This is a genomic window from Sphingobacterium mizutaii, from assembly GCF_900187125.1.
Lineage (GTDB): Bacteria > Bacteroidota > Bacteroidia > Sphingobacteriales > Sphingobacteriaceae > Sphingobacterium > Sphingobacterium mizutaii.
This window is the reverse complement of sequence record NZ_LT906468.1, coordinates 3,806,319-3,861,910: the sequence shown is the minus strand read 5'-3', so window position 1 is coordinate 3,861,910 and position 55,592 is coordinate 3,806,319. Positions and strand designations below refer to the sequence as shown.

Below are 55,592 nucleotides of genomic sequence, written 5' to 3'. Positions count from 1 at the left end.
TTCCAAAATATCATCCCCTTTGATGGGATGATATTTTGGAAGCATTCCAAGGCCAATCCCATCGCACAGGTCAACGGCATTCTTTCCATTTTTCCGCCATTGGAAATGAGCCGGGTGCTAAAGGGCTTCCTTCGGAAGGGGAGGTGTTTGTAGAAATTGGGAACCCCTGTAAGGGGTGAAATCTTTTTAGAAGTGTGCATTGTCTAACGGATAACCCCTAGCGGGGGTGAAATATTTTTCTGCTATTCTTCCTAAAGAAAACAGTTTTTTCATCTTACGATGACAACGATCCTTAAAAAAATATAAAATAGATTCTTCGCTTTGCTCTGAATCCCTCTCAGGAATCTTTCAATTCTGAACGATGAGTGAAGAATCTGTACGATAATGCCCCTCATGACCTTGTCATTCTCCATCGAAGATGGAGAACCTATACGCCATTCCATTCATGGTTTGTATGGTTCCGAGACACTTCGTTCCTCAGTGTGACACCGGAAAAAGAAAGGCATTTTTAGCAATGTACCGCCCTAGAAGGGCAGAATTATTTTAGAAAATGGTATGGAACAATATAGAGGTAATGCAAAAACGATGCTCGATTAATCGAACATCGTTTTTGAGCGACTTCAAGGCTAACGTGCCATGCCTGCTAAAATAATGGAACCCCTCTGGGGTTCTATATTTAAAAAATAAATGAGTTAATTTATTTTCATTGCCAACATGCTGTCATCACCTTCCGATAAATTTAGTCCAAATTTTTAATTCTCAGGATGGCACTGCCAAGAAACAGCGTTTTTGCGCTACATCCATGCCATCATGCCATGCTAGCTAAAATAATGGAACATCTCTGAGGTTTTATCTCTAAAAATGAAATACCATTCATCAGCACTCCACTTTCCTCAATTTCAAAAAATATTGCCAATACGCTAATTCTTTACTATGCCTTGATAATCTGTATTTTGACTCTTATGGCTAATAATTGTGGTAACAACAATTTTATGAAATAAGAAAATTATTAACATATAAATTATTTGTACGTTTGGTGAAATTTATAACCAATTATGAATAAAAAACTCAATTTATGGGACTCCATTATGATTGTCATGGGTTCTATGATTGGAAGTGGGATCTTTATTGTTTCATCGGATATGATGCGACAATTAGGGTCGGGCTATTGGCTGATTGCCGTATGGCTGATTACTGCGATTGCGACCATTGCTGCCGCAATCTGTTACGGTGAACTTTCTTCCATGTATCCTAAAGCTGGTGGACAGTACACCTACCTCACCGAAGTTTTTGGGAAAATGACTGGCTTCTTGTATGGCTGGAGCTTATTCGCCGTCATCCAAACCGGTACCATTGCTGCCGTTGCGGTTGCTTTTGGGAAGTTTGCGGCTTACCTCTTTCCGCAACTGAATGATGCCCCGCCCATTTATCAGAATGGCAGTTTTATGATTACCTGGATGCAAATCTTAGCTATTGGAATCATCTTGCTGCTCACCTTTATCAACAGTAAAGGGGTGCGAAGTGGAAAGATCGTGCAATCTGTCTTTACCTCTTCCAAAGTCATTGCCCTATTGGCGCTGATCATAGGTGGGCTTTTATTGATCCAGAGCAACCAATTCTCAGGAAACATGAGCTTTGGTTGGTCGGCAACCCAGAACTTGGACCATTCGAGCTGGAAGGAAATTTCTGGAAATGTGCTGCTTGGTGGGATTGCTGCCGCGATGGTGGGTTCGGTGTTCAGTAGTGTGGCTTGGGAAAATGTAACCTTTGTGGCAGGTGAGATCAAGAATGCAAAAAAGACCGTAGTGATGGCGATGGTGATAGGGACCAGCTTGGTGATGATCTTGTATCTGTTTGCCAATTATGTTTATTTGGCGACGCTGAATCGGGAAGAGATTGCTTTTGCTGCCAATGATCGGGTTGCGATTGCGGCTGCTGAGAAGCTATTGGGCAGTGCAGGGACTATTATCATGGCAGTGTTGGTGATGATCTCCACCTTCGGATGTGTGAATGGAATTGTGCTTTCAGGTGCAAGGGTTTTCCAGAGCATGGCCAAGGACGGCCTTTTCCTGAAGCAGGCGATCCCGAACAACAAGAATGATGTTCCGGAAAGGTCCTTGTGGTTTCAGGGAATCTGGGCCTCGCTATTGTGTTTGAGCGGACAGTATGGGAACCTATTGGATATGGTCTCCTTTGTGATCGTGATATTCTATATGATCACGGTACTGGCGATGATGTATCAACGTTGGAAGAGGCCAGACATCGAGCGACCTTATAAAACCTTCTTGTATCCTATTCCTCCCTTGGTTTATCTATTGATCGGCGCAGCATTCTGTATTTTGTTAATCCTGTATAAACCACAATATACTTGGCCGGGCTTTATCTTGATCCTAATGGGGGTGCCGATCTATTATTTTGCGAATCGAAGGAAACCTAATATAAAATAAATAACAAGTAAAAGGCCGAACAAATAGTTGCTCGGCCTTTATTATTATAAATTACTAATGTTGCTTATTCAGCTCTTAGGATTTTGGCAGCTTCTACCATTGATTCTAAGGCAGCTTTGGTTTCTGGCCAAGCACGAGTTTTCAGACCACAGTCAGGGTTTACCCATAATTGCTCGGCAGGAACTACTGCTTTTGCCTTGCGTAATAAGTTAACCATTTCTTCTGTGCTAGGAACACGAGGAGAGTGGATATCATAAACACCTGGACCGATATCATTTGGATATTTGAAATCTGCGAAAGCATCTAACAATTCCATTTGGGAACGAGAAGTTTCGATCGTGATCACGTCAGCATCCATAGCCGCGATATCTTGGATAATATCGTTGAACTCAGAATAACACATGTGCGTGTGGATTTGCGTATCATCATCAACATTGGATGAAGAAACACGGAATGCACGTACAGCCCAGTCTAAGTATTCTTGTTGATCAGCTTTGCGTAGAGGAAGACCTTCACGGATAGCTGGCTCATCAATCTGGATGATTTTGATACCTGCTTTTTCCAAAGCTTGAACTTCGTCCAAGATAGCCAAAGCGATTTGGTAAGTAGTTGTAGAACGAGGTTGGTCGTTACGAACGAATGACCATTGTAAGATCGTTACAGGACCGGTCAACATACCTTTTACAGGACGGTTAGTCAATGATTGTGCATAAGCAGACCAACGAACGGTCATGTCTTCAGGACGGTAAACATCACCAAAAATAATTGGAGGTTTTACACAACGAGAACCGTAAGACTGAACCCATCCGTTTTGAGTGAATGCGTATCCAGCTAATTGCTCGCCGAAGTATTCCACCATGTCATTACGTTCGAATTCACCATGTACCAATACATCGATATCTAGGTCTTCTTGTAGACGGATAGTTCTTTCAGTCTCAGCAGCGATTTCTTTATCGTATTCTTCTTGAGAGATAGCACCTTTTTTCAAGTCAGCTCTCCATTTACGAACATCTTTTGTTTGTGGGAAAGAACCGATTGTAGTGGTCGCAAATCCTGGAAGGTTGAATTTAGCTTGTTGAGCTTCTTTACGAGCATTGAAAGTAGAAGTACGCTTAGCATCTTCATCAGTGATGTTGCTAACACGGTTTTTAACCTCAGGTCTGTGGATCAATGGAGAAGTACGACGGCTTTCAGCAGCTTCTTTGTTTGCTTCGAAACGTTTTTGGGTTTCAGCATCCACTTCACCTTCAGCCAATACAGCTAGATCTTTTACTTCAGCTAATTTCTGTTTAGCGAATGCTAACCAGTTTTTCACTTCAGCAGGTAGAGACTCTTCATTGTTCTCATTGTCTAGATCAAATGGAACATGCAATAAAGATGAAGAAGGAGCAACCCATACGCGGTCTTTTCCTAAAGCATCAACTGCTTGTTTGATTTTTTTCAATGAGTTTTCGTAGTCGTTTTTCCAAATGTTACGGCCTTCAACCACTCCTAAAGAAAGGGTTAGAGAAGCAGGAACTTTGGATAATATAGTGTCAAGTTGGTTTTCACCACGAACTAAGTCAAGGTGTAACGCATGCACAGGAAGATTAACAGCGATGTCTTCGTTGTTTCCTAGTGCCTCGAAGTAAGTGGCAACGATTAATTTAATGCCTTTGGCAGCAGCAGCTAACTTTTCGAAAACTTTTCCGTAAAGCGCTTTTGTAGCATCATCGATATCCAAAGCCAAGAAAGGCTCGTCGATTTGTACATATTTTGCGCCAGCATCAGCAAGTTTAGCCAAGATCTCTTCGTATACAGGAAGTAATCTGTCGATTAGATCGATACGGTTAAAATCAGCTTCTTTTTCTTTACCTAACAATAGGTAAGTGATAGGGCCAATCAGGACAGGTTTTGTTTCGATACCTGATTGTTTAGCTTCATTGTATTCGCTTAGGAATTTCTCTGAAGTCAATTTGAATTCTTGATTTTTTACGAATTCAGGAACGATATAGTGGTAGTTGGTATCAAACCACTTCGTCATTTCCATAGCAGTTACATCCACGCCACCTTCTTGGAAACCACGAGCCATCGCGAAATATAAGTCTAGGTTATATTGGCGATCGATTTTGTTCAAAAGGGAGTTGTAACGAGCCGGGATAGCTCCAACAGTTAAGGATAAGTCTAGGACTTGGTCATAGAATGAGAAATCATTTGATGGGATCAATTCGATACCTGCATCTTTTTGAGTCTTCCAATTGCTTTCACGGATTTTAAGTCCAGCCTGCAATAATTCTTCCGCGCTGATTTTCTTTGCCCAGTAAGCTTCATTAGCTTTCTTCAGTTCACGGAAAGCACCCACACGTGGGTAGCCTAAATTGTTTGTTAATAGCATATAGTTCTCTACTAAATTAAATAAATTTCAATAAGTCTTTTTGCTAAGAGAAGGCTACCTAGGATTCCTGTAACCAGCTTATCTTTCCCAATCGGGGTAGAATGTAGCACCTTGTCAAGAGACAGGTTGCTAAGGCTTCATCGGGTCTAGTCCCTCTGCCTTTCTCTATAAGCGTCGGCTAAGTTATGGATAAGATTTTTATTTTCCAAGGAAAAAGATTTTAGATCTGAGAATTCAGATATGAGAAAGCGAGGGTTTTCGATATTTTAGTTCTTTGAGTATGAGAGAAATCATGGTTTAAAAGTAGATGGATAGAATTCTATCAAAAAAGGGGCAAAAATACTTTTGCCCCTTTATATATTTTGATTTTGTATATGTTTAAAATATCAAGCATTGGTGTTGCTAATATCTCATATCTCACATCTCACATCTCATATCTCACATCCATCCTTAGCTAACCAACAACTTATACCCCTTGCCATGTACATTGACGATTTCCACGTTTGGATCTTCTTTGAGGTATTTCCTTAGTTTACTTAAGAATACGTCCATGCTGCGGCCGGTAAAGTAGTTGTCATCATGCCATATTTTGATCAAGGCTTCTTCGCGGGTCAAGACATCGTTTTTCTTAAGGCAAAGTAAGCGCAGTAACTCGGCTTCTTTGGTAGAAAGTTTTTGTTGCTGACCTTTGTATGAGATGATCTGGCTGGTATAGTCGAAGAAGTAATCACCGATTTCAAACTTGTCCGATACCTCTTCTTCTTTGTCCTTGGAAGCTCTTTTTAATAGCGCATTTATTCTCAATAAGAGTTCTTCTACACGGAAAGGCTTAGTGATATAGTCATCACCACCTAGTTCGAAGGCTTGGGTTTTATCCTCCATCATTCCTTTTGCCGTAGCATAGATGATAGGGACCGTTTGATTGATCTTACGGATATCCTTACCAAGGGAGAAGCCGTCTTTTTTGGGCATCATGACATCCAAGATGCAAAGGTCAAATTCCTCTTTGCGGAAGGCATCCATTCCTTCTTGACCATCTGTACAAAGTACGACGTCAAATTTTCCTTTTAATTCAAGATAATCCTTCAGTAATTCGCCCAGATTAGGATCATCTTCTGCTAATAATATCTTTTGATTCATACTTTTCTCTTTCTTATGTTATGCTACTTCCTTGGATGCGTCCTTTAAAGGAAGAGTTACTTCAAATTGTGTGCCTTTATCTTTTTCGCTTTTAACGGAGATTTTCCCGTTCAGTCTTTTAATGATATCGTTAACATAGCTTAGACCTAGTCCGAAGCCTTTCACGTTGTGGATATTTCCCGTAGGTATGCGATAGAACTGATCAAATATCTTTTCCTGTTGGTCCTTGGTCATTCCCATGCCCTTGTCTGCAACGGATATTACGATAGTGTTCCCTCTATTAAAAGTCTTAAAAGTGATTTCTGGTTTTTCTTGAGAGTATTTAATTGCATTATCCACCAGGTTGAACATCACATTGGAGAGGTGAAGTTCATCACCGACAACCAGGTCATTTCCTGCTGATATGTCGATGTTCAGGGTGCCATCGGCCTTGTCCATCTGTAGGCGCATGCTCTCTAGGACCGCATTGGCCAATGAATTGATATGCACATTGGTGCGCTCGATCTTTAAGTTCTCCTTCTCCAGTCGGGCGATGTTCAGCACGCGTTCGATATGCGAGCCTAAACGGACGTTTTCATCGTAGATAATGTTTGCTAGTTTATTGACACGCTTGCCATCTGCTGATATTTCAGGGTCACGCAAAGACTCGCTGGCGATCATGATGGTGGCAACCGGTGTTTTGAACTCATGGGTCATGTTGTTGATGAAATCGGTTTTCATCTCTGACATCTTCTTCTGCTTGAAGATGATGCTCAGGGTATAGGCAAAACATCCGATCAATAGCGCTAATAAGGCCAGGATGGTCGGGAATAACCAATAGCCCATGGTTTCAGCAATTATTCCGCCTTTGTTTGGGAAATGTATGCTGAGCTCGCCTGGCGCATTGCCTCGGTCACCTTGGAATAGCCTTGCGGTATAGATCAATGGATTATTGACTTCCTTGAGTTGCTCGTTGTTGAATTGATAGACCCCTTGGAAAACGGGCATCTTATTGAAATCCTTGATCTCCATAACGAAGGAGGATTTAATGCCTCTTTCTTGAAGTTCATGGATCAAGAGATTGACGGTTTTCTTGCCGTTGATACGTTCCGCCAATGGTCTTTTGGATAATTCCATTCCCATGGCAACATCAGCAATTACAGAGCTTTTCTTGCCACCTAACATAGCGATGGTGTCATATAACGTTGCGGCTTCCGATAGGCGCTGTCCTCGCAGGTTATTGAGTTTGATCTCCAGTTCTTCGATCTTAGATAAGGTCTTGGAATCATAACGGGGAGGGAGGGTCCTGATCTGGTAGGCAATTGCTTCTGTGGAAGGTGGGTTGAATACGGGGATCAGGTATCGGGTGCTATCGTCTTTTTGGGCAACCCTGGGAACTACTCTGATGGCTTCCACATTGGTGAACTCGCCAATGGTGTTGTCCGAGGTCAGGCCTTGTTCCAAGGTAATTCGCACAAGGTGCTTGTATTCTTTTCTCTTTAAATAAGTTTCATAGAAATCATTGCTGATAGGGACAGCAGGGAATTGCTGGTTCAGTTCTCTTTCCAAGAAATTGAATCTGGTGGTATGCGCAAAAGCCCTTCTCTGCAAGGTCTTGATGCTGTCTTGATATTGAAGCTGTAGAGCAAGGATCTTCTCGTTCTTTTGGATACGTTCTTGGTCAATCCTGAACTTCTCTTGGTTCAAGCGTTCCTGCTCCCTTGCAAAATCATAGATTTCTTGGCGTTCGATTTTATTGGCCACTGCCGATAAGGAGGCCTTGACTTCCTCATCAAATAGTTTGGACTCCTTGATAAAGGATTCCCGCACAAAATAATATTGCATCGCCATTACGCCGATCAGCGCGATGGACATAAGCCAAATAATCAATGCAATACTTCTTTTTTTCATTTGTTACAAAAGTAATAAGGGAAAACAGCTAATTTTCTCATTTAACACATTTTAACAGCAATATTTTAGCTTTTTTAGCAGAATAGGATTTCCTTTGTTAAAGAATTATGACTTAAGGCACTGATTATGAAAAAATTCATCTTGATTTCTATCTTGTTGTTGATTTGGGTGATTCCTTCCTCAGCTCAAAATACTCAAAATATTCAAAAAAAGAAACCATTAGAATTTAAATGGGATGGCAACTCCAAGGATAGTTTAAAGAGGTTCAACATCCCTTTGCTGGATTCTTTGGATAAATCGATAGAGATCCCGAATGCCTATAAGGGGCAGAAGGGTTTGCTTTCGACTCCAAACGCTATACAGAAACAACAGGATGATTCAGTGATCTTGGAGAAAAAACTGTCAGGTGGGGAAAGTGTGAGGATGCCAGGGACTCAAAAACTGGAAGAGAATGGCAAAATTGTCAAACAAGACCCTGAGACGCTCAAATCGCCACTGATAAAGAAATGATTTGAAAAATATATGCATAAAAAAAAGAGCCCCTTTGAGGCTCTTTTTTTATGTCTTCTTATAATTATTTTACTTCAGAAACACGGATTGTGTTTGTTCTACCTTTCTCATGAAGAGGGGTAGAAGAAGTGTTGATTACGATCTGACCAGGTTCTACCAAGTGACGTACTTTCAATAAGTCATTCACATCTTGGATCGTACCATCAGTAGATTCATATTTTTCGTAAATGAATGCTTTCACACCCCAGCACAAGCTAAGCGTACGCAACAAAGTTTTGTTACCAGTGAACACATATATGTCAGCATCTGGGCGGTAGCTAGAGATTTCCATGGCAGTATAACCAGAAGAAGTCATGACAGCAATTGCTGACGCATGAGTTTTCTCCGCCAAGAAGATCGATGAACTACAGATAGCATCAGGAATACGAGTTACTGGAACAGTTCCCAATTGCTCTTTTTCGCTGTAGTAAGGGTATGAAGTCGCTTCAACGTGGGTAATAACTTTCGCCATAGTCTCGATAACGATCTCTGGGAATTCACCAACTGAAGTTTCACCACTCAACATCACAGCATCAGCACCATCGATTACCGAATTAGCTACGTCATTTACCTCTGCACGAGTAGGGCGAGGGGTAGTGATCATACTTTCCAACATCTGGGTAGCAATGATAACCGGTTTTGAAAGGTTACGACATTTTTGAGCAATGATTTTTTGAAGTCCTGGTACTTCTTCCATTGGAAGTTCAACACCTAGGTCACCACGAGCAACCATGATCGCATCCGTAGCTTCGATAATGCTGTCGATATTTTCGATAGCCTCAGGCTTTTCGATTTTCGCGATTACTTTAGCGTGAGAACCTTTTTGCTTGATGATTTCTTTACATTGTTTGATGTCTTCAGCAGAACGAACGAAAGACATAGCGATCCAATCAGCACCATGGTCAAGTGCAAAGTTCAAGTTGTCTAAATCTTCTTCCGTTAATGAAGGGATAGAAACTTTTGTATTCGGAAGGTTAACACCTTTTCTTGAAGTCAAGATACCACCGTGAACAACCTCACAAGTCACTGTGTCCAAATGGTTTGTTGATAACACGCGTAACTGCAATTTACCGTCATCCAAAAGGATGATTTCATCTTCTTTAACGTCGTTAGGGAAGTTGTCGTAAGTGATGTAGATTTTCTTTTCGTCACCGATTTGCTCGTGCGTAGTCATTTCTACTGTGCTACCGTTGACAAGGATTGCACCACCTTCTTTCATTTTTCCGATACGGATTTTAGGGCCTTGTAAATCGGCTAAAATACCTACGTTGAAAGGGTGTTCTTGGTTGATTTCGTTGATTGTGTTGATTACCTTTAAGTGATCTTCCTGGGAACCGTGTGAGAAGTTAAGGCGACATACGTCTACCCCTTTTGCAATCATACGGGTTAAAACATCTTTTTTTGAAGAAGCCGGACCTAGTGTGGCAACAATTTTGGTCCGCTTTTTTAGTTTATCCATTTAAATTAAATTTTAAATTTATATTCTCTATTAAGTCTTTTCCTGCTTTATTCTCCCCTTAAAGCAGATGATTAGGTTTATGTGTATAAGTTACACTATCTTAATAATCCGCTAAAATATCAGATTTTCTTTAGATTTCAATATTGTTGGGTCTATTTCTTTTACTAAAAGAACTTCCGGAATAGACTTAATGTTTTCTAAAAGAGCATCTAAATCCTCCTCGTCGATAAAATGTTTGATCATCAGGAAGTAATCAAAGCTACTAATTTCAGGGATCAACGCAGCACCTTCTACCGAGCGATTGCTCAGCAAATAGAATTCAAATTCGAAAGTCTGGTTATGATATCTGAAGATGTTGTAGTGATTTTTGACGACGGGTTTGTTTTTTTTGGATTCAAAAAGAATGTGGTAATCCAGTTCGTCCTTGGGTTTTTCCTTGTTATGGCCGTTATGGTCCATGTAATCTTCCTTCCCGTAGACTAGTTGGAGTCCGGTGTGCTTGTTGATAAAGTGGCAAAGTCTGTAATCTCTCAAAACCGAACTGATCCCAATGAGGACAAAATCGAGTTCCAGGTCAAAGTCAGTTTCGAGTTTAAAGGTTATTTTGCTCAAGTCAATTTGTTTTGATGATTTACAAAATTACGTTTTTACTGCATTTAAGTTTGAAGGTTAAGTAAAAATATCATTAAATATGCATTAAGTTTGTAAAACTTTATTTGTTTTAGTATTATTGGATTAAGGTTAATTAATAAGGTATTAAAAACTTTATTTAGGATGACTTTGTTCTTTATTTAATTTCAAAAGTCAAAAAGATTTGATTTTTGGGAATATTTATTTTTTCTTTGCACAGATTTATTAAACAATTAAACTAGAAAATCATGTCAGATATCGCATCAAGAGTAAAAGCAATTATCGTAGAAAAGTTAGGTGTAGACGAAAATGAAGTGACACCAGAGGCTTCTTTCACGAATGATTTAGGTGCAGACTCACTTGATACAGTTGAGTTGATCATGGAATTCGAGAAAGAATTCAACGTTGCAATTCCTGATGACCAAGCTGAAAACATCAGTACTGTAGGACAAGCAATCGCTTACTTAGAAAAAAACGTTAACTAACTAATTTTATTAGGCCAAACATCATAAATGGAGCTTAAGAGAGTAGTTGTAACAGGATTAGGCGCACTTACACCTATTGGTAATTCCGTTTCCGAATACTGGGATGGATTAGTAAACGGTGTAAGTGGAGCCGCTCCTATCACGCACTTCGATGCGTCAAAATTCAAAACACAGTTTGCCTGCGAAGTCAAAGGTTTTGATCCACACGTCTATATGGACCGTAAAGAAGCCCGTAAGATGGATCCCTTTGTGCAATATGCTATTGCTTCTACCGATGAGGCAGTAAAAGACGCAGGTTTAGATTTCGATAAATTAGACAGGACGCGGATTGGTGTAATTTGGGGTTCTGGAATTGGCGGTTTAACAACTTTCACTGAGGAAGTTGCACAATTCTCCAAAGGCGACGGTACGCCTAGGTTCAATCCTTTCTTTATTCCCAAAATGCTTATCGATTTAGCACCTGGTCATATTTCTATGCGCCATGGGTTGCAAGGTCCAAACTTCTCATCTGTTTCTGCATGTGCCTCGGCTACCAATGCAATGATTGATGCCTTCACTTACATCCGTTCGGGAAGGTCTGACATTATTATCACTGGAGGGTCCGAAGCTACAATCAATGAGGCTGGTATCGGAGGTTTTAATGCCATGCACGCGCTTTCCACAAGAAACGACGATCCTAAAACAGCATCTCGTCCATTCGACAAAGATCGTGATGGATTTGTATCTGGCGAAGGTTCTGGAGCTATCATATTGGAAAGCTTAGAGCATGCATTAGCGCGTGGAGCGAAAATTTATGCTGAGGTTGTAGGTGGTGGAATGAGTGCGGATGCATACCATATCACTGCTTCTCACCCGGAAGGATTGGGAGCTAAATTGGCCATGACAATGGCAATCAAAGATGCTGGTATGGATTTCTCGGATATTGATTATATCAATGTCCATGGAACTTCAACACCAGTGGGAGATGTTAGTGAAACCAAAGCGATTGTTGACCTATTCGGTGAGCATGCTTATAATCTGAATATCAGTTCTACAAAATCCATGACTGGTCACCTTCTAGGTGCAGCAGGTGCTGTAGAAGCTATTGCCTCTATCTTGGCAGTTAAGAATGATATTGTACCTCCAACGATCAATCACTTCACAGATGATCCTGAAATTGACAGCAAACTGAACTTCACGTTCAACACAGCGCAAAAAAGAGTTGTAAATGCTGCCTTGAGTAATACCTTCGGTTTCGGAGGCCATAATGCAACAATTATTGTGAAAAAGTATAATGGTTAAAATGTACTCATTTTCACCATGCTAAACATTTAAATAGGTAGTTGCATTTTTCAACTACCTATTTGTTATTTATAGTTACCATGCCTATCACACAGGTCTATAATCTATATCTGTCACCAAATCGAAATTACGTTCGAAAGCTAAAGAACTTGCTTGGGTTCGTACCGGGCAATATACGTCTTTATCAAATGGCCTTCAGACATAAGTCTGTTGCGGTCATGATCAAGGATGGAGTAAAAAATAGCAACGAGAGGTTGGAATTCCTTGGTGATGCGGTGTTAGGTTCTGTGGTGGCTGAATTGCTCTTCAAGCTCTATCCCTACAAGGATGAGGGCTTCTTGACCGAAATGCGGTCCAAGATCGTATCGAGGGCAAACTTGAACCAACTTTCCCGTAAGTTGGGTTTTAATGAGATGATTGAGTTCGATGCCCGAATGATCAGTTATCCAAACAAACAAGGTTCTCTTCTTGGTGATGCCTTTGAGGCGTTGGTCGGTGCAGTCTACCTGGATAAGGGTTATACCTTTACGAGGGAGTTCTTGCTGTCCCGAATCATCAAACCCCATGTTGATATCCAAACCCTAGAAGTAACCGAAACAAACTTCAAAAGCCGCTTGATCGAATGGTGTCAGCACAACAACAAAGAGATCAGCTTTATGCAGGTCGATAACCCAGAAGGAGAATCCAACAAGATGTTCTCTGTAGTGGCAGTTGTGGATGGCGAAGAATGTGGCCTTGGCCGCGACTTCAATAAAAAGAGCGCCGAAAAGATCGCTGCCGAGCGAGCTTGCGATTATTTAAAGATATTCGAAGAATAGAATTGAGAAATAAGATGTTAGATTTGAGGTATCAAATCTGATTAGACATCGTTTTCCAACATTCTTATTGATTCCATGGTTTTAATGATTTCAGCATCGCTAAGTTCTTGAGAAGGTTAATATCTCTATACTCAAATCTCAAATCTCCCATCCATTTTTTCATGTCTAATGTCTATCTTTGCGGCTATGGCATCAATTAAACCATCTTTAGCAAAGGGTACTCGTGATTTTTCGCCCCTTGAAATGGATAAGCGTAATCATATTTTCAATACCTTAAAATCTATTTTCAGGAAATACGGCTATTCCGAGATCCAGACTCCTTCATTCGAGAATTTAAGTACTTTGACAGGTAAGTATGGTGATGAAGGCGACAAATTAATCTTCAAGATCTTGAATTCGGGTGATTACTTGAGTAAAGCTCCAGCTGAATTGTTGGAAGCCAAAAACTCCATTAGCTTGATCTCACATATCTCTGAAAAAGCATTGCGCTATGATTTGACAGTCCCATTTGCTCGATACGTGGTGATGCATCAAAATGATATTGCACTTCCTTTCAAGAGGTTTCAGATCCAGCCAGTTTGGCGTGCTGACCGTCCGCAAAGAGGACGTTATAGAGAATTCTATCAATGTGATGTGGATGTGGTAGGTTCAAGCTCATTGTTGAATGAAGCGGAATTTATCCTGATCTATAATGAAGCCTTGGCAAAATTAGGACTGAAGGATTTCAATATCAAATTAAACAATAGAAAGATCCTTTCCGGGATTGCCGAAGTGGTTGGAAAGCCAGAATTGATCGTCGATATGACGGTGGCAATTGACAAACTTGATAAGATCGGTTTGGAAGGAGTAAACAAAGAATTACTGGAGCGTGGATTTACAGATGAGGATTTAGCTATCCTAAAACCAATCATCGAATTGCAAGGATCCAATGCAGATAAAGTAGCTTCTATGAAATCAGTGCTTTCCAATTCGGAAATCGGAATGAAGGGCATCGCTGAGCTCGAAGAAGTCTTTGAGTACATCAAGAAATTCGGACGTGAAGATCTTCTTGAAAAGATCGTCGAAGTGGATATCACCTTGGCGAGAGGCTTGAACTATTACACCGGCTGTATCTTTGAAGTGAAGACCAATGAGGTCCAAATGGGAAGCATTGGTGGTGGCGGTCGATATGATGACCTTACGGGCATGTTCGGGTTGAAGGACCTAACAGGAGTAGGGGTGTCATTCGGAGCAGATCGCATCTATGATGTGTTGGAAGAATTAAATCTTTTCCCACAAGCAGGGTCGGCGAGTACAAAGTTGCTGATCGTGAATTTTGAGGAATCCTTAGAAGCTTATACCCTGCCTTTGATGTACAGGTTGAGAGAAGCTGGAGTGGCGGTAGAATTGTATCCGGCAGCCGTAAAACTAAAAAAACAGATGAGTTATGCTGATTCCAAGGGCATACCTTACGTTCTTTTGGTGGGTGATGAAGAAGCTGGATCTGGTCAATTATCTTTGAAGAACATGGAAACTGGAGAGCAAGAGAAATTGACAATTGATGAGTTAATAGAAAAATTGAAATAATTGAAGCGGTCCTTAGAGACCGCTTTTTTTGTGACCTGTCCTTTGCTCGGAGAAACCACGGGAGCTAGGAAGCCTACATGGACCCCCCATATATCCATTCTTGCCAATGATTTAGTCAGTTGCATATTCGAGGAGTAGTTGCTGAGGGAGCTGCGGATTGTGGTATTATTTTGACATTATCCGTATAAAACAGTGAAATGTAAACTAAAAATTATCAAAAATCTCGTTAATATTGATTAAATTTGTGGTCAGTTTAGTAAAGAAATTCAATACTTAGAAATGAGTTCAACACCTATAACAAAAGAAACCTACCTAGAGTGGTATGAATCCATGCTGCTCATGCGCAAATTTGAAGAGAAATCCGGACAGCTTTATGGACAGCAAAAGATTCGTGGATTTTGTCACTTATACATTGGACAAGAAGCCGTAGTTGCGGGTACCATGTCAGTGATCAAACCAGAAGATTCTTTGATTACAGCATATCGTGACCATGCCCATGCTTTGGCAAAGGGTGTGTCTGCAGATGCTTGTATGGCTGAATTGTTTGGTAAAGTTACAGGCTGTTCAAAAGGTAAAGGCGGCTCGATGCACTTCTTCTCCAAAGAACACAAGTTCATGGGAGGTCACGGTATCGTAGGTGGTCAGATTCCTTTAGGTGCAGGTATTGCTTTTGCAGAGAAATATTTAGGAACAGACAATGTAAACATCTGTTATATGGGTGACGGAGCTGTACGTCAAGGTGCTTTCAACGAGACCTTGAATATGGCGATGTTATGGAAATTACCAGTGATTTTCGTTTGTGAAAACAACGGTTACGCGATGGGAACTTCTGTAAAACGTACTACCAACATGCAAGATATCTACAAAATGGGTCTTGGTTTTGATATGCCAAGTGCTCCGGTAGATGGAATGGATGTGGTTGCAGTTCACAACGCCATGGACGAAGCTGTTCAACGCGCTCGTGCAGGTGAAGGCCCAACTTTCTTAGAAATCCGTACATACCGTTACAAAGGACACTCGATGTCTGACCCAGCGAAATACCGTACGAAAGAAGAATTGGAAGAATACAAAGAAAGAGATCCAATTATTGCTGTAAAGCATGCTATTGTTGAGAATAAATATGCTGATCAAGCTTGGTTTGATGAAGTAGAAGCAAAAGTGAAGAAAATCGTAGACGAATCAGTGAAATTCGCTGAAGAGTCTCCATATCCAGATGCTTCTGACATCTACAAAGATGTTTATGTACAAGAGGACTATCCTTTTGTCATGGATTAATTAATGATAATTACTTTAACTTATATAGAACATTCCTAAACGATGGCTGAAGTAGTAAGAATGCCAAAAATGAGCGACACCATGACTGAAGGTGTAATCGCTAAATGGCACAAAAAAGTTGGTGATAAAGTAAACTCAGGAGACCTTATTGCAGAGGTTGAAACTGATAAAGCGACAATGGACTTCGAATCATACCAAGAAGGTACTTTGTTGTACATCGGCCCTAAAGAGGGAGATGCAGTTCCAATCGATTCTGTGATCGCTGTATTGGGTGAAGAGGGTGAAGACTACGAATCTCTAATTAAAGGAGATGCTGCACCTGCTGAGAAGAAAGAAGAGCCAAAAGAAGAATCCAAAAAAGAAACTAAAGAAGATAAAACTGAAGAAGCTGCTCCAGCGGATTCAGGAAGCAATGTAACGGCAGAAGACTTAGGTGTCACTGTTATTACCATGCCTTTATTGAGTGATACCATGACTGAAGGGGTTATCGCTCAATGGAACTTCAAAGTAGGGGATACCATTAAATCAGACGATGCTATCGCTGACGTAGAAACTGATAAAGCGACTATGGAAGTTACTGCTTATGCTGATGGTACCTTGTTATATGTAGGTCTAGAAGCTGGACAAGCTGCGAAAGTTAATGATATCATTGCGATCGTAGGTCCTGCTGGAACTGATGTAACGCCTTTGTTGAACCAAAAATCTTCAGCAGGTGCTAAATCTGAATCTAAGAATGAAGAAGATAAACCTGTTGTTCAAGAAAGCAAATCCGATGCTCCTGTTGCTGCATCCTCTTCATCAAGCGATTCAAGAATCAAAGCTTCTCCTTTAGCTAAGAAAATTGCTAAAGAAAAAGGTATTGACTTGAGCCAAGTGAAAGGTTCTGCAGAAAACGGTCGTATCGTAAGAAAAGACGTTGAGAACTTCAAACCATCTGCAGCTCCTGCTGCTGCGGCTTCCGCTGCACCAGCTGCTGAGTCTGAGGCGAAAACTATCAGCTTACCACAATTTGTTGGTGAAGAGCGTTTCACTGAGAAACCTGTTAACCAAATGCGTAAGACGATCGCTCGCAGATTGTCTGAGTCCCTATTCACTGCTCCACACTTCTACTTGACTATCAGTGTAGATATGGACAATGCAATGGCTGCTCGTGCACAGATCAATGAAGTAGCTCCAGTGAAAGTTTCATTCAACGATATCGTGGTTAAAGCGGTTGCAGTTGCCTTGAAACAACACCCTAACGTAAACTCATCTTGGTTAGGTGATAAGATCCGTTACAACGAACATACAAATATTGGTGTAGCAATGGCTGTTGAAGATGGTCTATTGGTTCCAGTTGTTCGTTTTGCTGATGGTAAATCACTTTCTCATATCTCTGCTGAAGTGAAAGACTTTGCACAAAAAGCAAAAGCTAAGAAACTACAGCCTTCGGATTGGGAAGGATCAACTTTCACCGTTTCCAACCTAGGTATGTTCGGTATCGATGAATTCACATCGATCATCAACTCACCTGATGGCGCTATCCTTTCGGTAGGTGCTATCCAACAAGTTCCAGTTGTGAAAAACGGAGCTGTTGTTCCTGGAAACATCATGAAGTTGACATTAGGTTGTGACCACCGCGTGGTAGATGGTGCTACAGGTGCTCAATTCCTTCAAACTTTAAAAGGACTTATCGAAGCTCCGATTCGTTTACTAGCGTAATCAAAGAGTCCATAAATAACACAAAAGCCAGCAGATCTTGCTGGCTTTTGTGTTTTATCAGCCTTAACCATTCAGAGACCAATCCCTAAAATTCCTTTCCTTAATTTTTACCGAATTGCAATATGTGAAAAATTGAACCGTTTACTAATTATCAGGAATTAATACTGATAATGGGGCAATACTTTAATGTAACTATACTTTTATCAAAAGAAAGCTAATTTTTATTGTAATTTGTCACAATATATAGTAATTTGTCTTGATAATCATTTGAGATTACTAGCATTAAAAGAATCAGATTAGGAGCGTGTCAATAAAAAATTTATTATTCGTATTGGGGTTGGGGACATTTGCGATGTTCTCCTGTTCTTCGCCAGAAGCAAAACAAAAAGAGATAAAAATAGATCAGGCCAAAAAAGATAGTGTTGCACTGATTTATGATTCCACGAAAGCAGATAAGCAGATCGATGCTTTTATGCAAAACCTACACAAGAAATCCGCATTTAATGGGAATGTATTGGTAGCCAAAAAGGGAAAGATTCTTTATCAGAATTCCTTTGGCTGGGCCGATTATCTTTTGAAAGATAGCTTGAACATCAATTCTCAGTTCGAGTTGGCTTCTGCATCTAAGCCTATCACAGCTTTGGGCGTGATGAAACTGGTGCAGGAAGGAAAGCTGAAATTGGAAAATACCGTCAACGATTTTTATCCTGATTTCCCGTATCCAGGGATTACCATTTCGCAATTGCTTTCTCACCGTTCTGGGTTACCAAACTATGTTTACTTTTCTGAAGAAGCATGGCCAGATCGCAAAAAGCCGATGTCCAATCAGGATGCCATGAGCCTCCTGATCGAAAAGCATCCCAACCGTTATGGTGCCCCAGATGGTAGGTTCCATTACAATAACTCAAACTTTATGGTCTTAGCTTCCATTATTGAAAAAGTAACTGGAAAAGACTTTGCCGTATACATGAAGGAAAACATCTTCGATCCTGCCGGTATGAAACATACTGCGGTATATTCGACAGCGGTGTACGAGAAGACCCCTTCCAATGTTATGGGACATGATAAGGTATGGCGCCGTTCAGTAGTCCGCAATTATTTAGATGGGCCAGTTGGCGACAAGGGTATTTACAGTACCGTTCAAGATATGTACTTATTGGACAGGGCGATCAATGAAGGCCGCTTGGTCAATAAAGGCGTGCTGGATTCTATGTATATGCCTAGAAGTGATGCAAAACGCAGCTTATTCAGCTATGGGTACGGCTGGCGTACCTTTAGCCCACCCGATAATCCTATCGTTTACCATACGGGTTGGTGGCATGGATTCAAGAGCCTTTACGTGCGTGACCTGAAAAACGATGTGACCATAGTTTTGTTAACTAATATGGCAAATGGTAGTTTGAATCACCTCGATGATTTGTATAAAATCTTAGAAATGCCTATTTTGAGACAAAATGCTTATAACTCAAGTGGAGAATTAGTAAATTAAGATAACCTAACAACAATATATGAAAAAGACCTTGATTTTAGGTGCGAGTACCAATCCGGCAAGATATTCGTATTTGGTGGCCAATAAATTGGCTAGAAAAGGACATCCAATCGTGAATGTTGGACGTAAGACAGGAAAAGTTGCTGGCGTAGAGATCGAACCTGCAGAGGATATTCATACCGACATAGATACGATGACCTTATATGTAGGTCCGCAGAACCAGCCTCAATACTATGATTATATCTTGAAGACCAAGCCGAAGCGTATTATTTTCAACCCAGGTGCTGAAAATGCTGAGCTAGCAGACAAAGCTAGGGAGAATGGGATTGAAGTCGTAGAAGCTTGTACTTTAGTGATGCTGAATACCGGACAATACTAATCCATAGCTTAAAGATTTAGTAAAAGGACAATGATTTTTCATTGTCCTTTTTTGTTGGATCTGTTCGGGTCCCATTCGAGACACATTCGAGACACATTCGGGAAATCTTCCGGTTTGCTCCGAATTTGCTAGCCCCACGGTCTGGTCCATTTTGCGAAAATTCCGAATGTGTCCCGAACAAGATCGAATGATCAATCCTTACCAATGCTGTTGCTTTTATCCTGAATGAAAACGTTGTAGTAAATAATTGTTTATTTTTTGTTTTTATATGACTATTTTGTTATTCCTAAAGAATATCAATTTATTTAAAACCATTAATATGAAAGGCATTTTTTCAACCTTAGCCATTTGTTTGATTAGCTTACAGGTCTCAGTCGGGCAGGAGCGTGACCTGAAACTGAGTTCCAAATTTGTTGATGATCAGCTTAAGGCTTCCGCTGAGCAATACCAAAATTTAGTTTCCGTCGTACCTGAAAATAAATTCCCCAAAACTTTTGAAGGGGGAAAACAGGAATTTTCCAATTCTGCTTGGTGGTGTTCCGGATTTTATCCCGGCACCTTGTTATACCTTGGCGAAGCGACTTCGGATCCTAAACTAAAACAGGCCGGACTTGATAAGCTGAAGGACCTAGAAAAAGAACAGTACAATAAAGGAACCCATGACCTGGGCTTTATGCTGTTCTGTAGTTTTGGAAATGCCTTAAGATTGACCGGCGACAGTAGCAAATACCAGCCGATACTGGAAACAGGAGCTGAATCCTTGAGCAGCCGTTTTAACCCTACGACAAAGACGATCCGTTCTTGGGACCATAATGTTTGGAAGTTTCCAGTGATCATCGACAATATGATGAACCTGGAGTTCCTGATGCAGATGGCAAAGACTACCGGCAACAAGAAATATTCAGATATCGCAATTACCCATGCGAACACAACCTTAAAGAACCATTTCCGTAAAGATAATAGTTCTTACCATGTGATCGATTATGATCCGCAATCTGGCGCTGTGCTTGCTAAGCAGACCGCACAAGGTGCGGCCGATGAATCGGCTTGGGCTAGGGGACAGGCTTGGGGCTTGTACGGATATACCATGATGTACAGGGAAACCAAGGATAAGGCTTATTTGAATCAGGCAAAGAAGATTGCCAACTATATATTGAAGAGTCGAAACCTACCGGAAGACCTGGTTCCATATTGGGACTTTGATAAGGATAAGATCCCAACTGGTGATAAGACCTATTCCAGAAGAAGCCTGAGGGATGCTTCGGCGGCCGCAATCATTGCCTCTGCACTGATCGAGCTATCTCAATATACCAAAGGCAAAGAGTCTACAGAATATCTGAGAAAGGCCGAAGGCATGCTTAATAGTTTATCTTCAAGCGCTTATTTTGCGAAGAAAGGGACCAATGGGGGCTACTTATTGGAGCATAGCGTAGGGGCATTGCCCTTGGATTCGGAGGTGGATGTGCCATTGACTTATGCCGACTATTATTATGTCGAGGCTTTAGTCAGGTATCAACGACTATTAGATGGCGAGCCAGCCATCAAAATATAGAAAAGAGAATATTTTGGAGCCCCGGAAAAAAACCGGGGCTATTTTTTTTAAAAATAATTGACTAACTGTTTGATAGTTATAAAATTGTTTGTACTTTTGCAGTCCCTAAATGGGGAATTGTGTCTTGAGCGAAGCCCTACTGCTTCGATGGACGTTTAATTAATTAATTTATAACATGTCAGGAATTATTGGTAAAAAAGTAGGAATGACCAGCCTGTTCAATGCTGAAGGGAAGAATATCCCTTGTACAGTAATCGAGGCTGGGCCGTGCGTGGTTACGCAGATACGTACGGAAGAGAAGGATGGTTATTCGGCAGTTCAACTTGGCTTTGATGAAGCTAAAGAAAAGAACACAACAGCCCCTCTAAAAGGACATTTTGCAAAGGCAGGAGTTAGTCCTAAGCGTAAACTAGTTGAATTCAAAACTTTCACAGATGAGAAGCAACTAGGAGACATCGTTGATGTTACTTTATTTGAAGAAGGCGAGTACGTAGATGTAGTTGGTACTTCTAAAGGTAAAGGATTTCAAGGTGTAATGAAGCGTCATGGCTTTGGTGGTGTAGGTGGTGCGACTCACGGTCAGCACAACAGACTACGTGCACCAGGTTCATTGGGAGCTTCATCTTGGCCTTCAAGAGTATTCAAAGGAATGCGTATGGCGGGTCGTACAGGTGGCGAGAGAGTAAAAGTTCAAAACTTACAGATTTTGAAAGTTTACGCTGAACAAAACCTAATTGTTGTTAGTGGTTCCGTACCAGGAGCTAAGGGTTCATATGTAATCGTAGACAAATAGTAGAGATGGAAGTTAAAGTATTAAATTTATCAGGAAAAGAAACAGGTGCCAAGGTGCAACTTCCTGAATCGGTATTCGGTGTAAAGCCTAGCGACCATGCGATCTATTTGGATGTGAAACAATACTTAGCGAACCAACGCCAAGGTACACACAAATCAAAACAACGTAATGAAATCGCGGGTTCTACTCGTAAATTACACAAACAAAAAGGAACAGGTGGTGCTCGTGCGGGTTCTATCAAATCTCCATTGTTTAATGGTGGTGGTCGTGTATTCGGTCCTCAACCTCGTGACTATAGCTTCAAATTGAACAAAAAATTAAAGCAATTAGCACGTAAATCTGCATTATCTTACAAAGCACAAGAGAACAATGTTGTGGTATTGGATGAAGTGAACTTCGATTCAATCAAAACTAAGAACTACGTTGCTTTAGTAAATGCATTAAACCTTGCTGACGAGAAAACTTTATTGGTATTGCCAGCATACAATAACAATGTTTATTTATCAAGCAGAAACTTGAAGAAAGCAAAAGTTATCGTAGCATCAGATTTGAATACATACGATGTATTGAACGCTACGAAATTATTGTTAACTGCAGATTCTGTTAAAACTTTGGAGGAAGCATTCGCTAAATAATATGGAAATTATTAAAAAACCTATTTTAACTGAGAAAGCTTCATTGTTAACGGAAAAATTAAACCGTTACGCTTTCAAAGTAGATCATAGAGCAAACAAGATTCAAATCAAAGCTGCAGTAGAGCAAATGTTTGGTGTGACTGTATTAGCAGTAAACACAGCAGTTGTTGCGGGTAAGGCAAAAAGCCGTTACACGAAAGCAGGATTTGTTTCCGGAAGAAGCCCTAAATATAAAAAGGCCATCATTACAGTTAAAGATGGTGAAACTATTGACTTTTACAGTACACTATAATAAGAAATGGCAGTTAAAAGATTCAAACCGGTTACCCCTGGTACTCGCTTCAGAGTAGGTGCTGATTATTCAGACGTTACAACTAACGTTCCTGAGAAATCATTAGTAGTTAGCATCAAGAAATCAGGTGGTCGTAATAACTCCGGTAAAATGACTATGCGTTACATCGGTGGGGGACACAAAAAATCATACCGATTAATAGATTTCAAACGCGATAAAAAAGATATCCCTGCAAAAGTTGCTACCATTGAGTACGATCCAAATCGTACTGCACGTATTGCATTATTGCACTACGCAGATGGTGAGAAACGTTACATCATTGCACCAGCTGGATTAACAGTAGGTCAAACAGTGATCGCAGGCGAATCAGTAGCCCCAGAAGTAGGTAATACTATGCCATTGGCAAACATCCCATTGGGTTCGATCATCCACAACATCGAATTGAATCCAGGACAAGGTGGTTCCATTGCACGTTCAGCAGGTACATATGCACAATTGTCTGCACGTGATGGTAAGTATGCTATTATCAAATTGCCTTCAGGCGAGACTCGTATGATTTTATTGACATGTGTTGCTACGATCGGTTCGGTATCGAACGCTGAGAAAGCAAACCAAGTATTGGGTAAAGCAGGTCGTAAACGTTGGTTAGGTCGTCGTCCTAGAGTTCGTGGTGTTGCGATGAACCCGGTTGATCACCCTATGGGAGGTGGTGAAGGACGTTCATCAGGAGGTCACCCACGCTCACGCACAGGTGTATTAGCTAAAGGCTACAAAACACGCTACAAGAAGAAAACATCGAATCGTTACATCATTGAGAGAAGGAAAAAATAATGGCTCGTTCAATTAAAAAAGGTCCTTATATCGATCACAACTTAGAAAGAAAAGTTCTTTCTATGAATGAAACAAACAAGAAATCAGTAATCAAAACTTGGTCTCGTAGATCAATGATTTCACCTGATTTTGTTGGTCATACCTTCGCAGTGCACAACGGGAATAAATTCATTCCGGTTTATGTAACAGAAAATATGGTTGGTCACAAGCTTGGTGAATTTGCGCCTACGCGTACTTTCAGAGGCCACGCAGAAAAGAAAAAATAATAGGTAATGGAAGCAACAAAAAAACTCAAAAAGTCTGTTTTAATTAAGCAGCGCAAGGAGCAGGCAAAAGCTCAAGTAGGAGGAGCTTCTACTGCCAAGTTATTGAATTGCCCTACTTCACCTCGTAAGATGCGTCTAGTAGTGGATCTTATCCGTGGACAGAAAGTAGAGAACGCACTTTACATCCTTAAACATTCAGGTAAAGAAGCTTCAATCCGCGTTGAGAAATTATTATTATCAGCGATCAAAAACTGGGAAGCACACAACGAAGGTTCTTCTGTAGAAGACGGTGGATTGTTTGTTAAGGAAGTATCTGTAGGTGGCGGTCGTCAATTGAAGAGATTACGTCCAGCACCACAAGGTCGTGGCTATAGAATTCGCAAGCGTTCAAACCATGTAACTTTGGTAGTAGACAGTATTAATAACGTTAACAACTAATAATATTAAGAATGGGACAAAAAGCAAATCCAATAGGTAGCAGATTAGGAATCATCAAAGGATGGGATTCTAATTGGTTCGGAGGCAACAACTATTCTGATAAGTTGGTTGAGGACGAAAAAATAAGAAAATATCTTTCTGTACGTATCGCAAAAGGCGGTGTAGCAAAAGTTGTTATTGAGAGAACGTTGAAACGTATCACTGTAACGATCCATACTGCACGTCCAGGAATCGTAATTGGTAAAGGTGGTCAAGAAGTTGATAAGATCAAAGAAGAGTTAAAGAAATTAACTAAGAAAGATGTTCAGATCAACATTTTTGAGATCAAACGCCCAGAATTAGACGCAAAACTAGTTGCAGAAGGCATTGCTAAGCAATTAGAGGCACGTATTTCATTCCGTCGTGCAATGAAAACTGCGATTGCATCTACAATGCGCATGGGAGCAGAAGGTATCAAAGTAATGTGTTCAGGTCGTTTAGGTGGTGCTGAGATGGCACGTACCGAGCAGTACAAAGAAGGAAGAACTCCTCTACACACATTGCGTGCTGATATCGACTATGCTTTAGCAGAAGCATTGACTACTTACGGTAAGATTGGCGTAAAAGTTTGGATCTGTAAAGGTGAAGTTTACGGCAAGAGAGATTTATCTCCAAACATTGGTCAGGCATCAGGCGTGAAATCACGTGGTGGCAACGAAGGTGGTGAAAACAACAACCGTCGTGACAACCGTGGTGGTCGCGGTGGAAACCGTGGCGGACGTCGTGATAACAACCGTGACAACCGTGGAGGTAAAAGAGATTAATTAATAACAAGATTTAGATTATCTGTTCAACAGATTTAAAAAAATACGAACATGTTACAGCCAAAAAGAACGAAGTTCAGAAAGATGCAGAAAGGCCGCATGAAAGGTAATGCCACTCGTGGAGCGGAATTAGCTTTCGGATCTTTCGGTATCAAATCAATGGAATCAGCATGGATCACAAGCCGTCAGATTGAGGCTGCTCGTATTGCGGTAACTCGTTATATGAAGCGTGAAGGACAAGTTTGGATCCGCATTTTCCCTGACAAACCGGTTACCAAGAAACCTGCAGAGGTACGTATGGGTAAAGGTAAGGGTGCTCCAGAATATTGGGTAGCCGTAGTGCGCCCAGGCCGTATGTTATTTGAAGCAGAAGGCGTTCCATTGGAAATCGCTAAAGAAGCATTACGCTTAGCTGCACAAAAATTACCGGTTCAAACGAAATTTGTGATACGTAGAGATTACGTTGAAGCATAATAATCGTCGGTAATGTCAAGAGTCTAGCCTTACTGCCGTTACCAGTAAGGCCGCTTTAACACTCGAGATAACCCGGCACAACAAATTGAAAAATGAAAAATTCAGAAATCGTAGAATTATCAACTGAGGATTTAACAGCTCGTCTTGCTGAAGAGAAAGCTGCCTTAAACAAATTGAAATTTGCACATGCTGTTTCTGCTATTGAGAATCCAAACGTGATCAAAGCAGCTCGCAAAACTATCGCTCGTCTCGCTACTGAGATTTCAAAGCGTAATAATGCAGCAAAATCTGAAACAGCCGCTGAGGCATAAAATTTAAGTCGAAATGGAAAGAAATTTAAGAAAAACAAGAATCGGCTTAGTAGTTAGCAACAAGATGGACAAATCTATCGTAGTAGCGGTTGAACGTAAAGTGAAACACCCTATTTACGGTAAATTCGTTAAGAAAACTACTAAATTTAAAGCTCATGACGAACAAAATACCTGCGGTATCGGCGATACGGTATTAATTATGGAAACACGTCCGCTGAGTAAAACTAAGAACTGGAGATTAGTAGAAATTTTAGAAAGGGCTAAATAATGGTACAACAGGAATCAAGACTAAATGTAGCTGACAACAGCGGAGCTAAAGAAGTTTTAGTAATCCGTGTGTTAGGCGGTACGCGCAAGCGTTATGCATCTATCGGTGATAAAATTGTTGTTACCGTAAAGAGCGCACTACCTTCAGGAAACGTGAAAAAAGGATCAGTTTCAAAAGCAGTTGTAGTTCGTACGAAAAAAGAGATCCGTCGTAAAGATGGTTCTTACATTCGCTTCGATGACAACGCTGCAGTATTGTTAAATAATAACGATGAACCTCGTGGAACACGTATCTTCGGCCCAGTTGCCAGAGAATTGCGTGAGAAACAGTTCATGAAAATTGTATCATTAGCACCGGAGGTTTTATAATTATGGCACAGAAAACAAACAAACCTACTCACAAGATCAAGATCAAAAGAGGAGATTTAGTGAAAGTTATCGCTGGTAACTCTAAAGGTGTTCAAGGTAAAGTATTACAAGTTATTATTGAAACCAACAGAGCAGTTGTTGAAGGCGCTAACATTGTGAAGAAACACACTAAACCTAGCGCAGCTAACCCGAACGGTGGTATCATCGAGAAAGAAGCTGCAATCAACATCTCTAACTTAGCTTTAATCGATCCTAAGACTGGTAACCCTACCCGTGTTGGACGTAAAGTTAATGCAGATGGCAAAATAGTTCGTTACGCAAAAAAATCAGGGGAGGAAATTAAATAATGACTTACGTACCAAGATTAAAAGCGAAATATGCGGAAGAAATCCGTACAGCGCTTAAAGAAAAATTCCAGTATAAAAGCGTTATGCAAGTTCCTAAACTGGAGAAAATCGTAGTATCACAAGGTATCGGTGCGGCTACTGCAGACAAGAAATTGATCGACAACTCTATCACGGAGTTGACTACCATCACTGGTCAGCAAGCAGTTCCTACGAAATCTAAAAAAGATATCTCGAACTTCAAATTGCGTAAAGGTATGCCTATTGGTGCTCGCGTAACTTTACGTGACAACAATATGTACGAATTCTTAGATCGTTTAATCGCGGTTTCTTTACCACGTATTCGTGACTTCCGTGGAATCAACGATAAAGGATTTGACGGACATGGTAACTACAATTTGGGTATTACTGAGCAGATCATCTTCCCTGAGATCAACATTGACAAGATCAACAAGATCCAAGGTATGGACATCACTTTCGTAACTTCAGCTAAGAACGATATCGAAGCTTTAGAATTATTGAAACAATTCGGTTTACCATTCAAAAACCAAAACACGAATAACAATGGCTAAAGAAGGATTAAAAGCACGCGAAGTAAAGCGTCAGAAATTAGTAGCAAAATTTGCAGAGAAACGTGCAGCTTTGAAAGCAGCAGGTGATTATGCAGCTTTAGATAAATTACCAAAGAATGCATCCCCAGTAAGATTGCACAACCGTTGTAAATTAACTGGACGTCCTAAAGGATATATGCGTCAATTCGGTATCTCACGTGTAACATTCCGTGAGATGGCCCTAGACGGAAAAATCCCAGGAGTGAAAAAAGCTTCTTGGTAATCAAAAAAATATAATTACTTTTGCCCGGATAAACCACGAACTGTGGTTTATCGGGTTTTTTTTGCATTGCAATATTTTAACCGATAAAAGGTCTGTGGCTTCGGTTAGTCATGGAAACCATTATCACAATTTTTATACAAAATGAATACAGATCCAATAGCGGATTACCTTACCCGAGTAAGGAATGCCATCAAGGCCAACCACAGGGTTGTTGAAATTCCTGCATCGAACCTTAAAAAAGAAATCACAAAAGTTCTTTTCGACAAAGGTTACATTGCTAATTACAAATTTATTGAAGAAGGTCCTCAAGGTTCAATCAAGATTGCCTTGAAATACCATCCAATTAGCAAAGTACCGGCTATTCGCACTTTGACACGTGTGAGTAAACCTGGTTTAAGAAAGTATGCAAGTGTTGACAGCATCCCTCGTGTATTAAACGGTTTAGGAATTGCGATTTTGTCTACTTCGAAAGGAGTAATGTCAGACAAAGAAGCTGCCGTACAAAACGTTGGTGGAGAGGTTTTATGTTACATTTATTAATCTAGGAAAAAGCACAGAATGTCAAGAATTGGAAAAGCGCCTATCGCTATACCTTCGGGTGTAACGGTTACAGTATCAGATAAGAATCTGGTAACTGTTAAAGGCCCTAAAGGTGAATTAACACAACAAGTAGACCGCGACATTACCGTTAAACAAGAAGATGGTAATATCGTTGTGTCACGTTCAACAGAACAAAAAAAGCACAAAGCATTACATGGCTTATACCGCGCCCTATTGAGCAATATGGTTGTAGGTGTAACCGAGGGATACAAAACTACCCAAGAACTAGTTGGTGTTGGTTACCGTGCAGCAAACACAGGTAATACGCTAGAGTTAACTTTAGGTTTCTCTCACCAGATTGTATTCGTATTGCCACAGGAAATTAAAGTAACAACAACTGCTGATAAGGGTAAGAACCCAACTATCACTTTGGAATCTATCGACAAGCAATTGATCGGTCAAGTAGCGGCGAAAATCCGTAGCTTCCGTAAGCCAGAGCCATACAAAGGTAAAGGTATCAAGTTTGCAGGTGAAGTATTAAGAAGAAAAGCAGGTAAATCAGCTAAAAAATAATAACCATGGCAGGAATTAAATCAACTCGCAGAGAGCGAATCAAAAAAGGAATTAGAAAACACCTGGCTGGATCAACTGAACGTCCTCGTTTGACGGTTTTTAGAAGTAACAAAGGCATCTACGCACAGATCATCGACGATACTACGGGTAAAACTATCGCTTCAGCATCAACTTTGTCAAAAGAGTTTGCTGGATCAGGTAACAAAGTAGATCAATCGAAAGAAGTAGGTAAATTGGTTGCTGAGAAAGCGGTTGCAGCAGGAATTAGCAAAGTAGTTTTTGACCGTAATGGGTACTTATACCATGGCCGTATCAAATCATTGGCTGAAGGTGCTCGCGAAGGCGGTTTAGACTTTTAATTAAAGAAGAAAAATGGCATTAAGCAATATTAAAAGAGTAAAATCAAGCGAAATCGAATTAAAAGATCGCTTAGTAAGCATCCAGCGCGTAGCCAAGGTGACCAAAGGTGGTCGTACCTTCAGTTTCTCAGCTATTGTTGTAGTTGGAGATGAGAACGGTATCGTAGGATACGGATTAGGAAAAGCTAAAGAGGTTACTGAAGCTATCACTAAAGGTATCGATGATGCAAAGAAAAACTTAGTAAAGGTTCCTATTATCAAAGGTACAGTACCTCATGAGCAATACGGTAAATATTCAGGTGGTTCAGTTTTGATCAAACCAGCTGTAAGTGGTACCGGAGTATTGGCAGGTGGTGCGATGCGTGCGGTATTGGAGTCTGCAGGCATTACAGACGTATTAGCAAAATCATTAGGTTCTTCTAACCCACACAACGTGGTAAAAGCAACTATCGATGCATTAGCTAACATGCGTGACGCTTATACAGTAGCGCAAACACGTGGTGTCGATTTAAACAAAGTATTTAACGGTTAATATCATGGCAAAAATTAAAATCACCCAGATAAAGAGCGTTATCGACAGAAGCGAGCGCCAAAAGAAAACTATCGAAGCATTAGGTTTGAAGAAAATCAACCATTCGGTAGAAGTTGAAGCTACAGCAGCAATCATTGGAATGGTTCGTAAAGTGAACCACCTAGTGGCTGTAGAATCCATTTAATAAGAATAGATGGAAAGGATACTCACTTCCTTTCCATTCTTTGTTAATAAATTTATGGAATGCTAAGGCCTGTTTAGTGAGAGCGAAGGCGTAGCACAATTTGATTAAAAATGAACTTAAGTAATCTAAAACCAGCAGCTGGTTCAATTAAAACTAAAAAACGTATTGGTCGTGGACAAGGATCTGGCCGTGGTGGTACCTCAACTCGTGGTCACAAAGGAGCAGGATCTCGTTCAGGTAACTCTACGAAAATCGGTTTCGAAGGTGGTCAAATGCCTCTTCAACGTCGTGTACCTAAATTTGGTTTTAAGAACATCAACCGTGTAGAATATGTAGGTGTTAACTTAGATGTTTTGCAAGCTATCGTTGAGAAATACAGCTTAACTACTGTAGATTTCGATACTTTGAAAGAGCACGGATTAGTTTCAAAAAATGACTTAATTAAAATCTTAGGTCGTGGCGAGTTCACCGCAAAAGTAGAAGTAAAGGCCCATGCATTTTCAGCTTCAGCTCAAAAAGCTATCGAAGCAGCAGGTGGTTCTATCGTTAAATTGTAATAATACATGAAGAAACTAATCACAACCTTAACCAATATATGGAAGATAGAAGAATTACGTAATCGTATTCTTAATACGTTACTATTTCTTTTAATATACCGCGTTGGTTGTCACGTGGTTTTACCAGGTGTCAATCCGGAAGCGTTGGTAGTAAACAGAGAAGGTGGTAATGACATCATGAACTTGATCAATATGTTTGCTGGGGGATCATTCTCCCGTGCGGCGATCTTTGCTCTTGGTGTTATGCCTTATATCTCGGCATCTATCGTAGTTCAGCTATTGGGGATTGCTGTTCCTGCTTTTCAAAAGATGCAGAAAGAAGGTGAATCTGGCCGTAAGAAAATGAACAACATCACTCGTTACCTTACCGTAGCGATTACGTTGGTTCAAGCCGTAGCCTATGTGAAGACTCAAATCGGACCAGAAGCTAAGACTATTGCGGATCCAATGTTCTCCATTCTATCAGCAGTTGTTTTGACAGCGGGTACATTGTTTGTGATGTGGCTAGGTGAAAAGATTACCGATAAAGGAATTGGTAATGGTATTTCATTAATCATTATGGCTGGTATTATTGCTCAGCTTCCTGCAGGTATTACTGCAGAATGGGCATCCAGAATGAGCCCGAGTGGTGGTGGTCCTATTCCATTGTTATTGGAGTTTGTCGCGCTGTTTTTCGTCGTGATCTTCACGATCTTGGTTGTACAAGGTGTTCGTAAGATCCCTGTACAATACGCGAAGAAAATCGTGGGTAACAAACAGATTGGTGGTGTGCGTCAATACATTCCTTTAAAGGTAAATGCGGCGGGTGTAATGCCAATCATTTTCGCTCAGGCGATTATGTTTTTACCGATGTCGTTGACCCAGTTCTTCCCGAACGTCCAGTCAGATTTCTTAAACTCGTTGAGTAACTATACATCCGTTACGTATAACGTGGTATTTGCCTTGTTGATCATTGCATTTACCTTCTTCTATACGGCGATTATGGTCAACCCGCAGCAGATGTCTGAGGACATGAAGAAGAACGGTGGTTTTATTCCGGGCATCAAGCCAGGTTATGAGACCAACTTGTTTATCGACAACGTAATATCACATATTACCTTCCCTGGTGCTGTATTTGTGGCGATCATTGCGATCTTGCCAGCAATTGCAACATTATTTGGAGTAAACAATCAATTTGCACATTTCTATGGTGGTACATCCCTATTGATCTTAGTAGGTGTTGTATTGGATACGATTCAGCAAATTGAAAGTCATTTGTTAATGCGTCATTATGATGGATTGATGAAAACAGGCCGTGTAAAAGGTAGAAGCACTGCGACTACAGTTGAAGGCTATGATCAATCCGCATTATAATTTTGAATGTCTAAAGTATATTATAAAACAGCAGATGAAATTGAGCAAGTGCGAGAGTCAGCAAATGTACTCTCGCAATTACTTGCTGAAATTGCAGGATTAGTAAAGCCAGGCATTACGACCTTATCCCTAGATAAGTTTGCCTTTGATTTTATTAAAGATCACAAAGGAACACCAGCCTTCTTGAACTATCAAGGTTTTCCTTATTCATTGTGTATTTCTGTGAACGACCAGGTCGTGCATGGATTTCCAAGTGACTATGTTCTGAAAGATGGAGATATCGTAACGGTCGACGGAGGGGTGAATTTGAATGGTTTTATCAGTGATTCTGCATATACTTTTGCTGTAGGAGAGATTTCTGAAGAAGCGAAACAATTGTTAGAAGTGACAAAAGGTTCGTTGCAAGCGGGGATCGATCAAGCAATCGCGGGAAAACGTGTGGGAGATATTTCAGCTGCCGTTCAAGAATATGTATCGCCATATCGTTATGGGATCGTTCGAGAATTGGTAGGACATGGAGTTGGTTTTCATTTGCACGAAAAACCTGAGGTTCCGAATTACGGTAAACGTGGATCGGGTCCGAAATTGGAAGAAGGATTGGTAATCTGTATCGAACCGATGATCAATGCCGGTAAGGCAGGGGTCAAGTTCTGGGATGATGGTTGGACAGTGAGTACAGTTGATGGAAAGCTTTCGGCGCATTTTGAACAGATGGTTGCGATCCGAAAAGGCAGTCCGGACGTGCTTTTGAATTTTGAGGCCATTGAGAAAGTTTTAAATAAAAAGTAGTTGGTATTCAATTATTTTATTTATCTTTGCACTCCTGTTTGCGGGTATATCATCATTTAAAATAATAGATTTTATGGCTAAACAAGCCTCGATTGAGCAAGACGGCATAATCAAAGAAGCGCTTTCCAACGCGATGTTTCGCGTTGAATTAGAGAATGGGCATGAAATCATTGCACATATCTCGGGGAAAATGCGCATGCATTATATTAAAATATTACCAGGTGACAAAGTGAAGTTAGAGATGTCACCATACGACTTAACAAAAGGAAGAATTACATACCGCTATAAGTAAACGTAAGTTTCTTCAATAAAAATAGCTTTTAAAAATTTACTGTAATGAAAGTTAGAGCATCAATAAAAAAACGTAGTGCGGATTGTAAGATTATCCGTCGTAAAGGAAAAGTATTTGTAATCAATAAAAAGAACCCGAAGTTCAAACAACGTCAGGGTTAATTTTAACATAATCGCTTAAAATATTATATGGCAAGGATCTCAGGTATAGATTTACCTAAAAACAAAAGAGGCATCATCGGCCTTACCTATATTTTTGGTATTGGTCGTTCTACTGCTGCTTATATCCTAGAGAAAGCAGGCATCAGTCAAGATGTAAAAGTTCAAGAATGGGATGATGATCAATTAGCAGCTATCCGTACAATCATCAATGATGAGATTAAGGTAGAAGGCGCATTACGTTCAGAGGTTCAGTTGAACATTAAACGTTTAATGGATATTGGTTGTTACCGTGGCTTGCGTCACCGTAAACACTTACCAGTTCGTGGACAACGTACTAAGAATAACTCTCGTACCAGAAAAGGTAAACGTAAGACAGTTGCAAACAAGAAAAAAGCTACTAAATAATAAGTAAGAAATGGCTAAAAGTAAAAAAGTTACTAAAAAACGTATCGTAGTTATCGAGCCTGTAGGACAAGCTCATATCAACGCTACTTTTAACAACATCATCGTAACTTTGACTAACAATCAAGGTCAAACAATTTCATGGTCATCAGCTGGTAAAATGGGCTTTAAAGGTTCTAAAAAGAACACTCCATACGCTGCATCACAAGCTGCTTCAGACTGTGGTAAAGTTGCACATGATTTAGGATTGCGTAAAGTTGAAGTTTTCGTTAAAGGTCCGGGTGCTGGACGTGAGTCGGCTATCCGTTCATTGCAAGGTATTGGTATCGATGTGACTACGATCAAAGATATTACTCCACTACCTCACAACGGTTGTCGTCCTCCAAAACGCAGAAGAGTTTAATAACAGATTTGTTTAAGATAAGATTCGTCAGTTATAGGCTGATTGATACTTCAAACAGAATAAGAAATGGCAAGATATACAGGACCTAAGTCCAAAATAGCTCGTAAATTTAGAGAGCCAATTTTCGGCCCAGATAAGGCATTAGAAAAAAAGAATTATCCTCCAGGTCAACACGGACCATCGAAAAGAAGAGGAAAACAATCTGAATACGCAATTCAGTTGTTAGAAAAGCAAAAAGCAAAATACACTTACGGTGTATTAGAGCGTCAATTCGCTAACTTATTTGCTAAGGCAGCAGCAAAACAAGGTGTTACTGGTGAAAACTTCTTGAAATTATTAGAAGCACGTTTAGATAACATCGTTTACCGTTTAGGCATCGCTCCTACACGTTCATCTGCTCGTCAATTAGTTTCGCACAAGCACATTACAGTTAACGGTCAAGTCGTTAACATTCCATCATACAGTATCCGTCCAGGTGATGTTATTGCTGTTCGCGAGCGTTCTCAATCATTAGAGGCAATCGTAAACTCAGTAGCTGGAAGAAAAATCAACAAATTCAGCTGGTTGGATTGGGATGCAGACAAACTTACAGGAACATTTGTTAATTTCCCTGAAAGAGCTGATATTCCAGAAAACATTAAAGAGAACTTAATTGTAGAGTTGTACTCTAAATAATAATTAATAACAACATGCATTGTCATAGATGCATGTTGTTGTTTTCATAAATAGTAAATAAACTTAAAAGAACATAAATGGCAATTTTAGCATTTCAAAGACCGGATAAAGTTATCATGCAAAAATCAACTGATTTTGATGGTACCTTTGAATTTCGTCCACTAGAGCCAGGTTTTGGAGTTACTATTGGTAATGCTTTACGCCGTATTTTATTGTCCTCTTTAGAAGGATATGCAATTACGTCGGTAAGATTTTCAGGCGTGTCGCACGAATTCTCTACCATTAAAGGTGTAGTAGAAGACGTAACTGAAATCATCTTGAACTTGAAACAAGTACGTTTTAAGAAATCAGGTGAACAAGGCGATAACGAGAAGATCTTTGTGGTTATCAATGGTCAAGATCAATTTACAGCTGGTGATATTACGAAGTTTTCCAATAATTTTACTGTATTGAATCCTGATTTGGTCATCTGTAACATGGATAGTTCAGTAACTGTAGAAGTTGAATTGTCAGTTGCAAAAGGCCGCGGATACGTAAATGCAGAGGAAAATAAAGTGGTTGATGGTCCTGTTGGAGTAATTGCGATTGACTCAATCTACACTCCAATTAAGAATGTAAAATATACCATTGAGAACTACCGTGTAGAGCAAAAGACTGACTACGAGAAATTGTTGTTAGACATCTCTACTGATGGTTCCATTCATCCAGAAGATGCTTTGAAAGAAGCAGCTAAAATCTTGATCCAACATTTTATGTTGTTCTCTGACGAAAACATGTTGTTAGAGTCTCAAACTAAAGAAGAAACTAAGGTTGTTGACGAGGAAATCTTACACATGCGTAAGATCTTGAAAACAGAATTGGTAGACTTAGATCTTTCGGTTCGTGCATTGAACTGTTTGAAAGCTGCTGATATTCGCACTTTAGCTGAATTGGTTACATACGATGTAGCTGATATGTTGAAATTCCGCAACTTTGGTAAAAAATCATTGAGCGAAATTCAAGAGCTAGTTAAATCTAAAGGTTTATCATTTGGTATGAACCTGTCTAAATACAAATTGGACGAAGAATAATAATTAAATAATATAAGCGACCTGCTGCGTAATTCCTCCAGAGTATATGGACTACGGTCTGTAGAAAAAGAACGGTACGCACAAAATCAAAACTAAAATGAGACACGGAAAAAAAGTAAATCACTTAGGCCGCACTGACAGTCACCGTAAGGCGATGTTAGCTAACATGGCGACTTCATTGATCAAACACAAACGTATTACTACGACTTTAGCAAAAGCAAAAGCGTTGCGTACTTATGTGGAGCCTTTGATTACAAAATCTAAAAACGACACTACACACTCACGTCGTACGGTATTCGCTTACTTGAAAGACAAGGATGCAGTTTCTATCTTGTTCCGCGAGATTTCAGAAAAAGTAGCATCTCGTCCAGGAGGTTACACTCGTATCATTAAATTAGAGAACCGTTTGGGTGACAACGCAGAAATGGCATTTATCGAATTAGTTGATTACAACGAAATCTACGGTAAAACTGCTCAAACTGAGAAGAAATCTACTCGACGTCGTGGTTCTGCTAAAAAGAAAGCTACTCCAACAACTGAATCAAAAGAGGCAAAAGCTGAAAAATCTGGCGATGATTTAACCATTGTTGAAGGTATCGGTCCTAAGATTGCAGAAGTATTAGCAGCTGCTGGTATTGCAACTTACGCTGAATTAGCTAAAACTGATGCTGAGAAAGTTAAAGAAATCTTAACTGAAGCTGGTTCTAACTTTAACACTGCAGATCCTACTACTTGGGCTGAACAAGCACAATTAGCTGCAGATGGTAAATTTGAAGAACTAGAAAAACTTAAAGCCGAATTAGACGGTGGAAAAAAAGTTGATGAATAATCTTTAAACGAATCATAGAAAAGTCCTCTTATCCAAGAGGACTTTTTTATTTTATACCCTTTTTAAGTAAGTTCAGCTATTTAATTATTTGTACATTTGAAAAACTAAACTTTAGCATATTTATTTCATTTCATGGAACTATTTAACGTTTATCCTGTTACCCCTATCAACATCGTAAAAGCACAAGGCTCTACTGTATGGGATGAACAAGGAACTGAATATTTGGATTTATATGGAGGTCATGCTGTTATCTCCATTGGTCATACCCATCCGCATTATGTGAAAAGTATCACGGATCAATTGAATAAAATTGGCTTTTACTCCAATTCCATTTTGATCCCTATCCAACAACAATTAGCGAAACAATTAGGTGAAGTTTCAGGTAAACCTGACTATACCTTGTTTCTATGTAACTCTGGTGCTGAGGCGAATGAAAACGCCCTGAAATTAGCATCATTTCATACCGGACGAAAAAAGGTGATCGCCTTTTCTAAGTCTTTCCATGGACGTACTTCTTTGGCGGTTGCTGCCACTGATAACCCTGCCATCGTTGCTCCAGTCAATGAGACCGATAATGTAGTATTCCTCCCTTTTAATGATGAAGAGGCCTTGGAAAAAGCATTCAAGGAATATGGGGATGAGATTTCATCTGTTATCATTGAAGGTATCCAAGGTGTAGGTGGTATCCGTGAAGCCTCTATACCTTTCTTGAAACTGATCCGTAGTCTTTGTGATCAATATGGTTCGGTATTCATTGCTGATTCCGTACAATGTGGATATGGAAGAACAGGTTCTTTCTTCTCCCATGACTATGCTGGTGTAGATGCTGATATCTATTCCATGGCAAAGGGAATGGGCAATGGCTTTCCAATCGGTGGAATTGCTATTTCTCCAAAATTCAAAGCTTCATTTGGCCTTTTAGGGACTACCTTCGGTGGTAACCATTTGGCATGTGCGGCCGCTGTCTCTGTGCTGGACATCATCAAGCAAGATAACTTGATGGAAAATGCAGCTCAAGTAGGTAGTTATTTGATCGAAGAGCTCAAGAAATTTGATCAGGTGTTGGAAGTTAGGGGGAGAGGCTTGATGATCGGGATCGAATTGCCAGCAGAGTTTGCCCATGTTAAGAAAGATTTGTTGTTGAAAAACAGGATTTTTACAGGAGAGGCGAAACCCAATGTGATTCGTCTTTTGCCTGCATTGAACATTACCAATAAGATTGCTGATCAATTTTTAACTGCTTTTGAAGAGAGATTAAAAGCATAAAAATCAAAATAGATTAAATGAAGAAGTTTTTTTCCGTAGCAGACGTAGATAATCTGAAAGACATCGTTACAGAGGCATTAGAAATAAAGGCTAGTCCTTATTCCAACGAAACCTTGGGGAAGCATAAAATGCTAGGTTTGGTATTTCTTAACCCTAGTTTGAGAACACGCTTGAGTACGCAAAAGGCAGGGATGAACCTTGGCATGAACGTGATGGTCATGAACATGGATAAGGATGGATGGGCTTTGGAAACTCGAGATGGGGTGATCATGAATGGTACCACTGTCGAACATATCCGTGAAGCTGCTGCTGTGATGGGTGAATATTGTGATATTCTTGGTCTGCGTTCATTTCCTACCTTGAAGGATAAGGAAGCGGATTATTCGGAAGACCTATTCAATAAATTTATTAAATATTGTGGAGTACCGGTGGTTTCTTTGGAAAGTGCAACTAGGCATCCATTGCAAAGTTTGACTGATCTGATCACGATTACAGAATACAAGAAAACTGATAAACCGAAGGTTGTATTGGCTTGGGCGCCGCATGTGAAGGCATTGCCTCAAGCAGTTCCTAATTCTTTCTCAGAATGGATGTGTCGTGCCCAGGAAGAGGGATTGGTTGATTTTACCATCGCTCAACCTGCTGGCTATGAATTGTCGGAAGACTTTACACCTGGTGCTCATATCACGACCAACCTAGATGAGGCTCTTGCAGACGCAGATTTTGTATATGTGAAGAACTGGTCTTCATTTATGGAATATGGGGAGGTGTACCCAGTCAATGAAAATTGGTTGTTGGATAATGAAAAATTAAAGTTGACCAATGATGCCAAGGTGATGCATTGTTTGCCGGTGCGTAGGGATTTGGAATTGTCCTCAGAGATTTTGGACGGGCCAAATTCATTGGTGATCAAGGAAGCCAGCAATAGGGTATGGGCTGCGCAGGTTGTTTTGAAAAGAATGTTGGAAGATTTGAAGGGTTAAATTTAGGATGTCGGTATTAAATATTATCAAGATAGGCGGGAATGTCATTGACAACCCGGAACAATTAGAAGAGTTTTTAGAGAAATTTTCTGCTTTGCCGGGTCGTAAGATCCTGGTGCATGGCGGAGGAAAGATCGCAACGCGTATGGCATCGGATATGGGTATCGAGGCCAAGATGGTGGAGGGTAGACGTATTACCGATGCTGCCATGTTGGACGTCGTGACCATGGTCTATGCAGGCCTAACCAATAAAAACTTGGTGGCTTCCTTGCAGAAATACAATTGCAATGCAATTGGCCTATGTGGGGCAGATGCCAATGTGATCAAGGCGGTGAAAAGACCGGTTAAGGAAATCGATTATGGTTTTGTAGGTGATATCCTCGCTGATTCCATCGATTCCCTAGCCATCAAAAAACTATTAGAAGCGGAATTTATTCCCGTGTTTTCAGCTATTACCCATAATGGGAATGGACAACTATTGAATACCAATGCGGATACCATCGCGTCTTCCTTGGCTGTTGCCCTATCAAAACTATATGAAGTTTCATTGATCTATTGTTTTGATAAAAACGGTGTACTGCTGGATGTGAATGATGAGCAATCCGTTATTGAAACCATTCGTTCTGTTGATTTCGAAAGATTGAAAGATAGCAAGACCATTCATGACGGGATGATCCCGAAACTATATAATGCATTTGAAGCGATTTCTAGAGGTGTCAGTAATGTCTATATAGGACATGCCAATAATTTGCACCTCTTTCAGCAACGGAAGTTTGGAACTTGCTTAATTGCCTAAACTTAAATAAAATGAATAAGATAACAATTATTGGAGGCGGGAATATTGGTTTGTCATTGGCTAAGGGGCTAGTGAAAACTAAATATTGCAAAGCCAATGAGATTACCATCACCAGGCGCAATCTGGCGTCGTTGACTGTGGAAAAGGAGGAGGGTTTTAGTGTGAGCGATTCAAATCCGGAAGCGATTCAAGGAGCTGAATTTATTGTATTGGCTATTCTCCCCCAGCAGATCAAGAAGGTGATGGATGAATTGGCTCCTGTATTGACTCCTTCCCAAACCGTTATCTCCGTGGTATCTGGTGTAACTTGCCAGGATATCAAGGATGTATTGGGCCAAGATAAGGTTGTTATCCGAGCGATGCCAAATACGGCAATTGCCATAGGTCAATCCATGACTTGTATTGCGACTGACAGCGCCCCTGAAGATAAGATCCAGGACGTTTCGGTGATCTTTGAAGCTGTTGGCTCTGTGGTGGTGATCAATGAAGACTTAATGACTTCTGCAACGGCATTATGTGCTTGTGGGATTGCATTTTTCTTGAGAAGTATCAGAGCAGCCTCGCAAGGTGGTGTGGAAATTGGTTTCCATGCCCATGATGCTTTGAAAATGGCCATCCAGACTGCAAAAGGAGCTGCAGATTTGTTGTTGCAGATGCAAAGCCACCCAGAAAGTGAAATCGATAAGGTGACTTCTCCTAAAGGCTGTACCATTGCGGGACTGAACGAAATGGAACATAACGGTTTCAGTTCAGCTTTTATTAAAGGAATTAAATTGTCGGCTAAGAAAGCTGGAGGTTTATATAATGATTAGTATTGAGCAATTGATTGAGGAGAGTACCTCGCTATTGAAACAATTGATTGAAACCCAATCATTCAGTAGGGAAGAGGATCAGACTGCTCAATTGCTTGCCGATTTTTTCCAGCAACATGCTATAGTTACAGAAAGGATAGGGAACAATGTGGTTGTCTATAACAGATTTGAAGACCCAGCTAAACCTTATGTGCTGTTGAATTCCCATCACGATACCGTAAAACCGAATCCAGGCTATACTAAAGATCCCTTTAAGGCAATTGTTGAGGATGGGAAGCTGTTTGGTTTAGGGAGTAATGATGCAGGTGGTTGTTTGGTTTCTTTAATTGCTGCATTCCGTTATTATTATGAGCGTGAAGATTTGCCTTTTAACCTTTGTTTGGTTGCTTCTTCAGAAGAAGAGGTTTCCGGAAAAGGAGGCTTAGAGGAAGCATATAAACATATCAAACCTTGTGAATTTGCCATTATTGGTGAGCCGACCCTATTGAATTTGGCGGTAGCTGAAAAAGGTTTGATGGTATTGGACTGTGAAGCCGCAGGGAAATCTGGACATGCCGCTCGGGAAGAGGGTGAAAATGCGATTTATAAGGCCATTGAAGACATCAATTGGTTCAGGAATTATCAATTCCCTAAGCAATCGAAATTTTTAGGTCCGGTGAAGATGAGTGTAACATTGATTGAGGCCGGATCACAACATAATGTTGTGCCCGCGAGCTGTAAGTTTGTCGTAGATGTCAGGACAACGGATGTATATACTAACCTGGAGGTCTTGGAGATAATCAGGAAAAACGTGAAATCCTCCGTAGAACCTCGTTCTACCCGATTGAATCCATCTTCTATTTCCGTTGAACACCCGATCGTTCGCTCTGGGAAATCATTGGGAAAAGAATTATATGGCAGTCCGACGATGAGTGACCAGGCTATTTTGAATATTCCTTCCATCAAAACTGGACCGGGAGACTCAGCAAGGTCGCATACAGCGGATGAATTTATCTATTTGCATGAAATAAATGATGGAGTTCGATATTATATTGACCTCTTGAAAGGAATCTTATAAGAAATTCAATAAAAAAAGCGGGCCAAGCCCGCTTTTTTTATCTCTAGACGTTAGTTTTAAGATAAAAAACCATTTTAGACAATTCTTATAAGGTAATTTGTCTTTTGATGCTCTCTTCTAAGGAAATAATGGTCTCTGTACGTTGGATTCCTTTCAGTCCTTGGATGTCTTCATTTAAAACTTTGCGTAAATGGGAGGTGTCCTTACAGATGATTTTAGCAAACATACTATATTGACCAGTACAATAGTGTAATTCCACTACTTCTTTCACTTGTTTCAACTGTTCTACTGCATCAGCATACTGAGAACCCTTCTCTAAATAGATACCTAAGAAGGCAGTAATGTCAAATCCAACCTTTTGGGGGTTGATAATTAAGTTAGAACCTCTAATAATCCCCAATTCTTCCATTTTTTTCATGCGAACATGGATGGTTCCACCAGAAACTATCAGTTTTTTAGCTATTTCTGTGTATGGAATTGAGGCATCTTCCATTAAAATGGATAAAATTTGAACATCTAGGTTGTCTAAATCGTAATTTGAATAGTTTTTTTCCATAAAAATGGTATTTATGTGTTAATTTGTAATAAGGTTTTTAAAAATATCTAAAAAAATCAAATAAATTTCTATTTATTTACAGTAAAATTTAAATTTGTTATAACAAACGAGGTAAAAAACACTAAAGTTTGTAATCACTTCCCTCAAAATAACATAGGTTTATAATTGGTTAGCGTTGAAGCTCCTCGCCCGGGGAGCTTCTTCCATTTATAAGCCTTTCAAATAAATTTTTCAATTTTCTAATTTTTTCAAAAATAACAACAATTATTGTTAAATTAATGTTTGAATGATAAAATTACGTCATTTTTTTTAACATTTTTTCATTGATGTATACAACAACTATTTTTCGTACTTTAGTTTCAGTCACAAATGCTTGTTATGAAAGAAGATGATGTAAAGATTTCAAGGAAAAAACCAATTTTTCCGGTGGGTACGGGTTTGTTGAAATATCTAAAAGCTTATCAGCGGGATGGTAAATTGCCCATGACCTATTCTGATCTTTTGAATTTCCAAGAAACCATACCTTCCCTGGACAAGTTTGGCAATGATACGTTGTGGGAAATCCCTTTATATCCTCCCCATATCCAAGATACCTTATATGATCAGCTCAAAATTGTATATGCACAATTGAAGGCATCTGGTAATACCCGGATCGTGCAACATAAGGTGATTGAAAAGATTGAATTCTGTGCATTTGGAAATACACATCCCTTCCGAATCAAAATTGTCAATAGGCTAAACGATGTCTATGATTATTTCTATATCAAACAAGCTGATGCCTCCAGGATCTATGGCTTGGAGCTGGAAGAAATCATCTCTCCAAATCAGGTCAATTACCTTTATGATCGCGATACTTTGGTAGAAGAGCATATTGTGGGGATCCCCGGAGATACCTTTGCAAAAACCAAGATGGATGCTCCAGATTATAATCAGACAAGGATTGCAAAGGAGTTTGTGAAGTTTAACGAGCGCTGTGTAATCTCGATGTTAGGAGATATGAGGGCTTATAACTTCGTGATGCAGATTACTCCCGACTTTGATGATTTCCAGTTTAGGATCCGTGCCATTGATTTTGACCAGCAGTTCTATGAAGGGAATATCAAAGTCTATCTGCCACAATTCTTTAAAGAAAATCTGCCATTTGTCAAATTGTCCATGGATCATTTGAACGAAAAGACCGTGTTGCAATATCAACAAGAGGAGCGATCTTCCATTGTGCACCGCGTACGAAGCGAAAGGCATAGGATTAAGGACCTCAGGGACGCGAGTAGCACCCAACAGCTTTCTACCAAGGAAAATATAGAAAAATTAAAAGAAGGGTATGCGAAGTACTATGAAAATGAAAATTATTTCAAGTGCAAGAGCATGACTGACATCATTGAGCTAAATGTCAAGAATGTCATCCGACAGGTCCAACTCTAACGAATTCGTTTTTGATTGTCCTTTACAAAGGCTTCCCAACCCGAATAGTTTTTTCCACCTGTTGACTGGTTCTGCTGAAAGGCATGACATACCGCTACTGCAAGACCATCGGTAGCATCGAGGAACTCTGGGGTTTCCTTAAAGCTCAATAAGGTCTGTAACATCGCGGCAACTTGCTCCTTACTCGCATTTCCATTGCCTGTAACCGATTGTTTTATCTTTCGTGGGGAATATTCAAAGATGGGGATATCGGCATTCAGAGCGGCTGCCATTGCGACACCTTGAGCACGGCCCAGCTTTAGCATGACTTGGATGTTCTTGCCATAGAATGGAGCCTCTAATGCTACACAATCTGGATTGTACTCCGCAATCAGGGCACTGGTTTTTTTGAAGATGCGTTGGAGTTTGAGGCCATGGTCATCTAAGTGGCCCATTTTAATGACACCAAGCGTGATCAAGGATATTTTTTTATTCACCTCCTTCAAAATTCCATAACCTAGAACTACCGTTCCAGGGTCAATTCCCAAAATAATCCTCTCTTTAGCCGGTTCTTTTTGCATATGCAATAATACGATTTTCTAAACATTGCTTTCTAAAAACGGTTATTAATTAAAAAATTATTAAAATTGTGCTTTCTTTAACAAAATTGACGAAGACACAGCGAAAATATCTCAATCTTTTGATTAAAATAGCCATTGTTGCGCTTGCGATGTGGTTTGTTGTCAGCAAGGTGAATAATCAAAAGAACTTGAAGGAGTTTGAAAGCCTTATTCATCAGATCGATCCGCTAACGATTAGATTGGTATTTTTGGTTGTTGTGCTCTTAATGTTCGTCAATTGGTTCCTAGAGGTCAAAAAGTGGCAGTTTCTCAGTCAGAGGATAGAAAAGTTAGGAGTATGGAAAGCCATTAAATCGGTTTTTTGTGGCCTTACTTGGGCGATATTTACCCCGAACAGAATCGGTGAATATGGAGGGCGCGTGATGTTGCTCAAGCCAGAGAATAGGGCGACAGGAGCAGTGGCAATGGGCGTTGGCCTATTTGCTCAGTTGGTATTGACTTCGGTTTTCGGTTCTTTGAGTATTGCATGGTTCGTTACAACCTTTTTGGAAACGCCAGCCTCCGTTGACTTTGGAGTTTGGCTGATCGCCATTATCTATGCGTTGGCTTTTCTGATCCTTTACTTCAATGTTTCTTGGGTGGATTATTTAGTGGGCAAGGTCAAGTTCTTGAAAAAGATAAAGCCATTCTTTTCGGTGCTGGAAGACTTTACGGTCAAAGAATTGGCTTATGTACTCTTGCTGTCTGCCTTTCGGTTTGCCATCTTTACTTCGCAATATATCATACTCATGTTGGTCATCTTACCGGAGCTTCCTCTGGTTTCTATGGTATTAATGATCTTTATCATGTTTTTTATTCAATCTGCCGTTCCTTCCTTAGATATTTTTGACTTTAGTGTTCGTAGTTTTGTAGCCAGCAATTTGTATGCGTATATTACGACCCAAGAAATTGCAGTGATGGCCATTGTCTCGTGCGTTTGGTTTGTTAACCTCATCTTTCCGGCAATCATCGGGTCGTTTTTTGTATTTAACGTGAATTATATCAGTGATAATAAATCTTAGTTTTTTCCTATTTATTATGACCATTATCTATGTGGTATTGGTCCTTTATATGCGCAATGGTTGGATGAAGCTGCCTATGTTTCATCTGACTTCCATTATGCCTCTATCCAAACTAACGGTAATTATTGCGGCGAGGAACGAGGAATCTAATATTTCCAAAACTTTAGATTGTATCGTCGGACAGGAATATCCCAAGGAATTATTGGAAGTGATCGTTGTAGATGACCATTCTACGGATAGGACCGGAGAGATCGTCACAACTTATGCAGATCGTGGCGTAAAGCTGATTACGTTAAACGAAGGAAACAAACTCAATTCATATAAGAAATTCGCAATTAATAAGGCAATTCATGCTTCATCTGGAGATATCATCATCACCACGGATGCTGATTGCAGAATGGGGTCTAAATGGATATTGAGCATTGTTCAATATATGGAAAGCCAAGATAAGTTGATGGTTTCTTCTCCGGTATGCTACGATCAGGAAAAATCTTATTTTGAACGCTTGCAGACGTTGGAGTTCCTATACCTTATTGGATTGGGAGCTGCGGGAATTGGTAATGGGAATCCTACGACCTGTAATGGAGCTAATCTTGCCTATAGAAAAACCTTGTTTTTTGAAATGGGTGGATTTAATGGGATTGATGAATTGGCTTCTGGGGATGATGAGCTGCTATTGCATAAGGTCGCTGAAAAATATGCTGATAGGATAGGCTTTTGTAAATCTAGGGAGGCAATTGTTTATACCGATGCAAAAGAGAATCTTAAATCTTTTTTGAGCCAAAGAAAACGTTGGGCCTCAAAAAGTACAAAATATAAAGACAAGAAGGTTGTGATTCTCGGTGTATGTATTTGGCTTTTTAACCTTTCTTTTTTGCTGAGCCTTATCTTCCTGTTGCTGGGGATTTATGATGCCAGCGAATTGGTGATCACATCTTTGATGATGAAGTTACTGGTGGAATTGGTTTTCCTTTATCCTATTCTCGCATTTGTAAACCGTAAGGAACTGCTTTGGAATCTTCCCTTGCTAACCGTGGTCCATTCGCTCTATTTTGTCTATATCGGCGTAGTCGGAAATGTAGGAAAGTACGATTGGAAGGGTAGAACCGTCAAATAGTTTTACAGGTTTTCTTCTTTTACTTTAGCGCGAATCATATCCTCCGCTTTCTTAACGATTTCTTCTGGATTTAACCCTGTAGTGTCTATTGGGTTCAAAACCTCCCATGACATATGGGTAAATGGTCTAAGCGGAAATGCTCCCCATTCTACCATTTTATAAGAACCATTGATCGCAATAGGAACAACTAATGCCTCAGGGTTTTTCTTCATCAATGTCGCAATACCACCTACCGAAAAAGCTTTCATCTTTCCAGTTTTTGTCCTCGTTCCTTCTGGGAAAATAAACGCCGACCAATTGTTCTTTTTCATGTTATTGGCAAGATTTAGGATCTCGGCGATAGATTGTTTTGGATCTTTACGGTCAATATTGGCAGCTCCACCATGTTTTAGGTTGAAAGAGATACTAGGGATATTGGCGGTCATCAATTCAATCTTCGAAATGAATTTACCATGAAACCTTCTCAAGAAGTAAATCAAAGGTGGGATATCGTAGGTACTTTGGTGGTTGGCAATAAAGATAATGGGTTTGCCTACCGGGATATTTTTATTATCAATAAACTGTGTCCTGTTAAATAGGGTATAGTTGCATGCTACCAAGAAGCCGTTCAAGATATCCACGCTTTTCTTATGCGCAGCATATCCACCCAGCTTCAAACATAACCATTGGATAGGATGGAATATCAATAATGATAATGCAAAACAAATATAAAATATCGGAGTAAGGATAAATCCTAATAACTTTCTCATCTGTAAACTAAAATTGAGCAAATATACGAATTAGTATATTTTATACCTTTTACCAATTCTTAAATAATATTTATTAAGCAATGTTTAAATAATATTAAAACTTTGTTTAACTTTATTAAGGTAAATATATAATATATGAAGTTTCCTATTCAATGTCCGGCCTGTGATACCGAAATGACTGTAGTAAAATTGCACTGTGACAGTTGTGATACCGAGGTGTCGGGCCGTTTTAATTTCCCAGTATTGATACGCTTGGAACCGGAAGAACAAGAGTTCATTATCGAATTTCTTTTAAATTCTGGGAGTCTAAAGGAAATGGCCAATAAGCTAGGCAAAAGTTATCCTACCGTTAGGAATAAGCTGGATGAATTGATAGATAAAGTGAAAACCCTCCAATAAAATTATGATGAGCTTCAAAGAAAACCAAAATATGATGACCACTTGGATATTCCTGATCATCTTGGGGGTAATAGTTGCACAAGCTTTGGCAATCAGTCCAAACTATATGGATATATTTAAACGAAGTGGCTTTTTGCTTCCGGTAATCGTTTTTGTATTATTATCACTGATCAGATTGAAGACGACTTATGATGTTGAAGGTATCCGTATCGTTTTTATCCCTTTTATATGGAATAAATTTATTCCATGGTCAGACATCTCATCGGCATATATGCGGACCTATACATTTGCAGATTTTGGCGGATGGGGTTATAGATTAGGAAAATGGGGAAAAGCCTATTCTACCAAAGGAGAGCACGGAGTGCAACTGATAATGAAAGACGGGAGCCAATTAATGATTGGAACCCAAAAACCTGAAGAGGTTAAAAAAATAATAAACCAATATAAACCCTATAAAGATGAGTTCTAGAGAATTTGTAAGTATCATGTTAAATCCCTTTGAGGATACGACCAGCCGTAAATTATTGATTTATGGAGTTCTTGGTTTTATAGTGATGAGTCTTTTGGGGTATTTCTTCCATTTCATCAATAATGGAATCATACAGTTGCATTTCAGTCATCCAAGGCCTTATTGGAAGTATATTGTCTATGGCTTGATCAACAGTGGCAGTTTAACAGTTTTGATGTTTGCTTATGCAAAGTTCAATTATTCCAAAACAAGGCTGTTGGATGTATTGATTTCAGTACTTATAGCCCAATGTGTATTGGTGTTTATTGCCCTTTTTCTCCTGAATCCATTTCTTACCGGCATTATGGAAGAATTAACAGCCGAAATTGAAAAAGGCAATATAAATAAGCTAAATATATCACCAGTTAATTTGGGAATAATCACTTTGGCAGGTATCTTCAGTATCTTCTCTATTTACTATTTTTTCCATTTACTGGTAAGAGGTATGAAAATTGCCATCAACAGTAATAAATTGTTCCATACCATTGCCATTGTGCTGTTGACCTTGGTGTTGGACGTGATATTGAATGTTTTAAATCCTTATTTCTAAGCATATGAAGAATTATTTTTTGGCATTGATCCTGTTTTGTTCATGCTCTATGGGCTTTTCACAATCCTTTGAGGGAAATTGGAAAGGCACCTTGCAGGTTTCAGGGATGGAATTGCCATTAATCTTTGAATTTAAATACAATGGAACTTGGGAGGGAACAATGCAAAGTCCTAAACAGACTAGCAATAGGTTTCCTTTGAGCAGCTTTACAGCTACTGGGGATTCCATATATGTGGAATTGAAGAGCTTAGGTGTAAAATATGCCGGAAAGATCAGCTCTGATCGAATGCATATCAATGGTAAGTTTCAACAAGGTGGGCTGAAGACGGATTTAATCCTTAGCAAGTTAACTGCTGAGCAAGCCAGCCAAGCCTCTACTTTTAAAAGGAGCCAACGCGTAAACCCGCCTTATTCTTATGATACGGTCGATGTAACCTTTGAAAATAAAATTGACAAGGTTACTCTTGCAGGTACCATCACTAAACCAAAAGAACCAGGCAAATATCCGGCTGTTGTTTTAGTTTCGGGCAGTGGTCCACAGGATCGCAACGAAACCTTAATGGGCCATGAGCCATTCAAGGTATTGGCAGATTACCTGACCAAAAATAATATTGTGGTTCTTCGCTATGATGACCGCGGAGTAGGGAAGTCAAAAGGTGATTTTGCAAAGTCTACCACAGGAGACTTTGGAAAGGATGCGCTTGCTGCTCTGAGCTTTTTGCGCAAGCAAGCTCAAGTCGATCCGATGAAAGTCGGCATCATTGGCCATAGTGAAGGTGGATTGATTGCAACCATCCTCGCTGGTCAACAAGCTAGCGGATTGAACTTTATTGTCACTTTAGCTGGCCCAACCATCCGAATGGATTCTTTGATGATCCTACAGAATGCTGCAGTTATGAAATCTCAAGGAAAGGATATGTCTGCAGCAGAACGCGCTATGATCAAGAAGAATTATGAGATTATGGCTTCCGATCTTCCGAGCAACAAAGCTTTCGATGCGATAAGAAATAATATGCGTGCTGTGAATGGTAGCCAAAATATAGAAAGTGCAGATCAGATTGGTGCTTTGGTAACTCCATGGTTCCGCCATTTTATCAAGATAGATCCTGTGCCTTTTATCAAGAAGATTAAGATACCGACCTTTGCGGCATTTGGTGGCAAGGATGTGCAAGTGCCAGCAGGAGAAAATATCGAAAGCCTAACGGATAATCTTCCAAAGAACAAAAACGACCTTTCTAAGGTCTATCCAAATTTAAATCATCTCTTCCAAAATGCTAAGACAGGAGCCGTTGGTGAATATGAAGAGATTGAAGAAACCATAAATCCTGAAGTGCTGAAAGATATCACAACCTGGATAAAGGCCTTGTAATCAATAGAAATAAAAATAGCGGTCCGTTCAGACCGCTATTTTTATTTTGTTATTGTGAATAACCTGGATTCTGTACCAATGCAGGGTTCACCGAGATCTCTCTATATGGAATAGGGAATACCATTTTCGGAGAATTGTATGGAAAAGTACCGATATTCTTTTTCGTTCTTTTCAGATCATGCAATCTATATCCTTCAAATGCCAGTTCCTTATTACGTTCCAATAAGATAGCATCTAAGGTCAGATCTTCCAACTCTCCGATTCCGGCTCTATCACGTAATACATTGATGTCATCCAAAGGATCTGCACCGATAGAAGTTCCCAATCTAAAGTTACACTCTGCCCTCATCAGATACAGTTCAGTCAACCGCACAACTGGGATATTATCAAAGTAATTGTACCATTTTTTGGTAAACCAACCCGATTTCGCTCCGTTTCCATCATAGATTATTTGCGTTCTGCGTTTATCGGTAGGATCGAAGGTGTTGTAATAGGAATTCAGGATGCTCAAATCTCCACGACCTACTTTACCACCTGTGTTGTTCAAGTAGCTGGAGTAGAAAGTGGCTAAACCATCGTTCGAAGAACCAGCATTACTTTGTTCGCTTTGTTGGATCTCAAATACACCTTCCGAAGAGTTCGGAGTACGGAAAGGAGTTTCCAAAGATGGGGATAACTCATAATCTCCACTTTCGATGATATCATTAGCTAGGTCTCTGGCTTTGTCATATTTACCTTGTTGCAAATATAGACGGGCCAACATCCCTTGTGAAGCCGCAAGATCGGAAGGGAAATCTGCTAATTTGGCAATAGAGGCCAATAGGTCCTTCTCAGCCTGCGCATAAGACTCAGTTACTGTACTTCTTGTGATGCCTTTGATAAGATCCTCAAACTTCGTCACAGCTTTCAATGGGATAGGTACGCCCGGTGTTGAATTAGCCCCTCCAGCTTCATAAGGCAAGCCATAAAGACGTACCAGCTCGAAGAACATAATACCCCGAATAAAATAAGCTTTTCCTTCTACTTGAGCCTTCATTTCCTCATCTGTGATGATAGGAAGGGCCTCTAGTACCGTATTTGCAGCATTGATTGCCTTATAGGCATTGGTCCAAGTACGGGTTACATCTTCATTGGTGGCAATGATGTTCTGATTCGATATGTCGCGGTAGGTTGAAAAAGTACCGGTCCAGTTTAAATAGCCCGGACTAGCGTATAGATCAGGAACCATAATCAGGTTCGTTCCGTATAATGCCCCTCCTGCGATAATGGTATATGCGCCCGTTAGTGCATTGTTGACATCAGCAGGGGTAGATAGCGCCTTTTCAGCTGAGATATCATCTACAGGTTCAATCTCCAGTTTTTTACCGCATGACCCCAGGGTCAGCGCAACTGCCACAGCAGGAATTGTAATATATTTTATAATGTTCATGATAGTTCGCTTAGAAGATTAAAAACCAATGTTAACTCCAAATGTGATAATTCTAGGTTGCGGTGCTGTATAAAAATCAGTACCTAACTGATACCTACCTGCAAATGTGGTGTTGATTTCTGGATCATAACCATTGTAATTGGTGAAAGTCAACAAGTTTGTTGCCGATACATAAATACGTGCAGATTGCATATAAGCTTTGTTAGTTATGCTTGAAGGCAGGTTATAACCTAGGATTAAGTTTTTCACACGGAAGTAAGAACCATCTTGGATATAGCGAGACGAAGGTCTAGTTCCGTTTGCTTCATCAAATCGAGGTTGCGGAATCATGGTTACATCTCCCGGATTCTTCCAATAGTCCATTTGATCTAAAGTTTGGTTATCGAAGTAGTCACCGTTAGTCGATTGGAAACCTCCGGCCGCATTGTAGATGTCATTGCCAAAAACAAATTGCGTTTGGATGGCTAGATCAAAGCTCTTATAAGAGAAGTTGTTTCCAAAACCACCAAAGAACTTAGGATTAGGATCACCTATCCATTGGTCAGCAGCCTCAGAGTACTCATTGGTTGTCGTGGTTTGCGTTTCATCCAAATAGTAAAGTGCATCTCCATTTTCTGTATCCACACCAGCATAGGCCTTACCATAGAAGAAACCATAAGGCATTCCTTCTTCAATCCTACCCAAATAGCGACCGCCTGAGTATATAGGTTGACCATTAACTAATTTCAAGATTTTATTCTTGTTGAAGGAGATATTGAAGGAAGTACTCCATTTGAAATCACCAACGAAGTTTTTAGAATTCAATGAAAACTCCATACCGCGGTTTTGCATATCACCTACGTTTTGAAGGATAGTAGTGAATCCATTGGTTGACTCAATAGGCACATCCAATAATAGATCGGTTGTTTTCTTGAAATAAGCATCAATAGTTCCCGATAATCTATCGTTGAAGAAACCAAAGTCAACCCCAAAGTTGCTTGAAGAAGTGTTTTCCCAAGTCAGTTTCTCATCCCCTAATCTCAATGGAATAGTTCCCGGTACACCTGCATAGTTTGCACCTGTGTATAGCGTTCTTGGTCCAAAGTTGTCAATCTCCGCATTACCTGTACGGCCGTAGCTGGCCCTTAGCTTTAAGAAAGATAAGGTTGAATTTCCTTTCAAGAAGTCCTCTTCCGATACTACCCAGCCCACAGAAGCAGCAGGGAAGGAGCCGTATCGAGATTCACTACCAAATCTAGAAGAACCATCAATACGCAGGGTTGCTTCCAATAAATATCTATTCTTGAATTTATAGTTAGCTCTAGCTAAGTAAGAAAGGAAAGAGAATCTAGATTCCGATGAACTTGCATTCGATTTTACGGCAGCACTGATGATCTTAGTGAATTGATCAGAAGGAAAACCTTTACCTTCTGCCATGGTGTATCTAAATTGACCTTCTTGGTAAGCCATACCTATCATTGCACTGAAATCATGGACTTCATTGAATGTTTTGCTATAGTTCAAGGTGTTGTTGGTGTTGAAGTTGATTGAACGGGCTTGGTAGTTCCAGCCATAACCACCTACATCACCACCATCTTGAGTTCTGGAGCCTAAGAAGATTTCCTCTTCCAGGTTTTGGAAGTCCATTCCATATTCCGAACGGAAGATAAGGTTAGGCGTGATCTTAGCGCTAGCATAGGCCGTTGCGAATGTGCGGTAGGTGTTAGATAGGTTCTTGCCGTTTTCAAGGTCAATCAAGTTGTTATAATAAACGGTGTAATTGTTCAAAACTCCATTTTCATCTCTGATCGCTTGGATAGGAGGAAGGGCATTCAACTGTAAGGGGTTAGAAAAGGCATTATCACTACTAACGCGATAGTTGTCGATTTTATTGATGTTGATCGTACCACCAACATCCAACCAAGAATTAGCAGAGTGATCCAAACCTAAGCGGCCAGAAGTCCTTACAAAACGGTTGCCGACAATAATACCTTTGTTGTCATTGTAGCTTCCCGAGGCGATGAACCTTGTCTTTTCATCACCACCAGATACATTCAGGCTATATTGCTGCACTCCACCTCTTCTTAAACCTTCATCAACCCAATTGCTATTGTAGTTTTTGTCCCAATCGTCAGATCCGGTCCAATCTTCCCAAAATGCGGCTAGAGTAGGGTATTGGTCATCACCGGCCCCGATGTATCCAGCATTGTTCAAAGCTGTACCTAATAATTCTTTATACTGGGTAGCATTTAGGAATTCACCTTTTTTGGTTGCATCACTGAATCCACCAAAGTAGCCTAACTCGAATTTTGTCCTTCCAGCCTTACCTTTTTTGGTCGTGATGATGACTACACCGTTCGATCCTCTAGCACCGTAGATGGCTGTAGCAGCTGCATCTTTCAGTACATCTAGGGATTCAATGTCATCAGGACTGATTGCCGCCAATGGATTGTCCGGTTCATCATAAGTACCCATCGCCGATGAAATGATAGGCACTCCATCAATGACATAAAGCGGTTGGGTACCTGCAGAGATGGAGGAAATACCACGCACACGGATTTGCAGAGCCTGACCTAATTTCCCAGAACTTGAATTGACAAATACCCCTGGAGCACGACCTTGTAGGGCGCTTTCAACAGTTTGAAGGGGCACATCTTCCAAATCTGACATTTTCACGCTAGCTACCGATCCGGTCATGTCCTTTTTGACCTGAGTACCATAACCTACCACCACAACCTCTTCTAGGTCTGCAGCTGCAGGCGTCAATTGAACATCAATACGGCTGCGGTTGTCGATGTTTACCTGTTGGGAATTAAAGCCCACGAAGCTGTAGTGTAAGGCTTTGATCGAAGCACTTACCCCGATTTCATAGCGGCCCTGAGCGTCCGTCTGGGCAGCTGAATTGCTCCCAATGGCACGAACGGTAACCCCAGAGATCGGATCATTGGTTACAGCATCGGTCACCGTACCTGTAATGGTTTGATCCTGTCCAAATGCAATTAAATGCATCAGAAACAACGATAAGAAAAATAGTAGTTTTCTTTTCATAAATTAAGTTTCAGTTAGTGGTTAGTATGCACTAGAGGAGCTGTTCTAACTCCTTTAGGCTTTGTTAATTAAATTAAATATAGAAAAATTTAATAATCAAATAACTGAATGTCAATTTTTTTAATATTAGCGCTTTTATTAGTGTGGGGTTAATTTTAGCAATTCGATGTTTAAACAATAAAAAACGGCTATCATGATTTATGATAGCCGTTTTAACTTTTTTTATTTTTTTTATTTAAGGTGTCGTATTTGCAACAGGAAGAATTTTTCCATTATAATATTTATGTCCGTTCTGAGCAAACTCAGCAACATATCTTCCCATTTCAAAAGCTAATGTTCCTGCCTCAACTCCGGGGAATGCTGCTTCAAACATTTCTGTCTGGGATGAACCCAAAGCCAGGCAATTCACCTTGATATTTTTGTCTTTCAACTCCTCGGCTAAGCATTCCGTTAAAATGCCCAAAGCACCTTTACTTGCTGAATAGGCTGATAATCCAGGGAACTTTGCGGAACCTTGAAATCCACCCATACTACTGATATTGACGATATGCCCAGCATCCTTCATCATCGGAACAATGTTTTGGATCATCTGGATATGGCCGAGCAGATTGGATTGGAACATCTGGGCTACATCCTCCATGCTGGTTTCCATAAAGGGTTTATTAATCAAAGCACCTGCATTATTGATCAGGATATCCACTTTATCAAATTTGGATTGGATAAAGGGAACCAAAGATTCAGGATAATTATCAAACACAATATCAAATTGTGCTGGATAGAGTGTGCCGCCATCATGGTTCAATGAGGACGCTATTTCATGTAATTTCCTTAGCTTATCTGCTGATCTCGCGAGCGCGATCACCTTATTCTCTTTATTGGCGGTTAAATCCAGCACGGCTTCAAATCCTATGCCGCTACTAGCCCCTGTAATGATGATATTTGCCATTATTCCTCTTCTTTTTCTATTTCTTCCTCTACTTCTTTCGCAGAAGGTAGCTTATCTGCACCTAATCGCTGCGGTCTAAAAATATAATAAATGCCACTGGAAGCAACCAAAAGCGATATGATATAGAATATCAAACTGATGGTTACAGCGATATGTGGGTCTAATCTAAGATAGGTGGCCAAACTGAATATAACAGATTCACGCAGTCCGATCGCTCCTCCAATGGAAGGTACAATAGCTACCAATTGCGAGACCATAAAGATCAGAAGGTAGGGCGAGAACTTGCCGTCAAAATTCATGGCCAGTAATATAAAGGTTGCGGTCAAGGTTTGAAACCCCTGAACACATAAGGCCTTAAAGTGGGTCGTGATAAAATTCTTAAGGAATTGCTTAAAGAACAGGCGAAGTACATAGAGGTAACTGATCGTTCCTACCACAAGGGCCGCTATGGTCACCGCATTAGGAATTGCAAATCTAGGCATAAAGATGATCAATGCTCCCGTAATGATACTTAATGCCCAAAGGCCCGAAAGCCTATCAAAAAAGACAGCCCCCAAAACCTGACGACGTGAAA

Annotated in this window: 64 protein-coding genes and 1 riboswitch (1 of these 65 only partly in view); of the genes, 52 read left to right on the top strand and 12 right to left on the bottom strand. The window is 40.1% G+C overall.

Going from position 1 to position 55,592, the window contains the following annotated elements:
- Nucleotides 1–1,055 precede the first annotated feature (1,055 nt).
- Nucleotides 1,056–2,447 (top strand): APC family permease, encoded by a 1,392-nt coding sequence (locus CKW03_RS16740; RefSeq protein ID WP_093100436.1) that lies wholly within the window; start codon nucleotides 1,056–1,058, stop codon nucleotides 2,445–2,447.
- Between the two features lie 64 nt (nucleotides 2,448–2,511).
- Here the strand turns inward: CKW03_RS16740 and metE are convergent, their stop codons facing one another.
- The 3 genes from metE to CKW03_RS16725 all read right to left on the bottom strand — a co-directional run bounded on the left by metE (nucleotide 2,512) and on the right by CKW03_RS16725 (nucleotide 7,851).
- Nucleotides 2,512–4,821 carry a 5-methyltetrahydropteroyltriglutamate--homocysteine S-methyltransferase gene (gene metE / locus CKW03_RS16735; protein ID WP_093100435.1) on the bottom strand — a complete coding sequence of 770 codons (2,310 nt, stop codon included), beginning with the start codon at nucleotides 4,819–4,821 and terminating at the stop codon, nucleotides 2,512–2,514.
- Nucleotides 4,822–4,896: 75 nt separating this feature from the next.
- A riboswitch (SAM riboswitch) is annotated at nucleotides 4,897–4,995 on the bottom strand.
- Nucleotides 4,996–5,271: 276 nt separating this feature from the next.
- Nucleotides 5,272–5,961, bottom strand: a complete 690-nt coding sequence (locus tag CKW03_RS16730) for a response regulator transcription factor (protein ID WP_093100433.1) — start codon at nucleotides 5,959–5,961, stop codon at nucleotides 5,272–5,274.
- Nucleotides 5,962–5,979: 18 nt separating this feature from the next.
- Complete coding sequence (locus CKW03_RS16725) at nucleotides 5,980–7,851, bottom strand: sensor histidine kinase (RefSeq protein ID WP_093100431.1); 1,872 nt, start codon at nucleotides 7,849–7,851, stop codon at nucleotides 5,980–5,982.
- Between the two features lie 126 nt (nucleotides 7,852–7,977).
- On the opposite strand from CKW03_RS16725, the gene CKW03_RS16720 reads away from it, so the two are divergent.
- Nucleotides 7,978–8,361, top strand: coding sequence for a hypothetical protein (locus CKW03_RS16720; RefSeq protein WP_093100430.1), 384 nt, complete (start codon nucleotides 7,978–7,980; stop codon nucleotides 8,359–8,361).
- A 64-nt stretch (nucleotides 8,362–8,425) separates the two neighbouring features.
- On the opposite strand, the gene pyk is transcribed toward CKW03_RS16720, so the two are convergent.
- Both pyk and CKW03_RS16710 read right to left on the bottom strand, forming a co-directional pair.
- On the bottom strand, nucleotides 8,426–9,859 hold the full coding sequence (gene pyk / locus CKW03_RS16715) for a pyruvate kinase (RefSeq protein WP_093100428.1): 1,434 nt from the start codon (nucleotides 9,857–9,859) through the stop codon (nucleotides 8,426–8,428).
- A gap of 111 nt (nucleotides 9,860–9,970) precedes the next feature.
- Nucleotides 9,971–10,471: an IPExxxVDY family protein gene (locus CKW03_RS16710; protein ID WP_093100426.1), complete on the bottom strand. Its 501-nt coding sequence runs from the start codon at nucleotides 10,469–10,471 to the stop codon at nucleotides 9,971–9,973.
- Nucleotides 10,472–10,737: 266 nt separating this feature from the next.
- Here CKW03_RS16710 and CKW03_RS16705 point away from each other — a divergent pair, with 266 nt between their 5' ends.
- The 43 genes from CKW03_RS16705 (at nucleotide 10,738) to CKW03_RS16495 (ending at nucleotide 41,325) form a co-directional block, all read left to right on the top strand.
- Nucleotides 10,738–10,974, top strand: coding sequence for an acyl carrier protein (locus tag CKW03_RS16705; protein WP_079643602.1), 237 nt, complete (start codon nucleotides 10,738–10,740; stop codon nucleotides 10,972–10,974).
- A gap of 27 nt (nucleotides 10,975–11,001) precedes the next feature.
- Nucleotides 11,002–12,255 (top strand): beta-ketoacyl-ACP synthase II, encoded by a 1,254-nt coding sequence (fabF, locus tag CKW03_RS16700; protein WP_093100424.1) that lies wholly within the window; start codon nucleotides 11,002–11,004, stop codon nucleotides 12,253–12,255.
- Between the two features lie 80 nt (nucleotides 12,256–12,335).
- Nucleotides 12,336–13,073, top strand: coding sequence for a ribonuclease III (gene rnc / locus CKW03_RS16695; protein WP_093100423.1), 738 nt, complete (start codon nucleotides 12,336–12,338; stop codon nucleotides 13,071–13,073).
- A gap of 186 nt (nucleotides 13,074–13,259) precedes the next feature.
- Complete coding sequence (gene hisS, locus CKW03_RS16690) at nucleotides 13,260–14,639, top strand: histidine--tRNA ligase (protein WP_093100488.1); 1,380 nt, start codon at nucleotides 13,260–13,262, stop codon at nucleotides 14,637–14,639.
- Nucleotides 14,640–14,918: 279 nt separating this feature from the next.
- Nucleotides 14,919–15,914, top strand: coding sequence for a pyruvate dehydrogenase (acetyl-transferring) E1 component subunit alpha (gene pdhA, locus CKW03_RS16685; protein WP_093100421.1), 996 nt, complete (start codon nucleotides 14,919–14,921; stop codon nucleotides 15,912–15,914).
- Between the two features lie 42 nt (nucleotides 15,915–15,956).
- A complete protein-coding gene (locus CKW03_RS16680) occupies nucleotides 15,957–17,615 on the top strand; it encodes a dihydrolipoyl dehydrogenase family protein (protein WP_093100420.1) in 1,659 nt (552 codons plus the stop codon).
- A gap of 310 nt (nucleotides 17,616–17,925) precedes the next feature.
- Entirely contained in the window at nucleotides 17,926–19,104 is a 1,179-nt protein-coding gene (locus CKW03_RS16675) for a serine hydrolase domain-containing protein (protein ID WP_373865685.1), read from the top strand.
- A gap of 19 nt (nucleotides 19,105–19,123) precedes the next feature.
- Complete coding sequence (locus tag CKW03_RS16670) at nucleotides 19,124–19,483, top strand: CoA-binding protein (protein WP_093100417.1); 360 nt, start codon at nucleotides 19,124–19,126, stop codon at nucleotides 19,481–19,483.
- 319 nt (nucleotides 19,484–19,802) lie between these two features.
- On the top strand, nucleotides 19,803–21,035 hold the full coding sequence (locus CKW03_RS16665) for a glycoside hydrolase family 88 protein (protein WP_093100487.1): 1,233 nt from the start codon (nucleotides 19,803–19,805) through the stop codon (nucleotides 21,033–21,035).
- Between the two features lie 175 nt (nucleotides 21,036–21,210).
- Nucleotides 21,211–21,828, top strand: a complete 618-nt coding sequence (gene rplC, locus CKW03_RS16660) for a 50S ribosomal protein L3 (RefSeq protein ID WP_093100415.1) — start codon at nucleotides 21,211–21,213, stop codon at nucleotides 21,826–21,828.
- A gap of 5 nt (nucleotides 21,829–21,833) precedes the next feature.
- A complete protein-coding gene (gene rplD / locus CKW03_RS16655) occupies nucleotides 21,834–22,463 on the top strand; it encodes a 50S ribosomal protein L4 (RefSeq protein ID WP_093100413.1) in 630 nt (209 codons plus the stop codon).
- 1 nt (nucleotide 22,464) lies between these two features.
- A complete protein-coding gene (rplW, locus tag CKW03_RS16650; protein ID WP_093100412.1) occupies nucleotides 22,465–22,755 on the top strand; it encodes a 50S ribosomal protein L23 in 291 nt (96 codons plus the stop codon).
- 6 nt (nucleotides 22,756–22,761) lie between these two features.
- Nucleotides 22,762–23,586 (top strand): 50S ribosomal protein L2, encoded by an 825-nt coding sequence (gene rplB, locus CKW03_RS16645; protein ID WP_093100410.1) that lies wholly within the window; start codon nucleotides 22,762–22,764, stop codon nucleotides 23,584–23,586.
- Entirely contained in the window at nucleotides 23,586–23,852 is a 267-nt protein-coding gene (gene rpsS, locus CKW03_RS16640; RefSeq protein ID WP_002997495.1) for a 30S ribosomal protein S19, read from the top strand. The genes rplB and rpsS overlap by 1 nt, the downstream gene beginning before the upstream one ends.
- A gap of 6 nt (nucleotides 23,853–23,858) precedes the next feature.
- Entirely contained in the window at nucleotides 23,859–24,290 is a 432-nt protein-coding gene (rplV, locus tag CKW03_RS16635; RefSeq protein ID WP_093100409.1) for a 50S ribosomal protein L22, read from the top strand.
- Between the two features lie 11 nt (nucleotides 24,291–24,301).
- Entirely contained in the window at nucleotides 24,302–25,093 is a 792-nt protein-coding gene (rpsC, locus tag CKW03_RS16630; protein ID WP_093100407.1) for a 30S ribosomal protein S3, read from the top strand.
- A gap of 51 nt (nucleotides 25,094–25,144) precedes the next feature.
- Nucleotides 25,145–25,567 carry a 50S ribosomal protein L16 gene (gene rplP, locus CKW03_RS16625; RefSeq protein WP_093100405.1) on the top strand — a complete coding sequence of 141 codons (423 nt, stop codon included), beginning with the start codon at nucleotides 25,145–25,147 and terminating at the stop codon, nucleotides 25,565–25,567.
- A 92-nt stretch (nucleotides 25,568–25,659) separates the two neighbouring features.
- Nucleotides 25,660–25,878 (top strand): 50S ribosomal protein L29, encoded by a 219-nt coding sequence (gene rpmC / locus CKW03_RS16620; protein ID WP_093100404.1) that lies wholly within the window; start codon nucleotides 25,660–25,662, stop codon nucleotides 25,876–25,878.
- Nucleotides 25,879–25,891: 13 nt separating this feature from the next.
- Entirely contained in the window at nucleotides 25,892–26,146 is a 255-nt protein-coding gene (rpsQ, locus tag CKW03_RS16615; protein WP_013665010.1) for a 30S ribosomal protein S17, read from the top strand.
- Nucleotides 26,146–26,514, top strand: a complete 369-nt coding sequence (rplN, locus tag CKW03_RS16610; protein WP_002997484.1) for a 50S ribosomal protein L14 — start codon at nucleotides 26,146–26,148, stop codon at nucleotides 26,512–26,514. The genes rpsQ and rplN overlap by 1 nt, the downstream gene beginning before the upstream one ends.
- Nucleotides 26,515–26,516: 2 nt before the next feature.
- The gene (gene rplX, locus CKW03_RS16605; RefSeq protein WP_093100402.1) at nucleotides 26,517–26,861 is read left to right on the top strand and encodes a 50S ribosomal protein L24; all 345 of its coding nucleotides are present in this window, start codon (nucleotides 26,517–26,519) and stop codon (nucleotides 26,859–26,861) included.
- On the top strand, nucleotides 26,861–27,430 hold the full coding sequence (gene rplE, locus CKW03_RS16600; protein WP_093100401.1) for a 50S ribosomal protein L5: 570 nt from the start codon (nucleotides 26,861–26,863) through the stop codon (nucleotides 27,428–27,430). The genes rplX and rplE overlap by 1 nt, the downstream gene beginning before the upstream one ends.
- Nucleotides 27,423–27,692 (top strand): 30S ribosomal protein S14, encoded by a 270-nt coding sequence (gene rpsN, locus CKW03_RS16595; RefSeq protein WP_093100399.1) that lies wholly within the window; start codon nucleotides 27,423–27,425, stop codon nucleotides 27,690–27,692. Before rplE ends, rpsN begins: the two co-directional genes overlap by 8 nt.
- A gap of 141 nt (nucleotides 27,693–27,833) precedes the next feature.
- Nucleotides 27,834–28,232 carry a 30S ribosomal protein S8 gene (gene rpsH / locus CKW03_RS16590; protein WP_093100397.1) on the top strand — a complete coding sequence of 133 codons (399 nt, stop codon included), beginning with the start codon at nucleotides 27,834–27,836 and terminating at the stop codon, nucleotides 28,230–28,232.
- 18 nt (nucleotides 28,233–28,250) lie between these two features.
- Entirely contained in the window at nucleotides 28,251–28,805 is a 555-nt protein-coding gene (gene rplF, locus CKW03_RS16585) for a 50S ribosomal protein L6 (RefSeq protein ID WP_093100396.1), read from the top strand.
- A 5-nt stretch (nucleotides 28,806–28,810) separates the two neighbouring features.
- On the top strand, nucleotides 28,811–29,164 hold the full coding sequence (gene rplR, locus CKW03_RS16580) for a 50S ribosomal protein L18 (RefSeq protein ID WP_093100394.1): 354 nt from the start codon (nucleotides 28,811–28,813) through the stop codon (nucleotides 29,162–29,164).
- A gap of 13 nt (nucleotides 29,165–29,177) precedes the next feature.
- The gene (gene rpsE, locus CKW03_RS16575) at nucleotides 29,178–29,696 is read left to right on the top strand and encodes a 30S ribosomal protein S5 (protein ID WP_093100392.1); all 519 of its coding nucleotides are present in this window, start codon (nucleotides 29,178–29,180) and stop codon (nucleotides 29,694–29,696) included.
- A gap of 4 nt (nucleotides 29,697–29,700) precedes the next feature.
- The gene (gene rpmD, locus CKW03_RS16570) at nucleotides 29,701–29,880 is read left to right on the top strand and encodes a 50S ribosomal protein L30 (protein WP_093100390.1); all 180 of its coding nucleotides are present in this window, start codon (nucleotides 29,701–29,703) and stop codon (nucleotides 29,878–29,880) included.
- Between the two features lie 110 nt (nucleotides 29,881–29,990).
- Entirely contained in the window at nucleotides 29,991–30,437 is a 447-nt protein-coding gene (gene rplO, locus CKW03_RS16565) for a 50S ribosomal protein L15 (protein ID WP_093100388.1), read from the top strand.
- A 6-nt stretch (nucleotides 30,438–30,443) separates the two neighbouring features.
- Entirely contained in the window at nucleotides 30,444–31,790 is a 1,347-nt protein-coding gene (gene secY, locus CKW03_RS16560) for a preprotein translocase subunit SecY (RefSeq protein WP_093100387.1), read from the top strand.
- Nucleotides 31,791–31,796: 6 nt separating this feature from the next.
- The gene (gene map, locus CKW03_RS16555; RefSeq protein WP_093100385.1) at nucleotides 31,797–32,579 is read left to right on the top strand and encodes a type I methionyl aminopeptidase; all 783 of its coding nucleotides are present in this window, start codon (nucleotides 31,797–31,799) and stop codon (nucleotides 32,577–32,579) included.
- Between the two features lie 73 nt (nucleotides 32,580–32,652).
- The gene (infA, locus tag CKW03_RS16550) at nucleotides 32,653–32,871 is read left to right on the top strand and encodes a translation initiation factor IF-1 (protein WP_021071231.1); all 219 of its coding nucleotides are present in this window, start codon (nucleotides 32,653–32,655) and stop codon (nucleotides 32,869–32,871) included.
- Between the two features lie 44 nt (nucleotides 32,872–32,915).
- Nucleotides 32,916–33,032 carry a type B 50S ribosomal protein L36 gene (ykgO, locus tag CKW03_RS16545; RefSeq protein ID WP_013665024.1) on the top strand — a complete coding sequence of 39 codons (117 nt, stop codon included), beginning with the start codon at nucleotides 32,916–32,918 and terminating at the stop codon, nucleotides 33,030–33,032.
- Nucleotides 33,033–33,059: 27 nt separating this feature from the next.
- Complete coding sequence (gene rpsM, locus CKW03_RS16540; protein WP_093100383.1) at nucleotides 33,060–33,437, top strand: 30S ribosomal protein S13; 378 nt, start codon at nucleotides 33,060–33,062, stop codon at nucleotides 33,435–33,437.
- 10 nt (nucleotides 33,438–33,447) lie between these two features.
- Nucleotides 33,448–33,837: a 30S ribosomal protein S11 gene (gene rpsK, locus CKW03_RS16535; RefSeq protein ID WP_093100381.1), complete on the top strand. Its 390-nt coding sequence runs from the start codon at nucleotides 33,448–33,450 to the stop codon at nucleotides 33,835–33,837.
- A gap of 66 nt (nucleotides 33,838–33,903) precedes the next feature.
- Nucleotides 33,904–34,512: a 30S ribosomal protein S4 gene (gene rpsD / locus CKW03_RS16530; RefSeq protein ID WP_093100379.1), complete on the top strand. Its 609-nt coding sequence runs from the start codon at nucleotides 33,904–33,906 to the stop codon at nucleotides 34,510–34,512.
- Nucleotides 34,513–34,589: 77 nt separating this feature from the next.
- Nucleotides 34,590–35,582: a DNA-directed RNA polymerase subunit alpha gene (locus CKW03_RS16525; protein ID WP_093100377.1), complete on the top strand. Its 993-nt coding sequence runs from the start codon at nucleotides 34,590–34,592 to the stop codon at nucleotides 35,580–35,582.
- 97 nt (nucleotides 35,583–35,679) lie between these two features.
- Nucleotides 35,680–36,411, top strand: coding sequence for a 50S ribosomal protein L17 (gene rplQ / locus CKW03_RS20925; RefSeq protein WP_093100375.1), 732 nt, complete (start codon nucleotides 35,680–35,682; stop codon nucleotides 36,409–36,411).
- A 132-nt stretch (nucleotides 36,412–36,543) separates the two neighbouring features.
- On the top strand, nucleotides 36,544–37,677 hold the full coding sequence (locus CKW03_RS16515; protein ID WP_093100373.1) for an aspartate aminotransferase family protein: 1,134 nt from the start codon (nucleotides 36,544–36,546) through the stop codon (nucleotides 37,675–37,677).
- A gap of 17 nt (nucleotides 37,678–37,694) precedes the next feature.
- Complete coding sequence (locus tag CKW03_RS16510; protein WP_093100371.1) at nucleotides 37,695–38,660, top strand: Rossmann-fold NAD(P)-binding domain-containing protein; 966 nt, start codon at nucleotides 37,695–37,697, stop codon at nucleotides 38,658–38,660.
- A 7-nt stretch (nucleotides 38,661–38,667) separates the two neighbouring features.
- Nucleotides 38,668–39,456: an acetylglutamate kinase gene (gene argB, locus CKW03_RS16505; RefSeq protein WP_093100370.1), complete on the top strand. Its 789-nt coding sequence runs from the start codon at nucleotides 38,668–38,670 to the stop codon at nucleotides 39,454–39,456.
- 11 nt (nucleotides 39,457–39,467) lie between these two features.
- Nucleotides 39,468–40,268, top strand: coding sequence for a pyrroline-5-carboxylate reductase (proC, locus tag CKW03_RS16500; RefSeq protein WP_093100368.1), 801 nt, complete (start codon nucleotides 39,468–39,470; stop codon nucleotides 40,266–40,268).
- Complete coding sequence (locus CKW03_RS16495; protein ID WP_093100367.1) at nucleotides 40,261–41,325, top strand: M20 family metallo-hydrolase; 1,065 nt, start codon at nucleotides 40,261–40,263, stop codon at nucleotides 41,323–41,325. Before proC ends, CKW03_RS16495 begins: the two co-directional genes overlap by 8 nt.
- An 85-nt stretch (nucleotides 41,326–41,410) precedes the next feature.
- Here the strand turns inward: CKW03_RS16495 and CKW03_RS16490 are convergent, their stop codons facing one another.
- Nucleotides 41,411–41,881 carry an Lrp/AsnC ligand binding domain-containing protein gene (locus tag CKW03_RS16490; RefSeq protein WP_093100366.1) on the bottom strand — a complete coding sequence of 157 codons (471 nt, stop codon included), beginning with the start codon at nucleotides 41,879–41,881 and terminating at the stop codon, nucleotides 41,411–41,413.
- A 378-nt stretch (nucleotides 41,882–42,259) separates the two neighbouring features.
- Between CKW03_RS16490 and CKW03_RS16485 the strand changes: the two genes are divergently transcribed.
- Nucleotides 42,260–43,303 carry a hypothetical protein gene (locus CKW03_RS16485; RefSeq protein WP_093100365.1) on the top strand — a complete coding sequence of 348 codons (1,044 nt, stop codon included), beginning with the start codon at nucleotides 42,260–42,262 and terminating at the stop codon, nucleotides 43,301–43,303.
- Here the strand turns inward: CKW03_RS16485 and ruvC are convergent.
- Nucleotides 43,300–43,863 (bottom strand): crossover junction endodeoxyribonuclease RuvC, encoded by a 564-nt coding sequence (gene ruvC, locus CKW03_RS16480; protein ID WP_093100364.1) that lies wholly within the window; start codon nucleotides 43,861–43,863, stop codon nucleotides 43,300–43,302. The genes CKW03_RS16485 and ruvC overlap by 4 nt on opposite strands.
- 68 nt (nucleotides 43,864–43,931) lie before the next feature.
- Between ruvC and CKW03_RS16475 the strand changes: the two genes are divergently transcribed.
- Both CKW03_RS16475 and CKW03_RS16470 read left to right on the top strand, forming a co-directional pair.
- On the top strand, nucleotides 43,932–44,924 hold the full coding sequence (locus CKW03_RS16475; RefSeq protein WP_236736547.1) for a lysylphosphatidylglycerol synthase domain-containing protein: 993 nt from the start codon (nucleotides 43,932–43,934) through the stop codon (nucleotides 44,922–44,924).
- Between the two features lie 16 nt (nucleotides 44,925–44,940).
- Nucleotides 44,941–46,041 (top strand): glycosyltransferase family 2 protein, encoded by a 1,101-nt coding sequence (locus CKW03_RS16470; protein WP_093100362.1) that lies wholly within the window; start codon nucleotides 44,941–44,943, stop codon nucleotides 46,039–46,041.
- A 2-nt stretch (nucleotides 46,042–46,043) separates the two neighbouring features.
- Here CKW03_RS16470 and CKW03_RS16465 read toward each other — a convergent pair whose 3' ends face one another.
- A complete protein-coding gene (locus tag CKW03_RS16465; RefSeq protein ID WP_093100361.1) occupies nucleotides 46,044–46,790 on the bottom strand; it encodes a lysophospholipid acyltransferase family protein in 747 nt (248 codons plus the stop codon).
- Nucleotides 46,791–46,925: 135 nt separating this feature from the next.
- On the opposite strand from CKW03_RS16465, the gene CKW03_RS16460 reads away from it, so the two are divergent.
- Genes CKW03_RS16460 through CKW03_RS16445 form a run of 4 tightly spaced genes read left to right on the top strand, consistent with a single transcriptional unit; the run spans nucleotide 46,926 to nucleotide 49,616 of the window.
- The gene (locus tag CKW03_RS16460) at nucleotides 46,926–47,189 is read left to right on the top strand and encodes a DUF2089 family protein (protein WP_093100360.1); all 264 of its coding nucleotides are present in this window, start codon (nucleotides 46,926–46,928) and stop codon (nucleotides 47,187–47,189) included.
- A 4-nt stretch (nucleotides 47,190–47,193) separates the two neighbouring features.
- Nucleotides 47,194–47,658, top strand: a complete 465-nt coding sequence (locus tag CKW03_RS16455) for a hypothetical protein (RefSeq protein WP_093100359.1) — start codon at nucleotides 47,194–47,196, stop codon at nucleotides 47,656–47,658.
- The gene (locus tag CKW03_RS16450; protein ID WP_139185519.1) at nucleotides 47,648–48,247 is read left to right on the top strand and encodes a hypothetical protein; all 600 of its coding nucleotides are present in this window, start codon (nucleotides 47,648–47,650) and stop codon (nucleotides 48,245–48,247) included. Before CKW03_RS16455 ends, CKW03_RS16450 begins: the two co-directional genes overlap by 11 nt.
- Nucleotides 48,248–48,251: 4 nt before the next feature.
- Nucleotides 48,252–49,616 carry an alpha/beta hydrolase family protein gene (locus tag CKW03_RS16445; protein ID WP_093100357.1) on the top strand — a complete coding sequence of 455 codons (1,365 nt, stop codon included), beginning with the start codon at nucleotides 48,252–48,254 and terminating at the stop codon, nucleotides 49,614–49,616.
- Between the two features lie 49 nt (nucleotides 49,617–49,665).
- On the opposite strand, the gene CKW03_RS16440 is transcribed toward CKW03_RS16445, so the two are convergent.
- The 4 genes from CKW03_RS16440 to CKW03_RS16425 form a co-directional block, all read right to left on the bottom strand.
- Nucleotides 49,666–51,045 carry a RagB/SusD family nutrient uptake outer membrane protein gene (locus CKW03_RS16440; RefSeq protein ID WP_093100356.1) on the bottom strand — a complete coding sequence of 460 codons (1,380 nt, stop codon included), beginning with the start codon at nucleotides 51,043–51,045 and terminating at the stop codon, nucleotides 49,666–49,668.
- Between the two features lie 18 nt (nucleotides 51,046–51,063).
- A complete protein-coding gene (locus CKW03_RS16435) occupies nucleotides 51,064–54,072 on the bottom strand; it encodes a SusC/RagA family TonB-linked outer membrane protein (protein WP_093100355.1) in 3,009 nt (1,002 codons plus the stop codon).
- 235 nt (nucleotides 54,073–54,307) lie between these two features.
- Nucleotides 54,308–55,018, bottom strand: coding sequence for an SDR family NAD(P)-dependent oxidoreductase (locus CKW03_RS16430; protein WP_093100354.1), 711 nt, complete (start codon nucleotides 55,016–55,018; stop codon nucleotides 54,308–54,310).
- Nucleotides 55,018–55,592 carry the 3' portion of a lysylphosphatidylglycerol synthase transmembrane domain-containing protein gene (locus CKW03_RS16425; RefSeq protein WP_093100353.1) on the bottom strand. It continues 343 nt past the right edge of the window, so only the last 575 of its 918 coding nucleotides appear in the window; its start codon lies off the right edge, out of view; its stop codon occupies nucleotides 55,018–55,020. Before CKW03_RS16425 ends, CKW03_RS16430 begins: the two co-directional genes overlap by 1 nt.

What these genes read in the sequence shown, in the direction of transcription:
- CKW03_RS16740 (WP_093100436.1), top strand. Translation starts at nt 1,056, where the DNA reads ATGAATAAAAAACTCAATTTATGGGACTCCATTATGATTGTCATGGGT.
- metE (WP_093100435.1), bottom strand. Translation starts at nt 4,821, where the DNA reads ATGCTATTAACAAACAATTTAGGCTACCCACGTGTGGGTGCTTTCCGT.
- CKW03_RS16730 (WP_093100433.1), bottom strand. Translation starts at nt 5,961, where the DNA reads ATGAATCAAAAGATATTATTAGCAGAAGATGATCCTAATCTGGGCGAA.
- CKW03_RS16725 (WP_093100431.1), bottom strand. Translation starts at nt 7,851, where the DNA reads ATGAAAAAAAGAAGTATTGCATTGATTATTTGGCTTATGTCCATCGCG.
- CKW03_RS16720 (WP_093100430.1), top strand. Translation starts at nt 7,978, where the DNA reads ATGAAAAAATTCATCTTGATTTCTATCTTGTTGTTGATTTGGGTGATT.
- pyk (WP_093100428.1), bottom strand. Translation starts at nt 9,859, where the DNA reads ATGGATAAACTAAAAAAGCGGACCAAAATTGTTGCCACACTAGGTCCG.
- CKW03_RS16705 (WP_079643602.1), top strand. Translation starts at nt 10,738, where the DNA reads ATGTCAGATATCGCATCAAGAGTAAAAGCAATTATCGTAGAAAAGTTA.
- fabF (WP_093100424.1), top strand. Translation starts at nt 11,002, where the DNA reads ATGGAGCTTAAGAGAGTAGTTGTAACAGGATTAGGCGCACTTACACCT.
- rnc (WP_093100423.1), top strand. Translation starts at nt 12,336, where the DNA reads ATGCCTATCACACAGGTCTATAATCTATATCTGTCACCAAATCGAAAT.
- hisS (WP_093100488.1), top strand. Translation starts at nt 13,260, where the DNA reads ATGGCATCAATTAAACCATCTTTAGCAAAGGGTACTCGTGATTTTTCG.
- pdhA (WP_093100421.1), top strand. Translation starts at nt 14,919, where the DNA reads ATGAGTTCAACACCTATAACAAAAGAAACCTACCTAGAGTGGTATGAA.
- CKW03_RS16680 (WP_093100420.1), top strand. Translation starts at nt 15,957, where the DNA reads ATGGCTGAAGTAGTAAGAATGCCAAAAATGAGCGACACCATGACTGAA.
- CKW03_RS16670 (WP_093100417.1), top strand. Translation starts at nt 19,124, where the DNA reads ATGAAAAAGACCTTGATTTTAGGTGCGAGTACCAATCCGGCAAGATAT.
- CKW03_RS16665 (WP_093100487.1), top strand. Translation starts at nt 19,803, where the DNA reads ATGAAAGGCATTTTTTCAACCTTAGCCATTTGTTTGATTAGCTTACAG.
- rplC (WP_093100415.1), top strand. Translation starts at nt 21,211, where the DNA reads ATGTCAGGAATTATTGGTAAAAAAGTAGGAATGACCAGCCTGTTCAAT.
- rplD (WP_093100413.1), top strand. Translation starts at nt 21,834, where the DNA reads ATGGAAGTTAAAGTATTAAATTTATCAGGAAAAGAAACAGGTGCCAAG.
- rplW (WP_093100412.1), top strand. Translation starts at nt 22,465, where the DNA reads ATGGAAATTATTAAAAAACCTATTTTAACTGAGAAAGCTTCATTGTTA.
- rplB (WP_093100410.1), top strand. Translation starts at nt 22,762, where the DNA reads ATGGCAGTTAAAAGATTCAAACCGGTTACCCCTGGTACTCGCTTCAGA.
- rpsS (WP_002997495.1), top strand. Translation starts at nt 23,586, where the DNA reads ATGGCTCGTTCAATTAAAAAAGGTCCTTATATCGATCACAACTTAGAA.
- rplV (WP_093100409.1), top strand. Translation starts at nt 23,859, where the DNA reads ATGGAAGCAACAAAAAAACTCAAAAAGTCTGTTTTAATTAAGCAGCGC.
- rpsC (WP_093100407.1), top strand. Translation starts at nt 24,302, where the DNA reads ATGGGACAAAAAGCAAATCCAATAGGTAGCAGATTAGGAATCATCAAA.
- rplP (WP_093100405.1), top strand. Translation starts at nt 25,145, where the DNA reads ATGTTACAGCCAAAAAGAACGAAGTTCAGAAAGATGCAGAAAGGCCGC.
- rpmC (WP_093100404.1), top strand. Translation starts at nt 25,660, where the DNA reads ATGAAAAATTCAGAAATCGTAGAATTATCAACTGAGGATTTAACAGCT.
- rpsQ (WP_013665010.1), top strand. Translation starts at nt 25,892, where the DNA reads ATGGAAAGAAATTTAAGAAAAACAAGAATCGGCTTAGTAGTTAGCAAC.
- rplN (WP_002997484.1), top strand. Translation starts at nt 26,146, where the DNA reads ATGGTACAACAGGAATCAAGACTAAATGTAGCTGACAACAGCGGAGCT.
- rplX (WP_093100402.1), top strand. Translation starts at nt 26,517, where the DNA reads ATGGCACAGAAAACAAACAAACCTACTCACAAGATCAAGATCAAAAGA.
- rplE (WP_093100401.1), top strand. Translation starts at nt 26,861, where the DNA reads ATGACTTACGTACCAAGATTAAAAGCGAAATATGCGGAAGAAATCCGT.
- rpsN (WP_093100399.1), top strand. Translation starts at nt 27,423, where the DNA reads ATGGCTAAAGAAGGATTAAAAGCACGCGAAGTAAAGCGTCAGAAATTA.
- rpsH (WP_093100397.1), top strand. Translation starts at nt 27,834, where the DNA reads ATGAATACAGATCCAATAGCGGATTACCTTACCCGAGTAAGGAATGCC.
- rplF (WP_093100396.1), top strand. Translation starts at nt 28,251, where the DNA reads ATGTCAAGAATTGGAAAAGCGCCTATCGCTATACCTTCGGGTGTAACG.
- rplR (WP_093100394.1), top strand. Translation starts at nt 28,811, where the DNA reads ATGGCAGGAATTAAATCAACTCGCAGAGAGCGAATCAAAAAAGGAATT.
- rpsE (WP_093100392.1), top strand. Translation starts at nt 29,178, where the DNA reads ATGGCATTAAGCAATATTAAAAGAGTAAAATCAAGCGAAATCGAATTA.
- rpmD (WP_093100390.1), top strand. Translation starts at nt 29,701, where the DNA reads ATGGCAAAAATTAAAATCACCCAGATAAAGAGCGTTATCGACAGAAGC.
- rplO (WP_093100388.1), top strand. Translation starts at nt 29,991, where the DNA reads ATGAACTTAAGTAATCTAAAACCAGCAGCTGGTTCAATTAAAACTAAA.
- secY (WP_093100387.1), top strand. Translation starts at nt 30,444, where the DNA reads ATGAAGAAACTAATCACAACCTTAACCAATATATGGAAGATAGAAGAA.
- map (WP_093100385.1), top strand. Translation starts at nt 31,797, where the DNA reads ATGTCTAAAGTATATTATAAAACAGCAGATGAAATTGAGCAAGTGCGA.
- infA (WP_021071231.1), top strand. Translation starts at nt 32,653, where the DNA reads ATGGCTAAACAAGCCTCGATTGAGCAAGACGGCATAATCAAAGAAGCG.
- ykgO (WP_013665024.1), top strand. Translation starts at nt 32,916, where the DNA reads ATGAAAGTTAGAGCATCAATAAAAAAACGTAGTGCGGATTGTAAGATT.
- rpsM (WP_093100383.1), top strand. Translation starts at nt 33,060, where the DNA reads ATGGCAAGGATCTCAGGTATAGATTTACCTAAAAACAAAAGAGGCATC.
- rpsK (WP_093100381.1), top strand. Translation starts at nt 33,448, where the DNA reads ATGGCTAAAAGTAAAAAAGTTACTAAAAAACGTATCGTAGTTATCGAG.
- rpsD (WP_093100379.1), top strand. Translation starts at nt 33,904, where the DNA reads ATGGCAAGATATACAGGACCTAAGTCCAAAATAGCTCGTAAATTTAGA.
- CKW03_RS16525 (WP_093100377.1), top strand. Translation starts at nt 34,590, where the DNA reads ATGGCAATTTTAGCATTTCAAAGACCGGATAAAGTTATCATGCAAAAA.
- rplQ (WP_093100375.1), top strand. Translation starts at nt 35,680, where the DNA reads ATGAGACACGGAAAAAAAGTAAATCACTTAGGCCGCACTGACAGTCAC.
- CKW03_RS16515 (WP_093100373.1), top strand. Translation starts at nt 36,544, where the DNA reads ATGGAACTATTTAACGTTTATCCTGTTACCCCTATCAACATCGTAAAA.
- CKW03_RS16510 (WP_093100371.1), top strand. Translation starts at nt 37,695, where the DNA reads ATGAAGAAGTTTTTTTCCGTAGCAGACGTAGATAATCTGAAAGACATC.
- argB (WP_093100370.1), top strand. Translation starts at nt 38,668, where the DNA reads ATGTCGGTATTAAATATTATCAAGATAGGCGGGAATGTCATTGACAAC.
- proC (WP_093100368.1), top strand. Translation starts at nt 39,468, where the DNA reads ATGAATAAGATAACAATTATTGGAGGCGGGAATATTGGTTTGTCATTG.
- CKW03_RS16495 (WP_093100367.1), top strand. Translation starts at nt 40,261, where the DNA reads ATGATTAGTATTGAGCAATTGATTGAGGAGAGTACCTCGCTATTGAAA.
- CKW03_RS16490 (WP_093100366.1), bottom strand. Translation starts at nt 41,881, where the DNA reads ATGGAAAAAAACTATTCAAATTACGATTTAGACAACCTAGATGTTCAA.
- CKW03_RS16485 (WP_093100365.1), top strand. Translation starts at nt 42,260, where the DNA reads ATGAAAGAAGATGATGTAAAGATTTCAAGGAAAAAACCAATTTTTCCG.
- ruvC (WP_093100364.1), bottom strand. Translation starts at nt 43,863, where the DNA reads ATGCAAAAAGAACCGGCTAAAGAGAGGATTATTTTGGGAATTGACCCT.
- CKW03_RS16470 (WP_093100362.1), top strand. Translation starts at nt 44,941, where the DNA reads ATGACCATTATCTATGTGGTATTGGTCCTTTATATGCGCAATGGTTGG.
- CKW03_RS16465 (WP_093100361.1), bottom strand. Translation starts at nt 46,790, where the DNA reads ATGAGAAAGTTATTAGGATTTATCCTTACTCCGATATTTTATATTTGT.
- CKW03_RS16460 (WP_093100360.1), top strand. Translation starts at nt 46,926, where the DNA reads ATGAAGTTTCCTATTCAATGTCCGGCCTGTGATACCGAAATGACTGTA.
- CKW03_RS16455 (WP_093100359.1), top strand. Translation starts at nt 47,194, where the DNA reads ATGATGAGCTTCAAAGAAAACCAAAATATGATGACCACTTGGATATTC.
- CKW03_RS16450 (WP_139185519.1), top strand. Translation starts at nt 47,648, where the DNA reads ATGAGTTCTAGAGAATTTGTAAGTATCATGTTAAATCCCTTTGAGGAT.
- CKW03_RS16445 (WP_093100357.1), top strand. Translation starts at nt 48,252, where the DNA reads ATGAAGAATTATTTTTTGGCATTGATCCTGTTTTGTTCATGCTCTATG.
- CKW03_RS16440 (WP_093100356.1), bottom strand. Translation starts at nt 51,045, where the DNA reads ATGAACATTATAAAATATATTACAATTCCTGCTGTGGCAGTTGCGCTG.
- CKW03_RS16435 (WP_093100355.1), bottom strand. Translation starts at nt 54,072, where the DNA reads ATGAAAAGAAAACTACTATTTTTCTTATCGTTGTTTCTGATGCATTTA.
- CKW03_RS16430 (WP_093100354.1), bottom strand. Translation starts at nt 55,018, where the DNA reads ATGGCAAATATCATCATTACAGGGGCTAGTAGCGGCATAGGATTTGAA.